Here is a 57,671-nt window from a genome sequence, read left to right on the forward strand (position 1 = left end):
CGGCCTCTGCGGGGTCCTGCGGGTGCGGGGGCGCGGCTGCCTCTGCGGGGTCCTGCGGGTGCGGGGGCGCGGCTGCCTCTGCGGGGTCCTGCGGGTGCGGGGGCGCGGCTGCCTCTGCGGGGTCCTGCGGGTGGTGCGGGGGCGCGGCTGCCTCTGCGGTGCCCTGCGGGTGCGGGGGCTCATCCGCCTCGGCTTCGCCATCGGCGGATCGGTTCCCACCCGCACCCGTGCGACTTTCGTCGTCGGGTGCGGGCGGCCCCTGTGGTGGGTCCTCGCCGTTGGCGGTGGTGGGTTGGTCGTCGGGTGCGGGTGGTCCCTGTGGTGGGTCCTCGCCGTTTGCGGTGGTGGGGTCGGCCGTGCGTGGCCCTTGTGGTGGGTTCTCGGCGCTGGCTGCCGCGGGTGGGGGTGGGTTTGGGGGGTCGGTCGGCTCTGTCGTTCCCTCGTTCCAGGGGGCGGGTGGGCTCATCCGGGCGTCTCCGTCTCGTCCGTCGCGGCCAGGGTGAAGGCGGTGAGGTCCGGGAGCGGGAAGGTCGTGCGCCCCGGCACGTCCGGTGTGGGTCTCCGTGCGGTCGCGCCCTCGTCCGGGATCAGTAGGTCCGCCACCTCCAGTACGTGTTGGCCCTCCATGGCCGGCAGGCAACTGCCCCGGGCCGGGCCGATGGCCGCTGCCCAGGCCGGGGGGATCGCCGAGACCCCCTGGGTCGCTCCGGCCAGTGCGCCCGCCACCGCTGCCGTCGTGTCCGCGTCCCGGCCCATGTTGACCGCCGTGAGGACCGCGTCGCGGAAGTCGCCGTCCGCTGCCGCGTAGGCGCCGAAGGCCAGGGCGACCGCCTCGGGGGCCAGGTCGGTCCAGGGGTAGCCGCCGATGACGACCGCCGAGCGGACCGCCCGTTCGCCGCGGTGGGCCACCGCCACCGCCCGGCGCAGCGAGCGGGCCGTCCAGGAGTCGTCCGGGACGACCGCCAGGGCGGAGGCCACGACGGCGAACGTCGGTGCGCCCGCCATCGCCGCGGCCACCCCCGCCGCGACCGCCTGGCCGCCGTAGATGCCCTCGCCGTCATGGCTCACCGAGCCGTCGATCGCCACCAGTCGGGCCGCCTCGGCGGGGCGGCCCGCGGCGAAGACGCCGAAGGGGGCCGCGCGCATGGCCAGGCCGTCGCTCCAGGCGTGCCGGTGCTGGGCCGAGATGGGGGCGGCGAGACCGCGACGGAGGTTCTCCAGCGTGCCGCGTTCGCTGAACCCCGCGCCCCGGAAGGGGCCTTCGTCGCGGTCCGCGATCCACTTGTGCCAGGCCACCTCCACGTGGGAGGGGGTGAGTGCCGAGCCGTGCCGGGCCAGCAGCAGTCCGGAGAAGATCGCGTACTCGGTGTCGTCCGTGCCGGCCGGCTTGTCCGTCACATAACCCGTGATGCGGCCCCAGCGGGCACGGATCTCCGACGGCTTCAGGTTCTCCGCCGGGGCCCCGAGGGCGTCGCCGACGGCCAGGCCCAGGAGCGCGCCGCGTGCCCGCTCGCGGAGGTCGGTGGCGTTCCCGGGCGACGGGACCGAGGGAGTGCAGGCGATCGATGCCATACGCGGCCTCTCCGGGAGCGGGGTTCGCACAGGGCGCGGACCCTTTGCCCATGTGTCCCACCGTCGGCGGTTGACCTGCGCCTGGGGCGGAGTCATGTCACCCGGTCGACATTTGTGCGGCACTGCTCACGAGTGAGCGCGGAGAGGTAAAGGTGCAGGTTAGCCGAGCCTTTCCTTGCTGGCGGGAAGGGAATTCGAGGCATAGGTTTGCTGTTGTCGAAGAGTAGAACTTGTCCAAAGTTAGCTTTGGCTTAGCTTCCCTGGGGGACCCCGCGATGGCGATCATCGAGACCGAGGCCGCACTGCACGTGGCGCACCGCGACAACCACACGCACCGGGATGTGAACGGCGGCTGGCTGCGGCCCGCGGTCTTCGGTGCGATGGACGGGCTGGTCTCCAACCTCGCGCTGATGACCGGCGTCGCGGGCGGGGCCGTGAGCCAGCAGACCATTGTCCTGACCGGGCTCGCGGGGCTCGCCGCCGGCGCCTTCTCCATGGCCGCCGGGGAGTACACCTCCGTCGCCTCGCAGCGTGAGCTCGTCGAGGCCGAGCTGGATGTGGAGCGGGCCGAGCTGAGGAAGCACCCGGCGGACGAGGAGGCCGAGCTCGCGGCGCTCTACGAGGCCCGGGGTGTCGAGCCGGAGCTGGCGCGGGAGGTGGCCCGGCAGTTGTCGAAGGACCCCGAGCAGGCCCTGGAGATACACGCCCGTGAGGAGCTCGGCATCGACCCCGGGGACCTGCCCTCGCCGCTCGTCGCCGCCGTGTCCTCCTTCGGTTCCTTCGCGCTGGGTGCCCTGCTGCCCGTACTGCCGTATCTGCTCGGTGCGACCGCACTGTGGCCGGCCCTGCTGCTCGCGTTCTTCGGGCTGTTCGCCTGCGGTGCGGTGGTGGCCAAGGTGACGGCGCGGACCTGGTGGTTCAGCGGGCTGCGGCAACTCGCCCTGGGTGCCGCGGCGGCCGGTGTGACGTACGCCCTGGGCATCGTGTTCGGAACGGCCGTAGGATAGGGCGGCTACAAGTTATGCGTTGGGCCGCATAAGTAGCCGTTACTCGCTGGTTTCGAATGCTTAACCACTGGGCATGAGCCGTAAGCGCTGTGGGCAATGAGGCCTGCCGCGCACCCGCGGGAAGGGCGACGCAGCCCTCCCCGACTTTCGGGCCGAGGGACATCGATCTGTCCCACTCGGTCCCATAGCTTCCACCGCAGGCGCGGTACCCGCACTGCAGCCGCGCGGTGTCCGCATGCTGGAACGGAATATCCCGGTTCCCGAGAACCGCTCCATCATGTAACCTGCACGAAATTTTGCACCCAGCAGAGGGCCAACGTCGTCCCTCGGCAATATGCGCCCCCAGAGCCTCAAGAGCCTGGGAGGTGCCCCCAGCCACTTGAGACGACGACGGGAGAGCCGATGCGTACGCCGCGCCAGCCGTCCCAGCATTCCGCGAATGGCCAGAACTGGTCCTTCATGGATGCTCGCCCTGCTGCGCAGGGTATGTACGACCCCCGCTTCGAGCGCGACGCGTGCGGCGTCGGCTTCGTTGCCACCCTCACCGGCGAGGCGTCCCACACTCTGGTCGAGCAGGCCCTGACGGTGCTGCGCAACCTCGAGCACCGCGGCGCCACCGGCTCCGAGCCCGACTCGGGCGACGGCGCCGGCATCCTCTCCCAGGTCCCCGACACCTTCTTCCGCGAGGTGGCCGGATTCGAGCTGCCCGCGGCCGGTGCCTACGCCGTCGGCATCGCCTTCCTGCCGGAGGACGGCACGGCCGAGGCCGTCTCGCAGATCGAGACGATCGCCGCCGACGAGGGCCTCACCGTCCTCGGCTGGCGCGAGGTGCCGGTCGCGCCCGAACTGCTCGGCGCCACCGCCCGTTCGACGATGCCCGCCTTCCGGCAGATCTTCGTCACCGACAACGCCTCGGAGGGCATCGCCCTCGACCGCAAGGCCTTCGTGCTGCGCAAGCGCGCCGAGCGGGAAGCCGATGTCTACTTCCCGTCGCTCTCCGCGCGCACCATCGTCTACAAGGGCATGCTGACCACCGGCCAGCTGGAGCCCTTCTTCCCGGACCTCTCCGACCGCCGCTTCGCGTCGGCCATCGCGCTGGTCCACTCGCGCTTCTCCACGAACACCTTCCCGTCGTGGCCGCTCGCGCACCCCTACCGCTTCGTCGCGCACAACGGTGAGATCAACACCGTCAAGGGCAACCGCAACTGGATGGTCGCCCGCGAGTCGCAGCTGGTCTCCGACCTCTTCGGCGACCGGGGTCTGGACCGCGTCTTCCCGATCTGCACGCCGGACGCCTCCGACTCCGCGTCCTTCGACGAGGTGCTCGAACTCCTGCACCTGGGCGGCCGTTCGCTGCCGCACTCCGTGCTGATGATGATCCCGGAGGCGTGGGAGAACCACGACTCCATGGACCCGGCCCGCCGCGCCTTCTACAACTTCCACTCCACGATGATGGAGCCCTGGGACGGCCCGGCCTGCGTCACCTTCACCGACGGCAAGCAGGTCGGCGCGGTCCTCGACCGCAACGGCCTTCGCCCCGGCCGCTACTGGGTCACCGACGACGGCCTGGTCGTCCTCGGCTCCGAGGTCGGCGTCCTCGACATCGACCCCTCCAAGGTCGTCCGCAAGGGCCGGCTGCAGCCCGGCAAGATGTTCCTCGTCGACACGGTCGAGCACCGCATCATCGAGGACGACGAGATCAAGGCGGCCCTCGCCGCCGAGCAGCCGTACGCCGAGTGGATCGAAGCCGGCGAGATCGAGCTGAGCGACCTGCCCGAGCGCGAGCACATCGTCCACACCCATGCCTCGGTCACCCGCCGCCAGCAGACCTTCGGTTACACCGAGGAGGAGCTGCGCGTCATCCTCGCGCCGATGGCCAAGGCCGGTGCCGAGCCGATCGGTTCGATGGGCACGGACAGCCCGATCGCCGCGCTCTCCGAGCGTCCGCGGCTCCTGTTCGACTACTTCACCCAGCTGTTCGCGCAGGTCACCAACCCGCCGCTGGACGCGATCCGCGAGGAGCTCGTGACCTCGCTGCGCAGCTCGCTGGGTCCGCAGGGCAACCTGCTCGACCCGACGGCCGCCTCGTGTCGCAGCGTCGTCCTGCCGTTCCCGGTGATCGACAACGACGAGCTGGCCAAGCTCATCCACATCAACGCCGACGGCGACATGCCCGGCTTCAAGGCCGCGACGCTCTCCGGCCTGTTCCGGGTCTCCGGCGGCGGCGACGCCCTCGCCGCGCGCATCGAGGAGATCTGCGCCGAGGCCGACGCGGCCATCGAGAACGGCGCCCGGCTGATCGTCCTGTCGGACCGCCACTCGGACGCCGAGCATGCGCCGATCCCCTCGCTGCTGCTCACCGCGGCCGTCCACCACCACCTCATCCGCACCAAGCAGCGTACCCAGGTGGGCCTGCTGGTCGAGGCCGGCGACGTCCGCGAGGTCCACCACGTCGCGCTGCTCATCGGCTTCGGCGCCGCGGCCGTCAACCCGTACCTGGCGATGGAGTCCGTCGAGGACCTGGTCCGCGCGGGCACCTTCCTCTCGGACATAGAGCCCGAGAAGGCCATCCGCAACCTGATCTACGCCCTCGGCAAGGGCGTGCTGAAGGTCATGTCCAAGATGGGCATCTCGACGGTTGCCTCCTACCGCGGCGCCCAGGTCTTCGAGGCCGTCGGTCTCGACGAGGCCTTCGTCGAGAAGTACTTCAACGGCACGGCCACCAAGATCGGCGGCGTCGGCATCGACGTCATCGCCAAGGAGGTCGCCGCCCGCCACGCGAAGGCGTACCCGGCGAGCGGCATCGCCCCCGCCCACCGTGCGCTGGAGATCGGCGGCGAGTACCAGTGGCGCCGCGAGGGTGAGCCGCACCTGTTCGACCCGGAGACGGTCTTCCGTCTCCAGCACTCCACGCGCACCGGCCGCTACGACGTCTTCAAGAAGTACACCCAGCGCGTCAACGAGCAGTCCGAGCGCCTGATGACGCTCCGCGGTCTGTTCGGCTTCAAGTCGGACCGCCCGTCGATCTCCATCGACGAGGTCGAGCCGGTCTCCGAGATCGTCAAGCGCTTCTCCACCGGCGCCATGTCCTACGGCTCCATCTCGCGTGAGGCGCACGAGACGCTCGCCATCGCCATGAACCAGCTGGGCGGCAAGTCCAACACCGGTGAGGGCGGCGAGGACCCGGACCGTCTCTACGACCCGGCCCGGCGCAGCGCCATCAAGCAGGTGGCCTCCGGCCGCTTCGGTGTGACCTCCGAGTACCTGGTCAACGCCGACGACATCCAGATCAAGATGGCCCAGGGCGCCAAGCCCGGCGAGGGCGGCCAGCTGCCCGGCCACAAGGTCTACCCGTGGGTCGCCAAGACGCGTCACTCGACGCCGGGCGTGGGCCTGATCTCCCCGCCGCCGCACCACGACATCTACTCCATCGAGGACCTCGCCCAGCTGATCCACGACCTGAAGAACGCGAACCCGCAGGCGCGGATTCACGTCAAGCTGGTCTCCGAGGTCGGCGTCGGCACGGTCGCCGCAGGTGTCTCCAAGGCGCACGCGGACGTCGTCCTCATCTCCGGCCACGACGGCGGTACGGGCGCCTCCCCGCTGACCTCGCTGAAGCACGCGGGCGGTCCCTGGGAGCTCGGCCTCGCCGAGACCCAGCAGACGCTGCTGCTCAACGGCCTGCGCGACCGTATCGTCGTGCAGACCGACGGCCAGCTGAAGACCGGCCGTGACGTCGTCATCGCCGCGCTGCTCGGCGCCGAGGAGTTCGGTTTCGCGACCGCGCCGCTCGTCGTCTCCGGCTGCGTCATGATGCGCGTCTGCCACCTGGACACCTGCCCGGTCGGCATCGCCACCCAGAACCCGACCCTCAGGGACCGGTTCTCCGGCAAGGCCGAGTACGTCGTCAACTTCTTCCAGTACATCGCCGAAGAGGTCCGCGAGATCCTCGCCGAGCTGGGCTTCCGCTCCATCGAGGAGGCCGTCGGCCACGCCGAGGCGCTCGACGTCACGCGTGCCGTCGACCACTGGAAGGCGCAGGGCCTGAACCTGGAGCCGCTGTTCCACGTTCCCTCGCTGCCCGAGGGCGCGGTGCGCCACCAGGTCATCGAGCAGGACCACGGCCTGGAGAAGGCGCTCGACAACGAGCTGATCAAGCTCGCCGCCGACGCCCTGGCCGCGGACTCCGCGACCGACGCCCAGCCGGTGCGCGCCCAGGTCGCGATCCGCAACATCAACCGCACGGTCGGCACCATGCTCGGCCACGAGGTGACGAAGAAGTTCGGTGGCGCGGGCCTGCCCGACGACACCATCGACATCACCTTCACCGGCTCCGCCGGCCAGTCCTTCGGCGCCTTCCTGCCGCGCGGTGTCACGCTGCGCCTGGAGGGCGACGCCAACGACTACGTCGGCAAGGGCCTCTCCGGCGGCCGTGTGATCGTCCGCCCGGACCGGGGCGCCGACCACCTCGCCGAGTACTCGACGATCGCGGGCAACACCATCGCCTACGGCGCGACCGGCGGCGAGCTGTTCCTGCGCGGCCGTACCGGCGAGCGGTTCTGCGTCCGCAACTCCGGTGCCACGGTCGTCTCCGAGGGCGTGGGCGACCACGGCTGCGAGTACATGACCGGCGGTCGCGCGGTGGTCCTCGGCGAGACGGGCCGCAACTTCGCGGCCGGTATGTCGGGCGGTATCGCCTACGTCATCGACCTGGACGTCGACAACGTCAACGTCGGCAACGTCAGCGCCGTCGAGGCCCTCGACGACACCGACAAGCAGTGGCTGCACGACGTGGTGCGCCGCCACCAGGAGGAGACCGGCTCCACGGTCGCCGAGAAGCTCCTGGCCGACTGGGACACCGCGGTCGAGCGCTTCAGCAAGATCATCCCCAGCACGTACAAGGCAGTGCTCGCCGCCAAGGACGCCGCCGAGCAGGCGGGACTCTCCGAGTCCGAGATCACCGAGAAGATGATGGAGGCGGCGATCAATGGCTGACCCGAAGGGCTTCCTGAACCACGGCCGTGAGGTCGCCAAGTCCCGCCCGGTCGACGAGCGTCTGAAGGACTGGAACGAGGTCTACGTTCCCGGTTCCCTGCTGCCGATCATCAGCAAGCAGGCCAGCCGGTGCATGGACTGCGGCATCCCCTTCTGCCACAACGGCTGTCCGCTCGGGAACCTCATCCCCGAGTGGAACGACTACGCCTACCGCGAGGACTGGTCGGCCGCGTCGGAGCGTCTGCACGCGACGAACAACTTCCCCGAGTTCACGGGCCGGCTGTGCCCCGCTCCGTGCGAGTCGGCGTGTGTGCTGGGCATCAACCAGCCGCCGGTGACCATCAAGAACGTCGAGGTCTCGATCATCGACAAGGCGTGGGAGACCGGGGATGTCGCCCCGCAGATCCCCGAGCGCCTCTCGGGCAAGACGGTCGCCGTCATCGGCTCGGGCCCCGCGGGCCTGGCCGCCGCCCAGCAGCTGACCCGGGCCGGCCACACGGTCGCCGTCTACGAGCGCGCGGACCGCATCGGAGGCCTCCTCCGGTACGGCATCCCCGAGTTCAAGATGGAGAAGCGGCACATCAACCGCCGTATCGAGCAGATGCGCGCGGAGGGCACCCGCTTCCGTACCGGGATCGAGATCGGCCGCGACCTCAAGGCGACCGACCTGAAGAAGCGCTACGACGCGATCGTCATCGCCGCCGGTGCGACGACCGCCCGTGACCTCCCGGTCCCCGGCCGCGAACTCAAGGGCATCTACCAGGCGATGGAGTACCTGCCCCTGTCGAACAAGGTCCAGGAGGGCGACTACGTCACCTCCCCGGTCTCGGCCGAGGGCAAGCACGTCGTGGTCATCGGCGGCGGCGACACCGGCGCGGACTGCGTGGGCACCGCCCACCGCCAGGGCGCGGCCTCCGTCACGCAGCTGGAGATCATGCCCCGCCCGAACGACGAGCGGAACAACGTCACCCAGCCGTGGCCGACCTTCCCGATGCTCTACAAGGTCACGTCCGCGCACGAGGAGGGCGGCGAGCGGGTCTACTCCGTCTCCACCACCCACTTCGAGGGCGACGAGGACGGCAACGTCCAGTGGCTGCATCTGACCGAGGTGGAGTTCATCGACGGCAAGCTGACCCCGAAGCCGGGCACGGAGCGCAAGATCCCCGCTCAGCTGGTCACCCTGGCGATGGGCTTCACGGGCACCGACCGGGAGAACGGCCTGGTCGAGCAGTTCGGCCTGGAGCTCGACGAGCGCGGCAACATCGCCCGCGACGCCGACTTCCAGACCAACGTCCCCGGCGTGTTCGTCGCCGGTGACGCGGGCCGCGGCCAGTCCCTCATCGTGTGGGCGATCGCGGAGGGCCGCTCGGCCGCCCGCGGCACCGACCGCTTCCTGACGGGCGCCAGCGACCTGCCGGCCCCGATCCGCCCGACGGACCGGGCCCTGATGGCCTGACGGCCCCTCACATACGTCCCGTACAAAGGCGTACGGAACACCGCAACGGCGCTTGCCCTGTCCCCGACCGGACGACGGCAGGCGCCGTCGCATGTCTGCGGTCGGCCGCCGTCGGGGTGGGCTACGGCACCTTGTACGTCTCCCCGTACACCTTCCACGTCAGCGGCGTCTTCAGGGCCAGGTTCCCGTCGTACAGGAACTGCCGCTGGGCCGTGTCGACGCGGGTGGTGTCGAGGTCCGGACGCTCGGTCCGCATGGCCTCGACGCGGATGTCGAGGAAGACGTCCAGATAGTTCTTCTCGGAGCCGCCCTGTGAGGGGAGGTCCGCCTCGTCCATGGCGCGTTCGCGCAGGCCGTAGAAGCTGTTCGGGCCGGTGCCGGGGCCGTGCTGGACCATGGCGTCGTAGTAGACGAACTGGCCGAGTGTGCCGAGGCCGTCGAGCTTGGCGAGGCGGACGGCCGGGTCGAAGTAGACGCGGTCGCGCTCCTCGTCCTGAGCCTTCCGGAAGGCGGGCAGCTCCGCCTCGGCCTTCCAGGCGGCGGTGAAGCCCGGGTCCAGGCCCTCGTGGGAGTCCGTGCCGTCGACCTCGCGCAGGGCGGGGAGGTAGTCGGCGAGGCCGTTGTCGGGACGGTCCTCGGTGTAGCGCTCGACGAGCGCGAGCAGGTCGTGGGTACCCGTGCAGAAGCCGACGGTGCCGGCGGTGTAGCCCTGGCCGTCGTCGATGTCCTCGATGTAGCCGTAGGCACTGCGCCAGTTCAGCGTCGAGTTCTCGGCGCTGGCCACGAGCACCTGGGCCAGTTCCTTCTTGGCGGGGGCGGCGAGGCCGGCCGGCAGGTCGGCGATCACCTCCTCGTCCTGCGCGCTCTCGTGCTCGGCCCGGCTCTTGGCGCTCTGGCGGGCCTTCTGCGCGGCGGTGGTCGGCGTCCTTCTCCCGCTCCCGCCGGAGGAGTCGGCGGGCGAGAGGACATACACCACGGTGACGACCGCGGGGAGGGCCGCGAACAGGAGGAAACCGGCACGTCGGGGGCCTGGGGGCCGTCCCCCAGAAAAACGCAGCATAGCGAGAGGGTACGGCCGGTGGTTGCCGGGTGATTCCCGGTCAGGCCGCCAGTTCAGTGACCTTCGCGACCGTAAGGATCACGAGCAGCGCCATCAGGGCGACGCAGGCGCCCGCCTGGACGAGGTTGCGGCGGCCGTCACGCGGCGCATACGCGTACGCCAGTGTCACCACGCCGCCGGCCAGCAGGCCGCCGAGATGGCCCTGCCAGGACGTGGCGAAGGCGGAGATCACCAGCCACAGCAGCAGGCCGCCCATGAACTGGTTCACGGACCTCATGTCGGCGCCCAGTCGCCGGGCCATGACGTAGTACGCGGCACCGAGCCCGAAGATCGCGCCCGAGGCGCCGACCGCGGCCTGGTCGGGGTCGATCAGCAGGACCAGGACGGAGCCGCCCAGCGCCGACAGGACATACAGGGCGAGGTAGCGGATCCGGCCGAGCTGGGACTCGACCACCCGGCCGATGTTCCACAGCGCCACCATGTTCATCACGATGTGCGCGATCCCGAACGTCCCCCCGGTGGGCGGCAGATGTAGGAAGGCCCCGGTGAGCAGGCGGTACCACTCACCGCCGACCACCCCTTCGAGGTGGTAGTCGGCGGGGTGGATGGCCACCCACCCGTAGTGGCCGCCGTCCGGCCCGACCAGCCCCCGGCCCAGCATCTCGAAGCGGTCCACGACCGACGGACGCACCAACTCGCCCAGGTATGCGAGCACATTCAGCCCGATCAGGACGTACGTCACCATCGGCGCCGAGGTGATCCGACCGCCGAACGCGGTACGCGCCTGCCGTATCGACCGCGCGCCCTCCTTCACGCACTCCACGCACTGGTGGCCGACGGCCGCCTCGCGCATGCAGTCCGGGCAGATGTACCGGTCGCAGCGGGTGCAGCGGACGTGGGACTCCACCTTGGGATGGCGGTAGCAGGTGGTGACGGTGGACTCGGATTCCACAGCCGGCTCCTCGGAGGGGGTGGGACGGGCGGCGAGCCGGTGGGGACGGCGGCGAACAAAATAGCGAACGACTGTGGCTGGTGGGAGGGGCGGGGTAGGCGTGACGTAACCTCGGCACGGACGAAGGGGGAGCATGGCCGCGATCAGTCTGCGCAAGATCGAGGAGACCGCGCCCGCGCTGGTCAGCCTGTACAAGAGCGCCGGGGTGTCGCTCCAGAAGCACGGGCTGGACGGGCTGCGGGCTGCGGTGTACCTCGTCGTCGACTACTCCGGCTCGATGAAGCCGTACTACAAGGACGGCAGTGTGCAGGCGCTCGCCGACCGGGTGCTGGGGCTGTCCGCACATCTCGACGACGACGGGCGCGTGCCGGTGGTCTTCTTCTCGACGGACGTGGACGCCGAGACCGACATCGCCCTCGCCGGCCACGAGGGCCGGATCGAGAAGATCGTGTCCGGGCTCGGGCACATGGGCAAGACCAGCTACCACCTGGCGATGGACGCGGTCATCGACCACTACCTCGACAGCGGCTCGACCGCCCCGGCCCTGGTCGTCTTCCAGACCGACGGCGGTCCGATCAACAAGCTCGCCGCGGAACGCTATCTCTGGAAGGCGGCCCGCCTCCCGCTGTTCTGGCAGTTCGTGGGCTTCGGGGACCCGGGCAGCAAGCAGTTCGACTTCCTGCGCAAGCTGGACGATCTCGCGGTGCCCCAGAAGCGGGTCGTCGACAACGCCGGCTTCTTCCACGCCGGGTCGGACCCGGCGCGGGTGACCGACGCAGAGCTGTACGACCGGCTGGTCGGCGAGTTCCCCACGTGGCTGGCCGCCGCACGGACCCAGGGGATCGTGCGGCCCGCCTGAGAGCCCGGGACCGGCGTGCATCACTCGTACGGTGCTCTCACCGTTGGCTTACCCGGGACGCCGTGCCACCCTGAGGATGATCCGACGGGGAGGCGACGAACGTATGGACGGCGCACGATCGGGGAACGAAACGGCCGGCTCCAGGCGCAGGGAGCCGACGGGCACGGGCGAGAAGCTGGCGGACTGGGCCGACGGGCGGCTGGGTCTGTACGGGCTGGCCAAGGCCAATATGCGCAAGGTCTTCCCGGACCACTGGTCCTTCATGCTGGGGGAGATCTGCCTCTACAGCTTTCTCATCCTGATCCTCACCGGCATCTATCTCACCCTGTTCTTCGAGCCGAGCGGCGTCGAGGTGATCTACCACGGCTCGTACGTCCCGCTCAACGGCGTCTCGATGACCCGGGCCTACGAGTCCACGCTCGACATCAGCTTCGATGTGCGCGGCGGGCTGCTGATCCGGCAGATCCACCACTGGGCGGCGCTGGTCTTCGTCACCGGCATGCTCGTGCACATGATGCGGGTGTTCTTCACCGGCGCGTTCCGCAAGCCGCGCGAGCTCAACTGGCTGTTCGGCTGGACCCTGCTCTTCCTCGGCATCATCACCGGCCTGACCGGCTACTCGCTCCCCGACGACCTGCTGTCCGGCACCGGCATCCGCTTCGCGGACGGCGCGATCCTATCCGTCCCGATCGTCGGGACGTACCTGTCCTTCTTCCTGTTCGGCGGCGAGTTCCCGGGGCACGACATCATCTCGCGGCTCTTCCCGGTCCATGTGCTGCTGCTGCCGGGGATCATGCTGGGGCTGGTGGTCGCCCATCTGATCCTGGTCTTCTACCACAAGCACACCCAGTACCCGGGGCCCGGCCGGGACCAGAAGACGGTCGTCGGCATGCCCTTCCTGCCGGTCTACATGGCCAAGGCGGGCGGTTTCTTCTTCCTCGTCTTCGGCGTGCTGGCGTTCATGGGCGGCATCGCCAGCATCAACCCCGTGTGGGCCTTCGGACCCTACCGCCCGGACCTGGTGACCACAGGTGCCCAGCCCGACTGGTATCTCGGCTTCTCCGAGGGCCTGATCCGGGTGATGCCGGGATGGGAGCTCAACTTCTGGGGCCACACCCTGGAGCTCGGCGTCTTCATCCCCTTCACGCTGTTCCCGCTGCTGCTGCTCGCCCTCGGTCTGTATCCCTTCCTGGAGGCTTGGATCACCGGTGACAAACGCGAGCACCACATCCTGGACCGGCCGCGCAACATGCCGGTCCGCACCGGCCTGGGCGCGGCCTGGCTGGCCCTGTACGTGGTGCTGCTGATCGGCGGCGGCAACGACATCGTCGCCACCCATCTGCATCTGTCCATCAACTCGATCACCTGGTTCGTACGGGTCTCCTTCTTCGTGGCGCCGGTCGTCGCGTTCCTCGTCACCAAACGGATCTGCATGGGCCTGCAGCGCAAGGACCGGGACAAGGTGCTGCACGGCAGGGAGAGCGGCACCATCAAACGGCTGCCGCACGGCGAGTTCGTCGAGGTCCACGAGCCCCTCGCGCAGGACCAGCTGTTCACCCTCACCCAGCACGAGCAGAACCCGCCCTACGAGATCGGCCCGCTCGTCGACGCGTACGGCGTACGGCGGCCGGTCAGGCCGGGGCAGCGGGTGCGCGCCCGGCTGGCCCGGGTGATGTTCGGCTCGGAGTCGCACATCCCGAAGCCGACGGTGGAGGAGTACCGGGAACTCACCAGCGGCGATCACCACCACTGAGGACCAGGGCCCGGCACTCCTCGGGCCGGCCCCATGCGGTGCGCAGGGCGCGGGCCTTCGTCAGCCACAGGGACAGGTCGTACTCCGCGGTGTAGCCGGTCGCGCCGTGCAGCTGCAGCGCCGTACGGGCGGTGGCGTACGCCGCCTCGGACGCCGTGACCTTGGCGGCGGCCACGTCGGCGGGGGTCATGGTGAGCGCGGCACCGAACACCAGGGGGCGGGCGAACTCCAAAGCGATCTTCGCGTCGGCCAGTCGATGTTTGACGGCCTGGAAGGAGCCTATGGGGACGCCGAACTGGGTGCGTTGGCGGACGTAGGCGACGGTTCGGTCCAGGAGGGACAGTCCGACGCCGAGGCACTGTGCGGCAGCGGCGAGGCGACCCCAGGTCAGGGCATGGGTGACGGCCTCGGAGACCTGAGGACCGGCGGCGAGCAGTTCCCCGCCGGGCGCCGGCGCGCACGGGCGGCGGGCGGGGTCGAGAGAGGGGCGCGGCCGGCCGGGCGGGGGAGCGAGACGCAGCTCGGCGCTTCCTGGCGCCACGGTCAGCCATACGTCCGCGATGTCCGCGTCCAGCGCATACGGTCCCGTAGCGAGCGTCGCCACCGACTCCCCGGAGGCCAGCGCGGGCAGCAGGCGTTTCGCCGGGCCCGTGTCGTCCAGCGCGGCGAGCAGGGCGGCCGCCGCGACCGTCTCCACCACCGGTCCCGGCACCGCATGCCGCCCCAACTCGACGAACGCGACGGCGAGTTCGACGGGGCGGGGCCCCAGGCCGCCGTACTCCTCGGGGACGGCGAGGGCGAAGACGCCCGCGTCCGCGAGACGGGACCACAGCGCAAGGCCGCTTGCGTGCTCGCCGCGGCTCCAGTCCCGTACGACGGAAGGCGTGTCGGCGGCCGCAAGCATGGCATTGAGGGAGGCGGCGAAGGCCCGCTGCTCGGCGTCGAGGAGGAAATGCATCAGTGCCGTCCCTTCAGAGCGCTGCGGTTCGGAAGCGCCCCCAAGTGGCGCGGGACTGTGTTGAACATGCGGCTACCGCCGCGCGGGCGCGACCAGCCACGACGGCGCCGCAGACGAAAACCGACCCATCCCGGCCCACCCGGCGGAGCCACTAGCGGCGCCCCTTCGGCAGGCCGAGCAGCCGCTCGGCGATGATGTCGCGCTGGATCTCGTTCGTGCCCGCGTAGATCGGGCCGGCGAGGGAGAAGACATAGCCCTCGGCCCACTCCGAGTCCGCCGCCTCGCCCTGTTCGCCGAGCAGATCGAGGGCCGTCTCGTGCAGCGCGATGTCGTACTCGGACCAGAAGACCTTGTTCAGGCTGGACTCCGGTCCGATGGAGGCGCCCTCCAGGAAGCGGGAGGCGGCGGCGAAGGTGAAGAGGCGGTAGGCACGGGCGCCGATCAGGGCGTCCGCCACCCGGGCCTGGGCGGCGGGCGGGCAGCCCTGTTGCTGCCAGAGGCGGTGCAGCCGTTCCGCCGCTGCCAGGAAACGGCCGGGGGAGCGGAGTATCAGGCCCCGTTCGTTGCCCGCCGTCGACATCGCGATCCGCCAGCCCTCGCCGGGCGCGCCGATCACGTCCTCGTCCGGCACGAACACCTCGTCCAGGAACAGCTCGGCGAACGCCGGCTTCCCGTCGAGGCGGCCGATCGGCCGGACGGTGACACCGGGCGCACGCAGGTCGAACATCAGGTAGGTCAGGCCCTGGTGAGGCTTCGGGACCTTCGGGTCGCTGCGGAACAGGCCGAAGGCACGGTCCGCGAAGGCGGCCCGCGACGACCACGTCTTGTGCCCGCTCAGCAGCCAGCCGCCGTCCGTGCGCATCGCCTTCGACCGCAGGGACGCCAGGTCCGAGCCCGCCTCCGGCTCGGACCAGGCTTGCGCCCACACCACCTCGCCCGTGGCCATGGGCGGCAGCACGCGCGCTCTCTGCTCCTCGGTGCCGTGGTCGAAGAGGGTCGGGGCGAGCAGACTGATCCCGTTCTGACCGACCCGGCCCGGGGCCCCCGCCGCCCAGTACTCCTCCTCGAAGATCAGCCAGCGGACCAGGCCTGAGTCCCTTCCGCCGTACTCCGTCGGCCAGTTGACGACCGACCAGCGGTCCGCGGCCAACTCGGCCTCCCACGCGCGGTGGGCCGCGAAGCCCTCCGCGGTCTCCAGGGACGGCAGGGGCGCACGCGGCACCCGGTCCGCGAGCCAGGCCCGGGCCTCGGCGCGGAAGGCCTCCTCTTCCTGTGTGAAGGCGAGATCCATCGACTGCCATCCTTCCCTAACAAGTGTTTGGTAGGTTAGCGTGGGGCTATGACAGTCGTCGAGAGCCCCGTGTACGAGCCGGGGCACGGGCTGCTGAAGGGACGCACCGCCGTCATCACCGCGGCGGCCGGAGCGGGCATCGGCGGCGCCACCGCGCGGCGCTTCCTGGAGGAGGGCGCGCGCGTGCTGATCGGCGACGCGCATGTGCGGCGCCTCAAGGAGTACGAGGCCGAGCTCGCCGGCGAGTTCGGGACCGCGTCGGTCGCCGCCCTGCCGTGCGACGTCACCGACGAAAGCCAGGTGCGGGCGCTGTTCGAGACCGCCGTGCGGGAGCACGGACGGCTGGACGTCGTGGTCAACAACGCCGGTCTGGGCGGCACGGCGGACCTCGTCGCCATGAGCGACGAGCAGTGGACCCGCGTCCTCGACGTGACGCTGAACGGCACGTTCCGGTGCACAAGGGCGGCCCTGCGGCTGATGCGGGCGGACGGACGCGGCGGCGTGATCGTGAACAACGCCTCCGTGGTCGGCTGGCGCGCCCAGGCCGGCCAGGCCCACTACGCCGCGGCGAAGGCGGGCGTGATGGCGCTGACCCGGTGCGCGGCGATGGAGGCCGCCGAGTACGGGGTGCGGGTCAACGCCGTCTCGCCGAGCCTGGCCATGCATCCTCACCTGGTGAAGGTGACGACGCCGGAACTGCTGGAGGAACTGACCGCACGCGAGGCCTTCGGGCGGTACGCGCAACCCTGGGAGGTGGCCAACGTGATCGTGTTCCTGGCGTCCGGCTACTCCTCGTACCTGACCGGAGAAGTCGTCTCCGTCAGCAGCCAGCACGCCTGAGGACCGGAGCGGACGACAATGGACCCGTGCCGACCAAGAAGAAGCCCCAGGTGACCGCCGCACCCGCCCGGCGGCGCGAACTCCTCGAGACCGCCGCCGAGGTCTTCGCCGAGCAGGGCTACAACGCCACCACCGTACGCAAGATCGCCGACCACGCGGGCATGCTCGCGGGCAGCCTCTACTACCACTTCGACTCCAAGGAATCGATGCTGGAGGAGATCCTGCGCACCTTCCTCGACGAACTCTGGGGCGGCTACGACACCGTCCTGGACGCCGAGCTGGGACCGCGGGAGACCCTGGAGGCCCTGGTCACCGAGTCGTTCCGGGAGATCGACCGGCACCGCGCCGCCGTCGCGATCTACCAGAAGGAGAGCAAGCAGCTGCTCGCGCAGGAGCGGTTCGCGTTCCTCGCCGAGTCGCAGCGCAAGTTCGAGAAGGCGTGGCTGGCCACGCTGGAGCGCGGCGTGGCCGACGAGGTCTTCCGGGCCGACCTGGACGTCCGGCTCACCTACCGGTTCGTGCGCGACACCGTGTGGGTGGCCGCGTCCTGGTACCGGCCCGGCGGACAGCACAGCCCGGAGGAGATCGCCCGGCAGTACCTGTCGATGGTGCTGGACGGGATCGCCGTACGCACCTAACCCATGGGGAAGGCTGGGGAGTTGCCATGGCCGAGGCCTATGTCGTCGAAGCGGTCCGTACGCCCGTGGGGCGGCGCGGGGGCGGGCTGAGCGGGGCCCATCCCGCCGACCTCGGCGCCCATGTGCTGAAGGAGCTGATGGCCCGCTCGGGGGTGGATCCGGCCGCCGTCGAGGACGTCGTGTTCGGCTGTCTGGACGCGGTGGGGCCGCAGGCCGGGGACATCGCACGGACCTGCTGGCTGGCGGCCGGACTGCCCGAGGAGGTACCGGGCGTGACCATCGACCGGCAGTGCGGCTCCTCGCAGCAGGCCGTGCACTTCGCGGCGCAGGCCGTGCTCTCGGGCACACAGGACCTGGTGGTCGCCGGCGGCGTGCAGAACATGTCGCAGATCCCCATCGCCTTCGCGACCCGCCAGGCCGCCGAGCCCCTGGGGTTCACCGCGGGCCCCTTCGCGGGCAGCGAGGGCTGGCGCGCACGGTACGGGGACCAGCCGGTGAACCAGTTCGTCGGCGCCGAGATGATCGCCGCCAAGTGGGGGATCAGCCGCCAGGACCAGGAGGAGTTCGCGCTCAGGTCCCATCAGCGGGCGCTGCGCGCCATCGACGAGGGCCGCTTCGACCGTGAGACCGTCGCCTACGGCCCGGTCGCCGTCGACGAGGGCCCGCGCCGGGACACCTCCCTGGAGAAGATGGCCGGGCTCAGGCCGGTCCTCGACGGCGGCACCATCACCGCCGCCTGCTCCTCCCAGGTCTCCGACGGGGCGGCGGCGATGCTGCTTGCCTCCGAACGGGCGGTACGCGAGCACGGACTGACGCCACGCGCACGCGTGCACCATCTCTCCGTGCGTGGCGAGGACCCGATCCGCATGCTCTCCGCCCCGATACCGGCCACCGCCCACGCCCTGAAGAAGACGGGCCTGACCATCGACGCCATCGACCTGGTCGAGATCAACGAGGCCTTCGCGCCGGTCGTCCTGGCCTGGCTGAAGGAGACCGGCGCCGACCCGGACAAGGTCAACGTCAACGGTGGCGCCATCGCCCTCGGCCACCCCCTCGGCGCGACCGGCGTCAAGCTCATGACCACCATGCTGCACGAACTGGAGCGCACCGGCGGCCGGTTCGGACTGCAGACGATGTGCGAGGGCGGCGGCCAGGCCAACGTGACGATCATCGAACGGATCTGAGAGACCCCAGCGACTCGAGGATCCTCTCCGCCTCCTTCATGATCGCCTCCACCAGCTCCGCAGACGAGGGCAGGTCCTCGATCACCCCGGCGACCTGCCCGGACGCCATCACCCCGAGGTCCGTACGGCCGTCCACCATGGCCGACTTGAGCAGCATCGGGGTGTTGGCGGCGAGCAGCACCTGACTCCAGGACAGCTCCTTGCCGTGCTTGAGGGCGAGCCCGTCGCGCAGCAGCTGGCGCCGGCTCAGCCCCGACAGCTTCCGGAACCCGGCCGCCCGGCGCAAGGCGTGCAGCAGGGTTCTCGCCCGGCCGGATCTCTCCAGCGCGGCCACCAGGTCCGTGCGCAGCATCCGGTGCGGCAGCCCGTCCACGGCCGTGGTCACCGTGACGTCCCTGACCGTCGCCGCCAGGTACCTGGCTTTCACCGCGTCCGGCACCGTCGAGTCGGAGGTGAGCAGGAACCGTGTGCCCATCGCGATCCCGGCCGCCCCGTACGCCAGCGCAGCGACCAGCCCCCGACCGTCGAAGAATCCGCCCGCCGCCACCACCGGTATCCGCACCGCGTCCACGACCTGCGGCAGCAGCACCGTCGTCGCGACCTCGCCGGTGTGCCCGCCGCCCTCGCCGCCCTGCACGATCACGGCGTCCGCACCCCACGCCGCGACCTTCTCGGCATGCCGGCGGGCCCCTATGGAGGGGATGACGACCACGCCCGCCTCCTTCAGCTCCGCGATCAGCTCGGCGGAGGGCGCGAGGGCGAAGGAGGCCACCCGCACGCCCTCCTCGATCAGGATCCGCACCCGGTCGCCCGCATCCGAGGCGTCGGCCCGCAGATTGACCCCGAACGGCGCGTCCGTACGGGACTTGACCTCCCGTATCGCCTCCCGCAGCCGGTCGGCGGTCATGGTCGCGGAGCCCAGGATGCCCAGCGCGCCCGCGTTCGCCGCAGCGGAGACCAGACGCGGGCCCGCCACCCACCCCATGCCCGTCTGCACGATCGGATGCCGGATGCCGACCAGCCGCGTGAGAGCTGTCTCCATCACGAACCGACCTCCCTGGCACGGCTGCCGCCCGGATCGATCACCTCACGGATCAGCCGCAGCTCCTCGGCGGTCGGCTCACGCGTCGGTGGCACCTCGTCCGGGACGGCCAGATCGAAGCCCGTCGCCTCCCTGACCTGCTCCACCGTGACACCGCGGTGCAGGGAAGCAAGCCGCATCGAGTGGTCGGGGGTGGCGAAGTCGAAGACACCCAGATCGGAGACGACACACGGGATGCGGTGGTAGCGGGCACCGGCCGCCCGGTCGTATCCGACCCCGCAGACCATGTCGACCTTCTCGACGAACACGCGCCGCGAATGTCTCGGCACCCAGTAACTCGTCGGATTGTTCAGGGTGTTGACCGGTGCGCCGCGCACCCCGAGCAGCTGCCGCGCGGGCCGTTTCCAGTCACCGATACAGGAGATGTTCTGGTTGCCGAACCGGTCGATCTGGCTCGCACCCATCATCACGTGCCGGCGGCCACCGGAGACCAGGGCGAGATGCTGCCGGTAGGGCAGCCAGCCCTCCGGCGTCCCGTCCGGGCGGACCAGCGTCGCCTCGCCGTCGGTCAGCAGCAGGTCCGGGGAGAAGGTGAGCCGGGCGAGACGGGCACCGATGGAGGGGATCAGGCCCATGGGGCTGGCGAGCACCTCACCGTTGCCCCGCCAGGCCTCGGCGCAGGCGATCACGCAGTACTCGGCGCGGCTGACCTCGCTCATGTCGCCTCCCTGACCGCCGACTGGTAGGCCTGTTCGTCCCCGGCGAGGAACCGGGCGGCGAACTCCGGCCACGGCGTGGACGCGTACTGCTTCTGGAAGGCCTCGTCCCGCCCGTAGTCGGGCGCGCAGGAGGTGAAGTGGGCGCCGTTCGGGGCCTCGACCACCCCGGTCACCGTATGGCGCCTGACGAGCAGGGTCTGCGGTACGGCCTCCCTCGTCAACTCGGCCGTGTCGACGATCCGTTCGCACGACAGGTACGCCGCGTCCGCCGCCTCGCAGAACAGGTCGTCGAAGTACGGGTCGGGGCCCAGATACTGCCCGTTGCCCAGGCGGTCGGCGCGGCCCAGGTGCACCAGGGCCGCATCCATCCGCAGGGCGGGCATCGCCACGAACGTCTCCCCGTCCTCGTAGGGCGAAGTCACCGTCCGCAGCCCGGGGTTGACCCGCATCACGTCCGATCCGATCCCGGCCCGCACCGGCAGGAACGGCAGCCGGTTCGCCGCCGCGTGCAGCCCCCACATGAACATCGCCTCGTCGATCTCCATCAGCTCGAAGGCACCGCCCTCGCGGGCCGCGCGGTAGTGCGGTTCAAGCGGGATGGAGTCGAGGGTGACGAAGGGCGCCACCAGTTTCCGGATCCGCCCGGCGGCCGCGAGCATGCCGACGTCCGGGCCGCCGTAGGAGATGACGGTCAGGTCACCGATGCCGGACCGCAGCAGCGCCCTGACCAGGGCCATCGGTTTGCGCCGTGCACCCCAGCCGCCGATGCCCAGTGTCATGCCGCTGTGCAGACGGGAGACGACCTGCTCGGCGGTCATCGTCTTGTCGCTCACGCCTGTGCCCCCTCCCTCTCATCCCTCTCGGCCTTGTCCTTCTTCTCCTTGCCGAAGGTGCCGCGGACCCGGTCGCCCACCCCGACCGCGTTCGCCTCGTAGGTGAAGCCCTGCTCGAAGCGGTAGCTGCGGCGCACGTCGACCGGATCGATGCCGTTGATGGCGGCCTTGGCCAGCCGCAGCAGCTCACCGTCCTTGGCGGCTATCTCGCCCGCCAACTCCAGTGCCGCGGCCCGCAGTTCCTCCCGCGGCACCACCCGCCACACCGAGCCGTGCGCGTGCAGTTCGGCGGCGGTCACGGTGCGGGAGGTGTAGTACAGCGCGCGCATCAGGTGCTGGGGGACCAGCCGGGACAGGTGCGTGGCCGCCCCCAGGGCGCCGCGGTCCAGCTCGGGCAGCCCGAAGGTGGCGTCCTCGCTCGCCACGATCACGTCCGCGTTCCCCACCAGCCCGATCCCGCCGCCCAGGCAGAAGCCCTGCACCGCCGCCACTACCGGCACCGCGCACTCGTACACCGCCGCGAACGCCTCGAAGCAGCCGCGGTTGGCGCCGGCCAGCGCGCTCGGCCCCCGTGTCTGTATCTCCTTGATGTCCACGCCCGCGTTGAACCCCCGCCCCTGCGCGGCCAGCACCACGCACCGGACCTGCGGGTCGCGGCCCGCCGCGCGCACCGCGTCGGCCAGGGCGAACCAGCCGTCCACCGGCAACGCGTTCACCGGCGGGAAGTCGACGGTCACGACGGCGATGCCACTTTTTTCGGGCTCCTTTTCCGGGGACGAGGTGGAGACACCCATGGCCACATCAGCTACCTTTCCAACCAACGCTTTTTCCACCAAACATTTGTTAGGTGCGAGGCTTCGAAGCTAGCAGCCCTCGGATCGGAGCGGGAGGCCTGTGGATACTGTGCTTTTCCGGGGGGCGACCCCCGGACCCCCAGCAGAAGAAGCAGGTCGCAAGCGGTGGCCGCCGCGGACATCGCGAGGCCGACATGACTGAACCGCGCCGGCCGCAGCTGAGCGGCCGGACCGTCGTCGTCACCGGCGGCACCCGCGGGGTCGGAGCCGGGATCGCGCAGGCCTTCGCCGAGGCGGGTGCGCGGGTCGTGGCCTGTGCGCGCAGGCCGCCCGAAGCCCCGGTCGAGGGCGTCGAGTTCGCGCACCTCGACCTGCGCGACCCGCCCGCCGTACGGTCCTTCTTCGCCGGACTTCCCCGGTTGGACGTCCTGGTCAACAACGCGGGCGGCGGGCCCTACCGGCTGCTGGCCGACGCGGAAGCCGAGCGGCACGCGCGCGTGCTGGAGCTGAACCTCCTCGCGCCGCTGACGGCCTCCCTCGCCGCATACGAACACCTCAGGCGGGTGCAGGGCGCCGTCGTGATGATCGGCAGCGTCAGCGGGAGCCGCCCCTCGCCCGGTTCTGCCGCGTACGGGGCGGCCAAGGCGGGCCTGGAGAGCCTCGCCCGCTCGATGGCCGTCGAGTGGGCGCCCGAGGTGCGCGTCAACACCCTCGTCGTCGGCATGGTCCGCACCGAGTTGGCCCACCTCCACTACGGCGGCGAGGACGGCGTCGAGGCGGTCTCCCGCACGGTGCCGCTCGGCCGTCTCGCCACGCCCGCCGACGTGGGCGCGGCCGCCGTTTTCCTGGCCTCGGACGCGGCGGCCTACATCAGCGGGGCGAGCCTGCTGGTGCACGGGGGAGGGGAGCGGCCGGCGTTCCTGGATGCGGCAACTGCCAACAAGGAGACGTGAGATGAGCGGAATCTGCGACGGGCGGGTCGTGATCGTCACCGGAGCCGGCCGGGGCCTCGGGCGAGCGCACGCGCGCGCGTACGCGGCGGAGGGCGCCCGGCTGGTCGTCAACGACCTGGGGGTGGGCCTGGATGGGACGCCGGGCCCCGACAGCCCGGCCGGCCGGGTGGTGGACGAGATCCGCGCGGCGGGCGGCGAGGCCATCGCCCATGGCGGCGACGTCGCCACCACCGAAGGGGCGGCCTCCCTCATCGCGACGGCCCTGGAGGCGTACGGCCGGCTCGACACCCTCGTCAACAACGCGGGCTTCCTGCGCGACCGGATGCTCGTCAACCTCGCCGAGGACGACTGGGACGCCGTCCTGCGCGTCCACCTCAAGGGCCACTTCCTGCCACTGAAGCACGCCGCCGCGCACTGGCGGGCCGAGGCCAAGGCGGGCCGTATGCCGGTGGCCCGGATCGTCAACACCAGCAGCGGCGCCGGGCTGCTGGGGTCGGTCGGGCAGGGCAACTACAGCGCCGCGAAGGCCGGCATCGTCGGCTTGACGCTGGTCGCCGCGGCCGAACTGCGCCGGTACGGCATCCAGGTCAACGCCGTCGCGCCCGCTGCCCGCACCCGGATGACGGAACGCACCTTCGCCGACACGATGACAGCGCCCGCCGACGGCTTCGACGCGATGGCCCCGGAAAACGTCTCCCCGCTCGTCGTCTGGCTCGGTTCCGCCGCAAGCGCCGGGGTGAGCGGGCGCGTCTTCGAGGCGGAGGGCGGCCGGATCACGGTCATGGAGGGCTGGCGGCCGGGTCCGAGCGCCGACAAGGGGGCGCGCTGGAGCCCCGGCGAGGCGGGCGAGACGGCGCTGAAGCTGCTGGCCGAGGCGGCGGAGCCGGGCGCGGTGTACGGGGCCTGAGCGCGCTCAGCCGGTGAGCCGGGCGGCGGCCTTGCGCTGCTCCTCCGTCATCACTTCCAGGAAGCGGATCACGGTGTCCAGCTCGTCCGTGCTGAACTGCTCGCACGCCGCGGCGATGTCGCGCGCCCACTCCTCGAAGAACGCGAAGAGATGGGCGATCTTCTCCCGGTTCAGCTCGACGAGCACCCGCCGCTTGTCCGTCGGATGCTTGACCCGGCGTACGAACTCCTTGGCCTCGAGGCGGTCGACCAGGCCGGTGACGGATGCGGGGGCCAGGCCGGTGTGCTCGGCGAGCTCCTTCGCGGTGAGCGGGCCGTGCCGCTCCAGGAGGTCGAGGGCCTTCTCCTCGCTCGGGATCAGACCCTGCCTGGCGGACACCGCGGAGTGGAACATCACGGTGGCCCCGCTGTTCTCGCGGCCCGCGGCGAACAGTCGCAGCAGTGTCTCGGCCCGCCGCTTGTCGTCCGTGGGGACGGCCGCCTCGAGGTTCGGCGCCGGCCGTTCGGATCCCGTCTCACTGCCGCTCATGGCGTCAGCGTAGCAAATATTTCGTTCGGCCGAACTAAGTACTTGCGATCGCGGATGTGTCGATGCAAGTCTTTCGTTCGTCCGAACGAAATAAATCTGGACTCGACGACGTCCGGACCCAACGGGAGACGCCATGACCACCACCCTTGCCATGTCCCCGCCCACCGAAGCGGATCCGTATCCGCGCCGCTGGGCCGCCGCCGTCGTGATGATGATCGCGGCACTGATGGACCTGCTGGACGTCACGATCGTCAATGTGGCGATCCCGTCCATCGGACGTGACCTGCACGCCACGCAGAGCGAGCTGCAGTGGCTGGTCTCCGCCTATCTGCTGGGCTTCGCCGCCACACTGATCGTCTCCGGGCACCTCGGGGACCGCTTCGGGCGCCGCGGACTGTTCCTCGCCGGCACCGCGGGCTTCGGCCTGGCGAGCCTGGGGTGCGGCCTCGCCCAGACGCCCGGCCAGCTGATCGCCGCACGGGCCGTGCAGGGCGTGCTGGCGGCGGTGCTGGTTCCGCAGGTGCTCGGCTCGTTCCGCACCCTGTTCACGGGCAAGGAGCGCGGTGCGGTGTTCGGGATGTACGGGGCCGTCGCCGGGTTCGCCTCGGCGGTGGGGCTGCTGCTGGGCGGGCTGCTGACCGATGCCGATCTGTTCGGCTGGGGCTGGCGCTCGGTGTTCCTGGTGAACGTGCCGGTGGCGGTGGCCACGCTGGTCGCGGGCCTGGTGTTGGTGCCGGCCACGAAGGAGCGGTCGGCGGGGCGGCCGGATCTGCTCGGGAGCGCCGTGCTGGCGGCCGGGCTGGTGGCGATCGTGCTGCCGCTGGTGCAGGGCCGGGGGAACGGATGGCCGGTGTGGGGCTGGTTCTGCCTCGCCGCGGGCGTCTGCGCCGTCGCCGGGCTCGGAGTGTTCGAGGCGCACCGGCGTGGTGCGGGGACGGTGCCGCTGCTGCCGGCACGGGCGTTCCGGCTCCCCGCGTTCTCGGTGGGTGTGCTGGTGCAGCTGCTGTTCTCGGTCGGCATGCAGGGCTTCTTCCTGGTCTTCGCGCTCTGGCTGCAGGGCGGCGAGCGGTACACGCCGATGCAGGCCGGAGTGGTGACCGTGGCCTTCTCGGCCGGCAGCTTCCTCACGGCGCCTGCCGCGGACGCACTCGCGGTGCGGTTCGGGCGCCTGGTGCTGGGGGCCGGCGCCCTGATGATGGCCGCCGGTCTTGGCTGGGTGTGGGCAGCGGTCACCGACGCGCCCGCCGCACACACCGGCGCCTGGCCGCTCGTGCCGGGCCTGGTGGTCGCGGGGGCCGGACTGGGCTTCCTGGTGGTGCCCTTGGTGAACGTGGTGCTGTCCGCGGTGCCGGCGGAGCTGGCGGGCGGGGCGTCCGGGATCTTCTCCACGGCACAGCAGTTCGGGGGCGCGCTCGGAGCGGCGGTCGTCGGAACCGTGTTCTTCGACCACGCCGGGAACGGCCTGACGGGCGCACTGACGGCGGCGATGCCGTGGGTGACGGGGGCGTTCTTGGTGTGCGCGGCGCTGTGCGCGGCACTGCCACGCCGGGCGGTGTCTTCCGGCCCGTCCGGAGCGTGAGGCACTTCAGCCCGTCCGGCGCGTGAGGCACTTCAGCCGTCCGGCGTTTGAGGACCAGGCCGTTCAGGCCGAACGGGGCCTGGGGGGCGGAGCCCCCAGGCCCCGCTGCAGCGCCGGGAGCACAGCAGTACCCCTAGGTGTCACATTCCAGCACCGTCCGGCACAGCGCACACCGCGCGCGCACGCGCCCGCGTACCGGCACCCGGATCTTCTGATGGCAGGTCGGGCAGGGGAACGAGACACGCAGCCGGCCGCCGCCGTCGGGGGTGAAGGTGTAGGGCACGCCGGGCTGCGGCCCCGGGGCGTGGCGGCGGTCGCGGGCGTAGCGGCGGCGGCCCGCCCAGCCGGCGCCCGTCAGCGGGGGCTGCTGCTCGTCGTGGCGGGCCTCGGCCATGCCCCGCGTGTAGGCCTCGTAGGCCTGGGGGCTGGTGAACCAGATCGACGGGTCCTCGTGGAAGACCAGTGCGCGTTTCGCCAGGACGTAGCCGAACTCCTCGGGGGTCAGATAGCCGAGCTTCTGGGAGGACGTCGAGTCCTCCCGGTAGGCGTCCAGCAGCAGCCAGCCCGCGCCCAGGTAGGTCGTCGCGGTGTCCGTGAGGATCTCGTTGTCGCGGGTGCCGGGGAAGGACAGGTCCAGGCGGTGCAGATACACGTGCATGATCTCGTGCGCCAGGGCGGCGCCGATGTCACGGCGATGGGTGCGGAAACGGTCGTTCAGCTCCACGAAGTACTCGGGTCCCGCGGCGAGTTCGACGTTCGCCGCGTGCTGCATCTCGCGGAAGCTGACGATCAGCCGGGCGTCCGGAAGCCGGTAGTGGTGCACCAGCTCGCGGGCCACGCGCTGTGCGCCCAGATAGAGGTCGTCGGTGTCGCAGAAGGCCACATCGGCGGGCAGGACGCTGCTGGAGAAGGTCTGGATGGTGTCGTACGACAACCGTTTGTAGAGCGCGGTGATGGCGGCCCGCACCGTCTCCAGGTGTGGGTAGCCGTGCTCGACCGGTCCGCCGTTCGCCACGCCCGAACCCCCAAGACGCCCTGAACCCGATTCCACTGTACGAGGAGGTGAGCGGATTTACCCCCGCTCGCCCGCCCCGTCGACCAGCCCGCCCTGAAGATCGTTGGAGGGACCGAGCCGGACAGGGAGCGCTGGCGCCCGCCGACCAGTAGCGGCCCAGGTTGAACCCGTTGACCGACACGAACCCTCGGGTCCGGCCCGGCAGTTGCCGCACGGGCTGCGCGAAGTCCTCGGCACGGGGCCCGCCGCGTCGGCATGCCGCCCGTCCGCTTCCGCGCCCGGCAGTACCGCGCCGTCCTCGGCGGCTGGAGCAACCGCGTCTCCGGCCCCGACGATCCACCGATGATCGAACCCACCGCCGCCACGTAGGCTGGGCGCTCATGACCACCAGCAACACCGGCACCCGCGACGTCGACCCCGCCGTCCGCGAGGAACTCGCCCGGCTGCGCGACAGCATCGACAACATCGACGCAGCCGTCATCCACATGCTCGCCGAACGCTTCAAGGCCACCCAGCAGGTCGGCCACCTCAAGGCCGCACACAGACTGCCGCCCGCCGACCCCGCCCGCGAGGCCCGCCAGATCGAGCGGCTGCGCGCCCTCGCCGAAAGCGCCAAACTCGATCCGGCGTTCGCTGAGAAGTTCCTGAACTTCATCATCGCCGAAGTGATCCGCCACCACGAACGCATCGCGGACGACGCCGTGAACGGCTCCGCAAAAACGGCGAATTGACCTCGCTCGATGCCCCGCAGGACGTGACAGGAGGGCCCGCACAGGGCATGCTGCGCTGTGCACTCCTTGTCAGCTGACGGCCACGGCACGTCAGCACCTCGGACATAAGCTGGTTGTCCACGCGGGAGGGACGACGGGCCATGCCGGAAGCCAAGATCCTCATCGTGGACGACCACGAGGACACCCTGTACGCCCTGGAGAGCGCCCTGGCCCCGCTGGGCTATCAGCTGGGCCGCGCCACCAACGGCGACGAGGCCCTCAAGCAGGTGCTCCGCGGACAGGTCGGCCTCCTGCTGCTCGACGTCCGCATGCCCGGTGTCAGCGGCCTGGACGTGGTGCGCTACATGCGCCGCGTGGAACAGACCCAGCACATCCCGGTCATCCTCCTCACCGGCTTCGGCCCCGACCAGTTACTGACCTCCACCGCCTTCGCCCTCGGCGTCGCCGACCTCGTCATGAAGCCCATAGACCCCTGGTCGCTGCGTACCAAGGTCCGCTACCTCTACGACGCCCACCGCCGCCACCTCGCCCTCGAGCAGGAGATCCGCGAACTGCGCGCCCTCGTCAAGGACCACACCGACGCCGATGTCCCCGCCCACCGCCCGGCCGCCCTGCGCCACCCCGACGCCCGCCTCCCCGTCCAGCGCCTGAGCCAGGCGCACGACGGGGAGCTCGAAGAGGAACGGACATAGGGCGCGTACCGGTCCGCCCCTGTGCCTTGTCAGTGCCATCGGGCAGCATTACCTGCATGTCCGTTCTGACGCGCGACGAAGCGCAGACCCGTGCCAAGCTCCTCGACGTCCACCGCTACACGATCGACCTCGATCTGACCACCGGCGACGAGACCTTCGACTCCCGCACCGTCATCCGCTTCACCGCGCGCACGGACGCCGACACCTTCATCGAGCTCAAGCCCGCCCAGCTGCGCACCGCCGCCCTCGACGGACAGCCCCTCGACCCGGAAACCCTCGACGGCAACCGGCTGCCCCTGAAGAACCTCACCGCCGGCGAGCACGAACTGCACCTCGACGCGAGCATGCGCTACTCCCGCACCGGCGAGGGCATGCACCGCTTCACCGACCCCACCGACGGCGAGACCTACGTCTACACCCAGCTGTTCATGGACGACGTCCAACGCGTCTTCGCCGCCTTCGACCAGCCCGATCTCAAGGCCGTCTTCGACCTCACCGTCACCGCCCCCGAAGGCTGGAGCGTCCTCGCCAACGGCATCACCGAACACCTCGGCGAAGGCCGCTGGCAGGCAGCCTCCACCCCCCTGATCCCCACCTACCTCGTCGCCGTCGCCGCCGGCCCCTGGCACTCCGTGCGCACCGAACACCGCGACCTGCCCTTCGGCCTGCACTGCCGCCGCTCGCTCGCCCCCCACCTGGACGCGGACGCCGAGGAACTCCTCGAGATCACCAAGCAGTGCTACGACCGCTACCACGAAAAATTCGAGGAGCCCTACCCCTTCGACTCCTACGACCAGGCCTTCGTCCCCGAGTTCAACTCCGGCGCCATGGAGAACCCCGGCCTGGTCACCTTCCGCGACGACTTCGTCTACCGCTCCGCCGTCACCGACACCGAACGCCAGACCCGCGCCATGGTCATCGCCCACGAGATGGCCCACATGTGGTTCGGCGACCTCGTCACCCTCCGCTGGTGGGACGACATCTGGCTGAACGAGTCCTTCGCCGAGTACATGGGCTACCAGACCCTCACCGAAGCCACCCGCTTCACCGACACCTGGACCGACTTCGGAGTCGCCCGCAAGGCCTGGGGCTACGACGCCGACCAGCGCCCGTCCACCCACCCCGTAGCCCCCGAGAACGTCAACGACACGGCCTCCGCCCTGCTCAACTTCGACGGCATCTCCTACGCCAAGGGCGCCTCCGCACTACGCCAACTCGTGGCCTGGCTCGGCGAGAAGGACTTCCTCGCCGGCATCAACACCCACTTCGCCCGCCACAAGTTCGCCAACGCCGCCCTCGCCGACTTCATCGACTCCCTCGCCTCCGCCACCGAACGCGACGTCCACGCCTGGGCCGACGCCTGGCTGCGCACCACCGGCGTCGACACCCTCACCCCCGTGGTCACCCCCGCCGACGACGGCACCTGCACCCTCACCGTCGAACACACCGGCAGCCGCCCGCACCACATCGCCGTCGGTCTCTACGACCCGGACGTCGCCGACGAGGGCCGCCACCTCATCCTGCGCGAACGCCTCGACCTCGACATCCCGCACACCACACCCGAGCCCCTCGGCAAACGCCCCGCCCTGCTCCTCCTCAACGACGGCGACCTCAGCTACGCCAAGATCCGCTTCGACCCCGTGTCCTTCGAAGCCGTCCGCACCAGCCTCTCCGGCCTGCCCGACCCCCTCACCCGCGCCGTCGTCTGGAACGCCCTGCGCGACGCCGTGCGCGACGGCCAGCTCCCGCCCACCGCCTACCTGGACACCGCCCGCACCCACCTCCCGTACGAAACCGACCTCGCCCTCGTCCAGGGCGTCCTCGCCTTCGCCGCCACCAGGGTCGCCGACCGCTACCTCACCTCCGAACAGCGCCCGGCAGCCCTGACCACCCTCACCTCCCTGTGCCGCGACCTCATCCGCCGCACCGAGGACGGCGACCACCCCGGCCTGCGCCTGATCGCCGTACGCCACCTCATCGGCGTCGCCGCCCACCCCGACACCATCGCCGCCTGGCTCGCCGACGGCACCGTCCCCGGCGGCCCCGAACTCGACCCCGAACTGCGCTGGCGCGTCCTCGCCCGCCTCGCCGTCCTCGGCGCCACCGACGAGCAGGCCATCGCCGCCGAACTCGACCGCGACCCCTCCGCCACCGGCCAGGAAGGTGCCGCCCGCTGCCGCGCCGCCCTGCCCGACGCCGAGGCCAAGGCCAGGGCCTGGCAGGCCATGTTCGGCACGGACGAGCGCACCGACCTGTCGAACTACCTCTTCACCGCCACCGCCCGCGGCTTCTGGCAGCCCGAACAGGCCGACCTGGTGCGCGAGTACGTGCCCCGCTACTACGAGGACGCCGTCGCCGTCGCCGCCCGCCGCGGCCCCGCCATCGCCACCGCCGTCGGCCGCTGGGCCTTCCCCGCCCACGCCGTCGACACCGAGAACCTGCAGCTCGGCGAAGAGTGCCTCGACACCGCCGACCCGATCCCCGCCCTGCGCCGCACCCTGGCCGACGAACTCGACGACCTGGCACGGGCGTTGCGGGTGAGGCAGGCGTAGGACCGGGGACCTACGACGTCGCGGGTGCGGCTGGTCCCCGACGACGATGCGGGGAGCTGATCGTCCTTCCTAGGCTCGACCGGGCGAAGGACGATCAGCCCGAACTCTCCTCAGGAGGCACCCCGTGATCGTAGTGACCGGCGCCACCGGAAACGTCGGCCGTGCCCTCGTCGAACGCCTCGTCGCCGACGGGCGGCCGGTGCGGGCCCTGACCCGTGATCCGCAGCGGGCCGAACTGCCCGCCGGGGCCGAGGTGGTACGGCTCCAGCACGACCGGCCCGAGGCCCTGTTCGAGGGAGCGACCAAGCTCTTCCTCTACGTCCAGGCCGGCACCGACCTGCCGGCGGCGGCCCGCGCGGCCGGTGTCCGGCACGTCGTCCTGCTCTCCTCCGGGATCATCCAGGACGGCGCCGACGAGACCCACCCCATCCACGTCATGCACGCCACCGTCGAACGGGCGATCCGCGACAGCGGCCTGGAGTGGACCTTCCTGCGCCCCAACGCGTTCGCCACCAACGCCCTGCACTGGGCACCGCAGATCCGCAGCGGCAACACCGTGCGCGGCGTCTTCGCGGGCGGGCTGAGCGCCCCCATCCACGAGGACGACATCGCCGCCGTCGCCGAACGCGCGCTCCTCGACCCCGGCCACGAAGGCGCCGTCCACCGCCTCACCGGACCCGAGGCGATCAGCAACGCCGATCAGATCGCCACCATCGGCCGGGTGATCGGACGTGACCTGGACTTCGTCGAGGTGGCCCCGGACCAGGCCGGACCCGAACTCTTCCCGCACCTGCCGCCGCAACTGCGCGAGAGCCTGCTGGCTTCCTTCGCCGCCACCGTCGGCGTCCCCCCGGAGATCACCACCACCGTCGAAAAGATCACCGGAACCCCGGCCCGCACCTTCGCCACCTGGGCCGAAGACCACGCGGACGACTTCCGGGCCTGACACCGGGCGGCCCCCTACCCAAAGCCCCCAATACCCCAACACCCCACAAAGCCCCTGAACCGCAACACGTTTTCCCCGTAGGAAACCCGTAAGGACACCCTTTCGGGTTCCGATCGTTGAACCTCCCGGGCACGCGCACGCAACCACCGACAAGCTGGAACCCCCTCTGCCCGCGCGCCCGGGAGGAACCCATGAGCACACCGAGCCTGGCCTCCGGCCCCGAAGGCCCCCACGCCCTGCGGCCGCTGCTCGACACCGTGCTCCAAGCACTCGACGAGGGCGCGCACGCACGCGGCGGCCCCCTGCCCGCCGGCGGACCAGCCGCCGTCGCCGCACGCCTACGGGCCGCCCTCGGCGACGTACTGCCACAACACGGCGACCCCGACGCCCTGCACACCCTCGTGCACGCCCTCGCCGAAGGCGCCGCCGACCCCGCCGACCCACTGTGCGCCGCCCATCTGCACTGCCCGCCCCTCGCCGTCGCCACCGCCGCCGACCTCGCTGCGAGCGTCCTCAACCCCTCCCTCGACTCCTGGGACCAGGCCCCCGCGGCCTCCGAGCTGGAGACGCTCGTCACCCGCGCCCTCGCCGCCGAGATCTACGCAGGAGCAGCCACCCCGCCCTCAGCCGACGCCCTGATCACCACCGGCGGCACCGAAGCCAACCAACTCGCCCTCCTCCTCGCCCGCGAGACACACGGCACCGGCCTCCGCCTGATCTGCGGCGAGAGCGCCCACCACTCACTGCCCCGCGCCGCCTGGCTCCTCGGCCTGCCCGACCCCGTCACCCTCCCCGCCCCCCACGGCACCCTCGACCCCGCCGCCCTCCACGAGGCCCTCACCACCCTCCCCGGCCCCCACCTCGTCGCCGCCACCGCCGGCACCACCGACGCCGGACTCATCGACCCCCTCCCCGAGATCGCCGCCCTGTGCACCGCCCACCACGCCCGCCTGCACATCGACGCCGCCTACGGCGGAGCCCTCCTGCTCAGCGACCGCCACCGCACCCGACTCACCGGCCTGCACCACGCCCACACCATCACCATCGACCTGCACAAACTCGGCTGGCAGCCGGTCGCAGCCGGCCTCCTCGCCGTACGCGACCCCCACGACCTCACCGCCCTCCACCAGCACGCCGACTACCTCAACGCCGACGACGACACCGAAGCCGGCCTCCCCGACCTCCTCGGCCGCTCCCTGCGCACCACCCGCCGCCCCGACATCCTCAAGATCGCCGTCACCCTCAAAACCCTCGGCCGCACCGGCCTCGGCGCACTTGTCGACCAAGTCTGCGACCGGGCACAGGAGTTCGCCGCCCTCATCCAGGACCATCCGGGCTTCGAGCTCTACGACCGCCCCACCATCAGCACGGTCCTGTTCCGGCCCGCACACACCACCGACGACGCCGTCGCCGCCGTACGCCGAAGACTCCTCCACCAGGGCCGCGCCGTCCTCGGCCGCGCCCACCTGGACGGCCGCCTCTGGCTCAAAGCCACCCTGCTCAACCCCGACACCCGCCCCGACGACCTCGCCACCCTCCTCGCCCTCGTCGAAAAGGCCGCCGACGAAACCGCCTGAGCTGACCCGGCCGAGCGAAGCCGCCCGAGACGGAAGCCGCCCGCGAAGTCGAAGCACCACCCAAGACTGCGCAGACCCCGCCGAAGACCCGTGGAAGGAACCACCCCGATGAGCACGCCCCCGCACCCACACCACGAGCCCGACGCACCCCGCGACCTCGTCGGCATCGGCATCGGCCCCTTCAACCTCTCCCTCGCCGCCCTCGCCCACCCCCTCACCGGACTCGACACCGCCTTCTACGACCAGCGCCCCTCCTTCGCCTGGCACCCCGGCCTCCTCATCGACGGCTCCCGCATCCAAGTCCCCTTCCTCGCCGACCTGGTCACGCTCGCCGACCCCACCAGCCCCTGGACCTTCCTCAACCACCTCAAATCCCGGGAGCGCCTCTTCCCCTTCTACTTCGCCGAGCGCTTCCACATCCAGCGCGCCGAGTACGACACCTACTGCCGCTGGGTCGCAGCGGGCCTGCCCGGACTCCACTTCGGCCACCAGATCGACGCCGTCCGCTGGAACCCCGAACGCGACGTCTTCGAAGTCGACTACACCCAACTCGGCCCCGACGGAGAAGCCGAAGCCCTCGGCCGCACCCACACCCGCAACATCGCCCTCGGCATCGGCACGGAACCCCACATCCCCGACCCCCTCAAAACCCTCGTCGAAGCCCCCGGCGTACCCGTCGTCCACTCCGCCGACTACCTCGCCCACCGCGACACGTTCCGCACCGCCGACCACGTCACCGTCATCGGATCAGGACAGTCGGGCGCCGAAATCTTCCTCGACCTGCTCCGCGCCCGCCCCGCCGGACGCGAAAAAATCCACTGGCTCGGCCGCACCGAGGCCTTCGCCCCTATGGAGTACTCCAAACTCGGCCTCGAACACTTCACCCCCGACTACACCCGCTACTTCCACTCCCTCCCCGAAGCCGTCCGCGACCGCCTCGTCACCAGCCAGTGGCAACTCCACAAAGGCATCGACGCCGACACCATCGCCGCCATCCACGACGAGCTCTACCACCGCACCCTGAACGGCGGCTGGCCCGACGTCGTCCTCACCCCCGGCGTCCGCGTCCGCACCGCAGGCCGCCTCGCCACCACCAAAGTCGAACTCCACCTGGAACACACCCAGCAGAACTCCCGCACCCGCCTCACCACCGACGCCGTCATCCTCGCCACCGGCTACCGCGAACGCCCCCTCGACCGCCTCCTCGCCGGCCTCGACCCCTACCTGCGCCGCGACAGCCGCCACCGCCCCCGCATCGACGAACGCTTCCGCCTCGCCCTCGACCCCTCCATCAGCGCCGCCAACTGCCACATCTACGTCCAGAACGCCGAACGCCACACGCACGGAGTCGGCACCCCCGACCTCGGCCTCGCCGCCTGGCGCTCCGCCACCATCCTCAACTCCCTCACCGGCAAGGAGACCTACCCCCTCCCCGCCCGGACCGCCTTCACCACCTTCGGACTCGACCAGCAGCAACACCCCCACATCCCACGCGCCCGCCAGGCACCCGTCCTCACCCCCCTCGTCGACGACAGGCAATGAATGCGACGGCCTCCACGTCAACGGCGCCGGCGCACAAACCATCGCCGACGCCGTAGACCTGTCACCGCTCAACCGCTAGGCCCAAGCTCCAGGCCCAACCCTTAGAAAACCGGCACACCACCCCGCGTCAGCCGCCAGTCCACCGACGCGAAGTCCTTCGGATCCAGCACACCCTTCGCCGTCACCCACTCCGCGATCCGCGTCCGGATCTCCGTCGACTCCGACCACACCTCCTGCGCCGACGCCACATGCGGGAACGCACCACCGCCATTGGCCCGATAGTTGTTCACGGCGAACACGAACTTCTGCGCATCGTCCAACGCGGCTCCGTTATAGGTCACATTCCTGACCCGCGACCCCGCCGCCCGGGCGATATCGATCTCGTACGACAGCCCCGACACATAGTCGTAGTTGTAGTCCGGGCGGCCGTTCGCGTTCGTCAGCTTCTCCACGTCCACCACCGCGTCCGGCGCCGTCTGCACGAAATACTCCGCCGAATACTCCAGGTAGGCCTTGAGCTGCGCACCCGTCAGCACCTTCGCCACCAGCGTGTTGTCATACACGTACAGGCTCGACAGATCCCGGATCGTCACCTTGCCGGCCGGGATCTCCGAGGTACGGGAGAAGGGCGAAGCCTGCGCGATCACGGGCAGCGAGGCATACGAAGTGCCCGCCAGCGCCGCCTTGACGACGTCCTCCTGCACCTTCGTGATCAGATCGATGATCGGCACGTCCTTGTACCGTGCCTCGACCGTCGTCAGCGTCTGAGTCGCCGTACCGACGACCTGGTTGACGTACTCGACGACCTTCGCATGCTCGTCCGACAGCAGCTTGGTGATCTTCGGGTCGTCGGCGACGGTGTTGGAGTTGAGCACCCTCGACGAAACGGACTCCACGCTCCAGCAGCCCTTCGCGAAGACCAGCTCGATGTCGAACAGCGACAGCCGCTCCGCATACGCCAACGGCTCGGACAACACCACCGTCTTCCCGGTCCTGGCATTGGTGACCTTCAGCTCCGGGATCTCCACATGCGCATGACCCACCAGAATCGCATCGATGTCCGGCACCTGCTGAGCCACCAACGCGGCCGAGTTCTCGACATACGGCAGCTGGTCACCGTACGACGACGTCCCCGAGGAACCGGAGTGCGCCGAAACGACCACCACATCAGCGCCCATCGACTTCAGCTTCGGCACCCACTTCGCGGCCTGCTCCTCCAGACCCGGAAACTCCAGCTTGCCCTGCACATACGCCTTGTCCCAGATCGCAATACCGGGATTCGTCAGACCCAGCACCGCCACCTTCACCGGCGGCAACCCCGGCACCCGGAACTTCTTGATGACATACGGCGGGAAAGCCGGCCGCTGCGTCTTCGCATCCACCGCATTCGCACCCAGCAGCGGAAAATGCAACTGCTCCTCGAACTTCCGCAGCGTCTCGATGCCGTAGTTGAACTCGTGATTGCCCAGCGCCGCAGCGTCATACCCGATCGCATTCATCGCCTGCGCCATCGGATGCACCGGACCACCCTCCGCGGTGATCGGATCCACCTTCGCGTAGTAGTACGTCAGTGGGGTGCCCTGGATCGTGTCACCCGCGTCCAGCAGCAACGTGTTGCAGCGGCCCTTCTCCGCGCGCACCTGGTTCACCAGCGTCGAGATACGCGCCAGACCCTGCGCGTTGCCCGCCTTGTCGGAGTACTCCGCGTCCTTGAAGTAGTCCCAGTTGAAGACGTGGCCGTGCAGATCGGTCGTGCCCATCACGGTGAGCGAGTACCGCTTGGCGGGCTTCTTCGCCGCCGTGGCCTCGGCCGCCTGTGCCGCCGGAGCCGTGACAGCGCTCGCCACCGCCACCCCCGCTCCGGTCGCCGCGGACTTCTGCAGGAACTTCCGGCGGTTCAAGGGCATGTCCAGATCTCCTATGGGAAGAGTCAACAACGCGCGTAGATTCTGACCTGCGCATGACCGACCGCAACAGGTCCGGCAGGTTGCGATTGGATGACCGAAGCGGTCAACCACACGGCTCCAGCCGACCAAGAGGTGACAGAGTGGGGCGTATGACCACCCCCTCACCGGAAACCCCCCACCCCGCCGTCCGCTACGGCACCCCCGACGCCCCCCGCATCGCCGTACGCGGCGAAGCCCGCCTCGAAGTCGACCCCGAAATCGCCCGCATCGGCATCACCGTCGCCTCCCGCGGCAAAGACCGCCGCGCCGCCCTCGACGACCTCACCCGCCGCAACGCGACCGCCCTCGACCTCATCAAGACCTACGGCGACGCAGTCGAACGCCTCGAAACAGGCGCCTTCTCCATCACCCCCGAACTCAAAGAACACGGCCGCGGCGAACGCATCCACGCCCACCACGGCCGCGTCCACATCACCGCCGAGCTGACGGACTTCACCGCCCTTGGCGAACTCACCACGCGCCTCGCCGACCTGGACCTCACCCGGGTCGACGGCCCCTGGTGGGCCCTGCGCCCCGAATCGCCGGCCTACCGGAAAGCCCGACAGCAAGCGGTCAAGGAAGCCGTCCAACGAGCAAGGGAATACGCCGACGCCCTCGGCACCACACTGGCCGCCCTCGTGGAACTCGCCGACATCGGAGCAGAAGACGCACAGCCCTACCCGCCGGCCCCCGGCGCCCGCATGCGCTCCATGGCCTACGGCGCCGCAGCCCCCGAAGACACCGCCGCAGCACTCGATCTCGAACCCCAACGACAACGCGTATACGCCGCCGTCAACGCCCGATTCACCATGGCCCCACCACAGCTCTAGAACCCACGTTTGGGGCCGTTCGAATGCTCATCGGAGCATGCGTCTGCACAATTCAATACTTGTCAACGACCCTTCACCCAAAGGTTGTTGAGTAGTCATGCACGCCAAATTCTCTACCCGCCGGTAAGGCCTAGGCTCAAAACCATGCGCCGAGCAAAAATCGTCTGCACTCTGGGCCCCGCCACCGACTCGTACGACCAGATCAAAGCCCTGGTCGACGCCGGAATGGACGTCGCCCGCTTCAACCTCAGCCACGGCACCCACGCCGAACACGAGGAGCGCTACCAGCACGTACGAAAGGCCGCCGACGAAACCGGCCGCAGCGTCGGAGTCCTCGCCGACCTTCAAGGCCCGAAGATCCGACTCGGCCACTTCACCGAAGGCCCCGTACTCCTTGAACGCGGCGACACCTTCACCATCACGGTCGAGGAAGGCGTCCAAGGCGACGGCCACACCTGCGGCACCACATACCCCGGCCTCGCCACCGACGTCACCCCCGGCGAACGCATCCTCGTCGACGACGGCAAAGTCTGCCTCGAAGTCACCTCCGTCGACGGACCCCGCGTCCACACCACGGTCGTCGAAGGAGGCATGGTCTCGGACCACAAGGGCCTGAACCTCCCGGGAGTCGCGGTCTCCGTCCCTGCCCTCTCCGACAAGGACGAAGCGGACCTGCGCTGGGCCCTGCGCACCGGCTTTGACGTCATCGCCCTGTCCTTCGTCCGCAGCGGCCACGACATCGAAGACGTGCACCGCATCATGGACGAGGAGGCACGCCGACTGCCCGTCATCGCCAAGGTGGAGAAACCACAGGCGGTCGACGCGATCGACGACATCGTGGCGGCCTTCGACGGCATCATGGTCGCGCGGGGCGATCTCGGCGTGGAAATGCCCCTGGAGCAGGTCCCGATCGTCCAGAAGCGAGCGATCAAACTGGCGAAGCGCAACGCCAAGCCGGTGATTGTGGCGACCCAGATGCTTGACTCGATGATCGAAAACTCGCGCCCGACGAGGGCGGAGGCGTCGGACGTCGCCAACGCCGTCATCGACGGCACGGACGCGGTGATGCTGTCCGGCGAGACGAGCGTCGGCAAATACCCCATCGAGACGGTCCGCACGATGGCCAAGATCGTCGAAGCGGCGGAGGAGGACATCCTGGCGAAGGGCCTCCCGCCCCTGACGGAACGGAACAAGCCCCGCACCCAGGGCGGCGCGGTCGCCCGAGCGGCAGCGGAAATGGGCGACTTCCTGGGCGCGAGGTTCCTGGTCGCCTTCACCCAGTCGGGCGACACGGCCCGCCGACTTTCGCGTTATCGCTCGCCGATCCCGCTGCTGGCGTTCACACCGGAGCCGGCGACGCGGTCGCAGCTGAGCCTTACGTGGGGAGCGGAGACGTTCCTTGGGCCACATGTGGACTCGACGGATGCGATGGTCGAACAGGTGGACGAGCTGTTGCTCAAGTACGGCCGCTGCAAGAAGGGGGACGTCGTGGTGATCACGGCGGGGTCGCCTCCGGGGGTGTCGGGGTCGACGAACATGGTGCGGGTGCATCACATTGGGGAGGACGACAGTCCCAAGTAGGGGGCTGGGGTTAGTATTTGGGGCCTACTTGGGCGTCGAGCAGGGCGACGGAGGCCTTTTTGGCTACGGAAATGTTGTACGGGTTTCCGTTGCGGTGCAGTGGGTCCACTCGATGCCAAGCTTGTCGAGGGTGTTGGTATAGAGGCGGCGGATGTCGTCGGAGACGTTGGTGAAGAAGTACCGCGGATATTCGTAGCGCTTGCGCTCCCCGGAGACGATGCGGGTCGTCCAGTTGGTGAGCCGACAGCCGTCGGAGTGGATGAGGCCGCGGATGAATTCCCAAGGGTGGGCGTCGATGATTTCCTGTTGCCAGGGTTCGAGAGCGATGCGGCGCTCGTGCTTCTTGCCGGGGCCGTGCTGAGGGAACATGCACGTCCAGTGCTTCGTGTATGACTTCACCTCGACGCACCCCGGCTTATGGCGTTGGCTGACGTGAGTGAGTGGCATCACCCTGCGCATGGCGCTCTCGGCGGCGGCGATTAGGCCTGTCTGCGCAGCGTTGCAGAAGATCGACAGGTGGTGCTGCTTCGGTTTCGAGATGATGTGGCCGTCGCCGAGGTAGAGGCCCAGCAGGTATGCGTACGCGATCTCATCAAACTCGCGCCCTGTGCATTTGGGGCAGTCCGTTGGCTGCTCATACGCCTCGCCGCGCGCTCTGCGGTCCTCGCTGCGCCACCAGCCGACGGTTCCGCGCGGAATGTTGAGGCGCTCCGCAACGATGCGATTGGGGACGCCTTGGCGCATGAGTGCGACGGCCTGGGCGCGAATCGAAGGGCTGTGCTGGTCCATGTCACGACTGTGTGTTACTGAGCGTGGCTGCGTGTAGCAAAAAGCGGATGTTCACGAAAACGTGAACATCCGCTTATGGGTGCCGGGTATGGGATTCGAACCCACACGTCCTTTCGGACAGAGGTGTTTGAGACCTCCGCGTCAACCAGTTGCGCCAACCCGGCTGGACAACCCGAGAGGAGTGTACCGGGTCACCGAACGGAGGTGCAGCTAGGTAGGCTCTTGTCAGCAGTACCCGGCCGTGAACAAGGAGCCCCCGTGACCGCCCCCGAGTCGCCCCAGCCCGTAGACGCGCCCGACGACGACAAGTCGCACGTGCCTCCGCTGACGACCCGTGTCGTCATCGCCGAGGACGAGGCCCTGATCCGGCTCGACCTCAAAGAGATGCTGGAGGAGGAGGGCTACAGCGTCGTCGGTGAGGCCGGTGACGGCGAGCAGGCCATCGAGCTCGCCCGTGAGCACCAGCCGGACCTTGTGATTCTCGACGTGAAGATGCCCAAGCTGGACGGCATCTCGGCGGCCGAGAAGATCGCCGAGGAGCGTATCGCCCCCGTGCTGATGCTGACCGCCTTCTCGCAGCGCGACCTCGTGGAGCGGGCTCGCGATGCCGGTGCGATGGCGTACCTCGTGAAGCCGTTCAGCAAGAGTGACGTCGTTCCGGCCATCGAGATGGCTGTCTCGCGGTTCACGGAGCTGAAGGAGCTGGAGAAGGAGGTCGCCGACCTCACTCTCCGTCTGGAGACTCGAAAGCTGGTCGATCGTGCGAAGTCCATCCTTCAGACCGAGTACGGGCTGACGGAGCCGGCCGCGTTCCGGTGGATTCAGAAGACCTCGATGGACCGTCGGATGTCGATGCAGCAGGTTGCGGAGGCGGTCATTCAGGACGCGGATGAGAAGAAGGCCGCGAAGGGCTGACCCCGGCACCCCACACAGACCGAGGCCCGCGTCCCTGGGGAACCAGGGGCGCGGGCCTTGTCGTACAGCCAAGCGAGTCAGTCTTAGTCCTCGCCGAGGTATGCCTTGCGTACGGATTCGTCGTGCAGCAGGTCTTCGCCGGTGCCGGACAGGACGATGTTGCCGACCTCCATGACGTGTCCCTGGTCGGCGAGCGACAGGGCCGCCTGGGCGTTCTGTTCGACGAGGAGGATCGTCGTGCCCTGGGCCTTGAGTTCCACGATCGTCGACATGATCTTCTGCATCATGATCGGGGAGAGGCCCATGGAGGGCTCGTCGAGCATGAGGAGCTTCGGCTGGGACATGAGGGCGCGGCCCATTGCCAGCATCTGCTGTTCACCGCCGGAGAGGGTGCCTGCGGCTTGCTTGCGGCGTTCTCCGAGGATCGGGAAGAGGTCGTAGGCCCTCTGTATGTCCTTTTGGATGCCTTCCTTGTCCTTTCTCAGGAAGGCGCCGAGTTGCAGGTTTTCCTCGATGGTGAGGCGGGGGAAGATGTGCCGGCCTTCGGGGGAGTGGGCGAGGCCCAGGGCGACGATCTTGTGGGCGGGGATGCCGGAAAGCGGCTTCCCGTCGAAGGTGATCTTTCCGTGGCTGGGCTTGAGGAGGCCGGAGAGGGTGCGCAGGGTGGTGGTTTTGCCGGCACCGTTGGTGCCGATGAGGGTGACGACCTGGCCTGCTTCGACCTTGAAGGAGATGCCTTTGACGGCTTCGATTTTGCCGTAGGCGACCCGGAGGTCTTCGACCTCGAGGAGTGCGGTCACTGGGCTTCTCCCTTGGTGGTGCTGGTGGTGCTGTCGGCGGCTCCGGCTTCGGCGGCGGCTACTTCGGCGGCTTCTGCTTCTCCGGGGGCGCCTTCGAAGGGTTCGCCGAGGTATGCGGCGATGACGCGTTCGTCGGCCTGGACGACTTCGGAGGTGCCTTCGACGAGTTTTTCGCCTTGGACGAGGACGGCGACGCGGTCGCAGAGGTTGAAGATGAACCGCATGTCGTGCTCGATGACGAGGACGGCGATGCCCTTGTCGCGGATGGCGAAGACCAGTTCCTCGGTTGCCCGTGTCTCTTGCGGGTTCATGCCGGCGGTGGGCTCGTCGAGGAGGAGCAGGCCGGGTTCCGACGCCAGCGCGCGGGCGATTTCGAGCTTGCGCTGTTCGCCGTAGGGGAGGTTGCGGGCGAGGTGGTCGCGCTTGTGCTCCAGGCCGATGAACTCGAGGAGTTCGAGGGCGCGTTCTTCGCTGGCCTTTTCGGCTTTCTTGAAGCCGGGGCCGCGCAGGAGGGCGGACCAGAGGCCTTCTTTGGTGCGGGTGTGGCGGCCTACGAGGACGTTTTCCAGGACGGTCATGTTGGCGAAGAGCCGGATGTTCTGGAAGGTGCGGGCCATGCCGGCTTTGGTGACGAGGTGCGGCTTGGGGGGTAGGACGTTGCCCTTGTAGCGGACGGTGCCTTCGGTGGGGATGTACAGGCCGGTGAGGCAGTTGAAGAAGGTGGTTTTGCCGGCGCCGTTGGGGCCGATGAGTCCGACGATTTCACCGGCGTTGACGGTGAAGTCGACGTTGCGTACGGCGGTGAGTCCGCCGAAGCGCATGGTGACTCCGGCGGCTTCGAGTACGGGGGTGCCGGGGGTCGACTCGGTGGTGGTGTTGGTGGTCATCGCGGGTCTCACGCCCCTGCCTTGGAGACGCCGACCGTGCCTTCGGGGAGGGTTGCGCCTTCGGGTACGGCGAGTTGGTCGGTCTCGTGGTATTCGAGCTGCTGTCGTTTGTTGGCGACGATTCCTTCGGGGCGGAAGCGCATCAGGAGGACGAGTGCGATGCCGAAGAAGAGCAGCTGGTAGTCGTTGAGGAACTGGAGTTTGGTGGGGATGACGTAGAGGAGTGTCGCGCCGAGGAGGGGGCCGGTGATGGTGCCCATGCCGCCGAGGATGACGGCGGCGAGGAGGAATGCGGAGCTGGGGGGGACGGGGCCGGCGAAGACGTACATCTCGGGGACGACGGTGTGCTGTACGTGGGCCTGGATGGTGCCGGCGAGGCCGGCGAGGGTGGCGCCGAGGGCGAAGGCGATGAGTTTGACGCGGAAGCCGTTGATGCCCATGGCGGTGGCGGCGGTTTCGTCTTCGCGGATGGCGACCCAGGCGCGGCCGATGCGGGAGTTGCCGGCGCGGGCGAAGATCGTGACGACCAGCGCGGTGCAGAGGAGCATCAGCCAGAAGTAGTTGGCGTAGGAGCCGAGGGTGAAGCCGAGGATGGTGTGGGTGGCGCCGAAGTCGAAGCCGAAGATTTTGAGGTCGGGGATGTTGGGGATGCCGTTGGGCCCGTTGGTGATGTTGGGGCCTGATGTGCCGTCGAGGTTGCCCATGGCGATGCGGAAGATTTCTCCGAAGCCGAGGGTGACGATGGCGAGGTAGTCGCCGCGCAGTCGCAGGGTAGGGGCGCCGATGAGGACGCCGAAGATGAGGGAGGCGGCGGCGCCGGTGAGGACGGCGGCCCAGAACGGGAAGGTGACGTGGAAGGTGCTCGCGGTGGTGCCGGAGACGAGGGCCGCGGTGTAGGCGCCGACGCCGAGGAAGGCGACGTAGCCGAGGTCGAGGAGTCCGGCGAGGCCGACGACGACGTTGAGGCCGAGGGCGACGGTGGCGAAGATGAGGATGCTGACGGCGAGCAGGGTGAATTCGTCGGTGTTCTGGGTGAAGGGGAACGCTGCTGCGGCGGCGAAGGCGGCGCCGATGGTGACTTGGCGGTGTTTGGTGGTGAGGGCCTGGAGGCGGGTGGTGAGTCCGGCTCGGGCGATGGCGCCGAAGGCGAATCCGGTGATGATGAGGTAGCCGACGAAGAGTTCGCCGTAGGGGGTTTGGATGCCGTAGGCGGCGACCCAGAGGCCGAGGGCGAAGGCGGCGATGATGATGCCGATTTCGGCCCAGGGGTTCAGTGGGGTGGGCTGCTTGAGGCGGCCGTGGGCGGTGCCGAAGAGGGGGGTGGTGGCCCGCTTGAAGGGGGCCGTGGTGGGGTCGGTGTCGCGCGGGAGGGGGAGCGCGAGGGCGGCGAGCAGGGTGATGAGTGAGGCTGCTGCCGCGATGAAGCCGCCGGGGTCGAGGTTGACGAGTCCGCCGAGTTCGATGGCGATGGCGATGACGGTGAACCAGGTGGTGGCGAAGGTGCCGAGGGCCATCAGCAGGAGGGGGGTGTTGTTGCCGGCGGGGTTGAGCCAGCGGAAGCCTCGTATGCCGTGGCCGGCGAGGGCGTAGATGAGGGTGAGGATGGCGCCTGCGAGGGTGAGGACTTGGAGGCCGCCGGGGTAGCCGGTGACGGTGAGGTCGCCGGGGAAGTCGGTGGTGTACGTCCAGGAGAGGAAGGTGCTCGCGAGTGTGGCGATGGCGCCGATGGCGAGTGTGAGGCGTGCGCCTGCTTCCGGGAGGTGGATGACGGGCGTGTTCTCGTGGTTTTCGGTGGTCATCGATATCACGCTCGATCCGCGACGCGCTCGCCGAGCAGGCCTTGGGGCCTGACCAGGAGGACGAGAATGAGGAGGACGAAGGCCCAGACGTTGGCCCAGGCGCCGCCGCCGAGCTTGTCCATTCCGGGGATGTCCTGGATGTACTGGATGGAGAGGGCTTCGGCGAGGCCGAGGACGACGCCGCCGAGCATGGCGCCGTAGATGTTGCCGATGCCGCCGAGGACGGCTGCGGTGAAGGCCTTGAGGCCGGCGATGAAGCCCATCTCGTAGTTGATCTGGCCGTATTTGAGGCCGGAGGAGACGGCGGCGATGGCGGCGAAGGCGGCGCCGATGGCGAAGGCCATGACGATGATGCGGTCGGTGTTGACGCCCATGAGTTTGGCGGTGTCGGGGTCCTGGGCGGTGGCCTGCATGGCGCGACCGGCGCGGCTCTTGGAGACGAACAGTCCGAGCATGAGCATGCAGAGGGGGGCGGCTATGAGGAGGAAGAGGTCGGCGCGCTGGATCTGCAGGTTGTCGGTGATCTTGAAGGCGTCTCCGTGGAATTCGGGGAAGCTCTTGGCCTGCTTGGCGCCGGGGTAGAAGCCCCAGACGATTTGCTGGAGGGCGATGGAGAGGCCGATTGCGGTGATCAGGGGGGCCAGGCGTGGGGCGGTGCGCAGTGGCCGGTAGGCGAATCGTTCGGCGGCGGTGGCGACGGCCACTGAGGCGATGACGCCACCGATGATCATGAACGGGATGGCGACGAGCAGTGGGGTGCCGCTGGGCAGCCAGATGTAGATGGTGAGGGCGCCGAAGCCCCCGATCATGTAGATCTCGCCGTGGGCGAAGTTGATGAGCTGGACGATCCCGTAAACCATGGTGTAGCCGATGGCGATGAGGCCATACAGGGCACCGAGGGTCAGGCCGTTGGCCAGCGTTTGCGGCAGTTCGTGCACCGCAGGGCCTCCGATGAGCGTGTCGGATATGACTCCGCGCGAGGGCGCTGTTTGCGCCCTCGCGCGGTGGGTTTCAGGTGGTGCGGGGCTGTGTTGTGCGGGTCAGTCCTTGAAGGTGGCGCTCTTGACGGCCTTCCAGGCGCCGTTCTCGACCTTGTAGACGGTCAGCTGCTTGTTGGTGGTGTCGCCGTACTGGTCGAAGGAGACCTTGCCGGTGACGCCGTCGAAGGAGACCTTCTGCATGGCTTCGGTGATCTTGGCGCGGGCGTCGCTGGGGAGCTTGCCGTTGTTGGCTTCGACGACGGCCTTGACGGCCTGGATGATGGACCAGGCGGCGTCGTAGGAGTAGCCGCCGTAGGCCGCGTAGGGGTCCTTGTAGCCAGCTGCCTTGTAGTCGGCGATGAAGGTCTTGGCGGTGTCGAGCTGTTCGACGGGGTAGCCGACGGAGGTGGCGAGGTCACCGTCGTTGGAGACGCCGGAGGCGGAGATGAAGGCGGGGTCGTAGATGCCGTCGCCACCCATGGTGGGGATCTTGGCGCCGGCCTTCTTGACCTGGTCGGAGATGAGGCCGCCTTCGGGGTACTGGCCGCCGAAGTAGACGGAGTCGGCGCCGGAGGACTTGACCTTGTCGGCGGTGGAGGAGAAGTCGGTCTCCTTCACGGTGATGTGGTCGGTGCCGACGACCTTGCCGCCGAGGCGCTTGAACTCCTGGGAGAAGATCGCGGCGAGGCCGGCTCCGTAGGTCTGCTTGTCGTCGATCACGAAGACCTTCCGCTTCTTCGCGTCGTTGTAGTAGTACTGCGCGGCGAAGCGGCCCTGGATGACGTCCGTGGTGGCCGTGCGGAAGTAGGTCTTGAAGGGGCGCTTGAGGTTGCCCGAGGCCCAGTTGTCGCCCTGGGTGAGGGCGGGGTTGGTGTTGGCGGGCGAGACCTCGGTGAGGTTGGCCTTGGCGAAGTCGCTCTGCATGGACTGGGCGACGCCGGAGTTCAGGGGGCCGACGACGCCGAGGACGTCCTTGTTGCCGACGAGGTTGACGGCGTTCTGGTGGCCGGAGGCGGGCACGGCCTGGTCGTCGAGGGCGACGACCTTGAAGGTGATGCCCTTGACCTCGTTGTTCTTGTTGGCCGTCTTGGCGGCGAGGTCCACGGAGTTCTTGATGCCCTGGCCGAGCGCGGAGAGCGAGCCGGTGAGGGGGGCGTCGACACCGATGACGACGGTGGTGCCGCTGCTGTTCTTGGAATCGTTCTTGTCGCGCGAGCCGCATGCGGTCAGCGTGAGGGCACCAGTGGTGATCACGGTGGTGAGGATGAGCAAAGAACGGTTTCGCACGGTCAGTCCTTTCCCAGGCGCGGCTCCCTCTGGTGAGGTGCCGTTGTGCTGGTGGGCCGGAGTCGATGGTTCGAATCCGTTTTTGCGCCCCCGTGGCACAGTGACTGGCGGTGACTTTAGGTGCAGCCGGCGGGGTGGGGGACCGGTGAAGGTAAGGATGTGACTTTCTTGTTATGCATGAAAACCGAAGCTTGTGACTTCAGATGGGCAGATCGGGCTTTCCGGCCGCGCCGGGGTGACCGCATGGTGAGAATCCGCAGTTCCGTTCGGGCGTGGCGAGATCTTGTGACCGGTATCACATGCAGAGGGTGCGGAGTGACGCGGAGAGGTCTTGCGCGTAGGCGGCGCCGAGGATGTAGCTCGGGTTCTGCGTTCCGCGCGTGTTACGCAACGTTACGTTCAGGAAAGGAAGTTCGACGCTTTGTGGAAGTCCGGTGCAGTGGCGGACGGCCACCTGGAGGGTGAGGGTGCGGGGTTTTCCGGCCTTCAGGGTGAGGGGGGTGGCGGGGCTGGTGCTCATGGTCAGCCCGTCGTAGGGCTGTGCGAGGCGGGTCAGCGTGGTGGGCGGGCCGGCGTCGAGAAGGGCCCGCAGCCGGAAGGTGAAGGTCCGGGTGCGGGGGTCGGGGGGTTCGCGCAGGCCGGTGTAGGTGAGTTCGGTGACGCTGAGCGGCCAGGGGGTGAAGGCGGCCTGCCGGGCGTCGTCGAGGGGCGCGGTGAAGAGCGTGGCGGTGAGGGCTGCGGCGAGGCCGGTGACGGTCAGGGCGGCGCGCGGTCGTGGCCGGGTCCAAGGGTGTTGGCGGCCGCAGACGAGGACCTCTGCCGTCTCCCGGGCTTCGGGTGGGGACTGCTCGACCGGGCCGATGCCGCTGGTCATTTCGGCGGGCGCCAGTTCTGCGAGCTCCAGGTGGCACCGTTCTCCTCGGTGCAGCGCTGCTGGGACTGACGGTCGATCAACTTCTTTGCGGCGCCCAGTCCGTGGCGTTTTTGCTCGGTGCGGGCGTTCTTGACGATCGTGTCCATTATTTCGTACTGCTGGTTGGACAGGCCCTTCTGCTCCCAGTCGAGGCCGGCCCACTTCCCGCCGGTGATGGTCTCCTTGGCCCAGTACGAGATCAGTTTGGTGCAGGCGGAGACGGGTGAGGTGTCCTCCGGAGCGGGCGTGGTCCCGTGTGCCGAGGGCGAGCCGGAGGTGCAGCCCGCGCCGATTGTCACGGCGAGGGCTGCGGCGGCGAGGGAGAGGGTGCGGGAGACGGCGGGGGTGTCGGCGGTGGCGCGGATGCCGGTGAGGGTGCGCCGGCCGCGACGGGGAGGGGTTCGCCTCATGCTCCGACGCTAGGGCGAGGGTTGTCGGTGGACAACCCTGGCGGCTGCGCGGTCAGCCGGCGGCGACGTGCGTCCCGTCGCCGGGCCGCACGTCGCGCAGCAGGCAGGTCAGGCGGGCGCTGCACACGCGCCGTCCGTCCTCGTCGCTGATCACGATCTCGTACGTGGCGGTGGAGCGGCCTCGGTGCAGGGGCGTGGCGACGCCGGTGACCAGGCCGGAGCGCACGCCGCGGTGGTGGGTGCAGTTCAGGTCGACGCCGACCGCGATCTTGGAGCTGCCGCCGTGCAGCATGGAGCCGACGGAGCCGAGGGTCTCGGCGAGGACGGCGGAGGCGCCGCCGTGCAGCAGGCCGTACGGCTGGGTGTTGCCCTCGACGGGCATGGTGCCGACGACGCGGTCCGCGGAGGCCTCGAGGATCTCCACGCCCATGCGGGTGCCGAGGTGTCCGGCGGAGAAGAGGGCCGGGAGGTCGACGCCGAGTGCGGCGTACTCGTCGATGACCTCCTGCGGGAACTTCACGTGCTGCTGCTCGCCCATGGGACCGGCTCCGTTCGTCCTGATCGCTCGTCCAGCCTGTCTGAGCAAACGCTCAGTCGGTTGCCGATTGTTCCAGACGTACGACGACGGACTTGCTGGCCGGGGTGTTACTGGTGTCCGCCGTGGAGTCCAGCGGCACCAGGACGTTGGTCTCGGGGTAGTAGGCGGCGGCGCAGCCGCGTGCGGTCGGGTAGTGCACGACGCGGAAGCCGGGCGCTCTGCGCTCGACGCCGTCCTTCCACTCGCCGACCAGGTCGACGTACGAGCCGTCGGCGACGCCGAGCGCCCGTGCGTCCTGCGGGTTGACCAGGACGACGCGGCGGCCGTTCCTGATGCCGCGGTAGCGGTCGTCGAGGCCGTAGATGGTGGTGTTGTACTGGTCGTGCGAGCGCAGCGTCTGCAGCAGCAGACGGCCTTCGGGCAGCTTCGGGTACTCGACGGGGGCTGCCGTGAAGTTCGCCTTGCCGGTCGCCGTGGGGAAGCGGCGTTCGTCGCGCGGGGCGTGGGGGAGGGTGAAGCCGCCGGGGCGGGCCACGCGCGCGTTGAAGTCCTCGAAGCCGGGGACCACGCGCGCGATGCGGTCGCGGATGGCGGCGTAGTCCTTCTCGAACTCCTCCCAGGGCACCGCGTCCTCCTCGCCGAGCACACGGCGGGCCAGGCGGCAGACGATCGCCGGCTCCGACAGCAGGTGTGTGCTCGCGGGCTCCAGGCGGCCGCGAGAGGCGTGCACCATGCCCATGGAGTCCTCCACGGTCACGAACTGCTCGCCACTGCCCTGCACGTCGCGCTCGGTGCGGCCGAGGGTGGGCAGGATCAGGGCACGCGCGCCCGTGACGACGTGCGAGCGGTTGAGCTTGGTCGACACGTGCACGGTGAGGCGGGCGCGCCGCATGGCCGCCTCGGTGACCTCGGTGTCCGGGGAGGCGGACACGAAGTTGCCGCCCATCGCGAAGAACACCTTCGCCCGGCCGTCGCGCAGGGCACGGATGGCCTGGACGACGTCGTAGCCGTGCTCGCGCGGCGGTGCGAAGCCGAACTCCTTCTCCAGGGCGTCCAGGAAGGCGGGAGCGGGTCGCTCGAAGATGCCCATCGTCCGGTCGCCCTGCACGTTCGAGTGGCCGCGCACCGGGCACACACCCGCACCCGGGCGGCCGATGTTGCCGCGCAGCAGAAGGAAGTTGACGACCTCGCGGATGGTCGGCACGGAGTGCTTGTGCTGGGTCAGGCCCATCGCCCAGCACACGATGGTGCGCTTGGAGGCCAGGACCATCTTCAGGGCCGCGTCGATCTCCGCGCGCGTGAGGCCGGTCGCGGCCAGGGTCTCGTCCCAGTCGGCGGCCTTGGCGGCCGCGGCGAACTCCTCGTAGCCGTAGGTGTGTTCGCGTACGAACTCCTCGTCGACCGCGCCCTCGCTCTCCAGGATGAGCTTGTTGAGGAGGCGGAAGAGGGCCTGGTCGCCGCCGATGCGGATCTGCAGGAACAGGTCGTTGAGGGCGGCGCCCTTGAACATGCCCTGCGGGGTCTGCGGGTTCTTGAAACGCTCCAGACCGGCCTCGGGCAGCGGGTTCACACTGATGATCTTCGCGCCGCTGGCCTTGGCCTTCTCCAGGGCGGAGAGCATGCGCGGGTGGTTGGTGCCCGGGTTCTGGCCGGCGACGATGATCAGGTCGGCCTTGTAGAGGTCCTCCAGCAGGACGCTGCCCTTGCCGATGCCGATGGTCTCGCTCAGCGCCGAACCGGACGACTCGTGGCACATGTTGGAACAGTCGGGCAGGTTGTTCGTGCCCAGCCGGCGGGCGAACAGCTGATAGAGGAAGGCCGCCTCGTTGCTGGTGCGCCCTGAGGTGTAGAAGAGCGCCTCGTCGGGGGAGGCGAGGGCGGCGAGCTCCTCGGCGACGATGTCGAAGGCGCGCTCCCAGCTCACCGGCTCGTAGTGGGTGCCCCCTTCGGGCAGGTGCATGGGGTGGGTGAGCCGGCCCTGCTGCCCCAGCCAGTAGCCGCTGCGGGAGGCGAGGTCGGCGACGGAGTGGGCGGCGAAGAACTCCGGGGTGACCCGGCGCAGGGTGGCCTCCTCGGCGACCGCCTTCGCGCCGTTCTCACAGAACTCCGCCGCGTGCCGGTGGTCCGGCTCGGGCCAGGCGCAGCCCGGGCAGTCGAAGCCGTCCTTCTGGTTGACGCGCAGCAGCGTCAGCGCGGTCCGCTTCACACCCATCTGCTGCTGGGCGATGCGCAGGGTGTGCCCGATGGCCGGCAGTCCCGCCGCCGCGTGCTTGGGCTCGGTGACCTGCGGCGCGTCCTGGACCGGATCACCCTTGGGCGGCTTCGTCGCCATCGCGCACTCTCCTTCACAGACACCTGCGAGCTACCACTTCGATCCTCGCACGCCCCGCTGACAGCGCGGGTGCCAGGGCGTGCGGGGCGGGGGCGTCAGGCGTGCGGGGGTCTGAGTGTCAGTGGGGCGTGGCAGGATCGGGGACGTGGCAGAGACAGCATCGAAGAAGACCGAGACGACCTCCGGCGGCAAGCGGCCCCGCCTCATGCTCATGGACGGGCACTCGCTGGCCTACCGTGCGTTCTTCGCGCTGCCCGCGGAGAACTTCACGACGGCGACGGGCCAGCCGACGAACGCGATCTACGGCTTCGCGTCGATGCTGGCCAACACCCTGCGTGACGAGGAGCCCACGCACTTCGCGGTGGCCTTCGACGTCTCCCGCAAGACCTGGCGCTCCGAGGAGTTCACTGAGTACAAGGCCAACCGCTCCAAGACCCCGGACGAGTTCAAGGGGCAGGTCGAGCTGATCGGCGAGCTCCTGGACGCGATGAACGCGTCGCGGTTCGCGGTCGACGGCTTCGAGGCGGACGACGTCATCGCCACCCTCGCCACCCAGGCGGAGGCCGAGGGCTTCGAGGTGCTGATCGTCACCGGCGACCGCGACTCCTTCCAGCTGGTCAGCGAGCACACGACGGTGCTGTATCCGACGAAGGGCGTCTCCGAGCTGACCCGGTTCACCCCGGAGAAGGTCTTCGAGAAGTACGGGCTGACGCCCGCGCAGTACCCCGACTTCGCTGCGCTGCGCGGCGACCCGTCCGACAACCTGCCGGGCATCCCCGGCGTCGGTGAGAAGACCGCCGCGAAGTGGATCAACCAGTTCGGTTCGTTCGCGGAGCTCGTCGAGCGCGTCGAGGAGGTCAAGGGCAAGGCCGGGCAGAACCTGCGCGAGCACCTGGAGGCGGTCAAGCTCAACCGCCGCCTGACCGAGATGGTGCGCACCGTCGAGCTGCCCAAGGCGGTCGCCGACCTGGAGCGCGCCCCGTACGACCGCACGGCCGTCGCGATGGTCCTGGACACTCTGGAGATCAGGAACCCCTCGCTGCGCGAGCGGCTGCTCGCCGTCGACCCGGGCGGCGAGCAGGCCGAGGCGACGCCGCCGGCGCCCGGTGTGGAGCTGGACGGGACGGTGCTGGGCACGGGCGAGCTGGCCGGCTGGCTCACCGAGCACGGCACCGAGACGCTCGGCATCGCCACGGTCGACACCTGGGCGCTGGGCTCCGGCTCGGTCGCCGAGGTCGCCCTCGCCACCGCGGGAGGGCCGGCCGCTTGGTTCGACCCGTCCCAGCTGGACGAGGCCGACGAGAACGCGTGGGCTGCCTGGCTGGCCGCCGAGGACCGCCCCAAGGTCCTGCACAACGCCAAGGGCGCCATGCGTGTCCTCGCCGAGCACGGCTGGTCCCTCGCCGGCGTCTCGATGGACACCGCCCTTGCCGCCTACCTGGTCAAGCCGGGCCGTCGCTCCTTCGACCTGGACGCGCTGTCCCTGGAGTACCTGGGTCGTGAGCTGGCCCCCGCCGCCGCGGCCGACGGGCAGCTCGCCTTCGGCGCCGACGACGGTGCGGAGGCCGAGGCACTCATGGTGCAGGCCCGCGCGATCCTCGACCTCGGCGAGGCCTTCCGGGACCGCCTTGAGGAGGTCGGCGCCGCGGACCTGCTGCGCGACATGGAACTGCCCACCTCGATCCTGCTCGCCCGCATGGAGCGGCACGGCATCGCCGCCGACCGGGCCCACCTGGAGGCCATGGAGCAGATGTTCGCGGGCGCCGTGCAGCAGGCGGTGAAGGAGGCGCACGCGGCGGCGGGCCACGAGTTCAACCTGGGCTCGCCCAAGCAGCTCCAGGAGGTCCTCTTCGGCGAGCTGGGCCTGCCCAAGACGAAGAAGACCAAGACCGGCTACACCACGGACGCCGACGCCCTGGCCTGGCTCGCCACCCAGACGGACAACGAGCTGCCGGTGGTGATGCTCCGCCACCGGGAGCAGGCGAAGCTGCGCGTCACCGTCGAGGGCCTGATCAAGACGATCGCCGCCGACGGCCGCATCCACACCACCTTCAACCAGACGGTCGCCGCGACCGGCCGCCTGTCGTCCACGGACCCCAACCTGCAGAACATCCCGGTCCGTACCGACGAGGGCCGCGCCATCCGCCGCGGCTTCGTGGTCGGCGAGGGCTTCGAGTCGCTGATGACCGCCGACTACAGCCAGATCGAACTGCGCGTGATGGCCCACCTCTCCGAGGATGAGGGCCTGATCGAGGCGTTCACCTCCGGCGAGGACCTGCACAACACGGTCGCCGCGCAGGTCTTCTCGGTCGACCGGGAGCACGTCGACGCGGAGATGCGCCGCAAGATCAAGGCCATGTCGTACGGCCTGGCGTACGGGCTGTCGGCGTTCGGCCTGTCCCAGCAGCTGAACATCGACGCGGGCGAGGCCCGGGTCCTGATGGACACCTACTTCGAGCGGTTCGGCGGGGTGCGGGACTATCTGCGCCGGGCCGTCGACGAGGCGCGGGCCACGGGCTACACGGCGACCCTCTTCGGCCGCCGCCGCTATCTGCCCGACCTCAACAGCGACAACCGGCAGCGCCGCGAGGCGGCCGAGCGCATGGCTCTGAACGCGCCGATCCAGGGCACCGCCGCGGACATCGTCAAGATCGCCATGCTGAAGGTGGACGACGCGTTGCGGGGGGCGGGCCTCACGTCCCGCATGCTGCTGCAGGTCCACGACGAAGTCGTCCTGGAGATCGCCCCCGGCGAGCGCGCCGCCGCGGAGGAGATCGTCCGTCGTGAGATGGCCGACGCCGTTCATCTGAGGGTGCCGCTCGGTGTCTCGGTGGGGGTGGGGTCCGACTGGGAGTCCGCTGCGCATTAGCCTCCGGCGGTGGTGCGGGGTTCGGTGCTGCCTGGCCGGGCGGCGCGTCGGCCCTCCGGCCAGGGCGTGAGGTTTTCGCGCAGGGGGTTATCGAGTCTCTGCGGGCCCGTTGTGGTTGGTCGCGCCCGCGTGGCGGAGCCGCATGTCGACACAGGCCCGCGCCCCTTTGGGGCGCGGTGGGCTTGTGCGTGGTGGGCTGTGGGCTCGTTGTGGTTGGTCGCGCCCGCGTGGCGGAGCCGCATGTCGACACGGCCCCGCGCCCCTTTGGGGCGCGATGGGCTTGTGCGTGGTGGGCTGTGGGTCCGTTGTGGTTGGTCGCGCCCGCGTGGCGGAGCCGCATGTCGACACGGCCCCGCGCCCTTTTGCCGGGCGTGGCCGAAGCCGGCGTGCGCCGGTGGGGTCCCTCCGCGTCCGTCAAGCCCCGTCGGGAGCCGTCACTCAGGTGGCCCCCGCGAAAAGGCCCCCACCGCCCTCGCACCGTAAGGATGCGGGCATGGGTATACGCATGCTCAACCGCCGGCCGGCGAGCGCGCAGGCGGGTGCCGAGGCGGCGCCCGTCGTGCCAGCCGCGCCGGTGCCGGCCTTCGCCGCTCGTGCAAGCACCGCCCGCATCCCCACGGACCTCGCCGTCGTCCTGCGCCGCACCGCGGCGGGCCTTCTGCGTCGGCTGCCCCGGCTCGGTTCGGGATCCGCGGAGCCGCCCGTCTGGCGGCTGTGGGCGGGCCTGGGCCGCAGTTACCTCGCCGGGCTGCTCGTCCGTGTCCGCCGCAGCCGGCACGCCCGCACCGTCAGGGTGTTCATCGTGACCGCGGGCACCCTCACCGACCGGCCGGACGGCCCTGCTCCACGCTGACCCGCTGCGGCTCCCCGGCAGACGGCACCGGCCGCCACACCCGCACCCCCACCACGTACAGCAGCAGCCCGAGCAGCAGCCCCGCGCCCGCGCCGAAGCACACGGCCGGAATCAGCTCCCAGGGCCTGGCCACCGCGCCCCGGTACGCCCACCACCGCGCCGCCCGCTCCGCGGCCCAGACCCCCGCACACCCGCAGATCACCACGAAGGCCCACCAACGGTCCCGCAGCGACAGCACGGGGACCGCACCCGGGACCGTGTGCGCCGACGCCCTCCGCAGCGCCCGAGCCGCCCACACCGCGATCACCACCGCGCCCACCAGCGAACTCCCGTACTGCAGGTAGGAGTACAGGGGAGACCCCCACAGCACCCGGCCCAGCACCGGAAACAGCCGCACTCCCCACCGGTCGTGATGCGTGAAGGCGTCCCACACCACATGGGTCAGCGCGCCGAGCGCCGCGGACGCGTACCACCACCCGGCCAGGGACGGCCGTACGCCCGCGCGTGGCGCCCCGCAGCGCAGCAGGGCGGCCGGTCGCGGCTGCCAGGGCCGCGGCAGAAGGGCCACGAGCGGCTCCCGCACCAGCAACCACAGTCCGACCAGCGCCCAGGCCACCAGCACGTCGACCGTGAAGATGCCGGGAAAGGAGTGGGTGACCGTGCCGAACTCCATCGCACCGGGCACCGCACTTGCCGCGTAATAGGTCATGTCGGGCGCGAAGGAACCGGCGACGAGAACGGCCGGAACCAGCCGCCCTCGGCCGGATCCGTCGCTGCGCACGGCGGGCAGGACGGCGGCCGCATGGCTCAGGGTGAACGGCAACTGGGCTCCTCACGCCGGACATTGCCCGAGCGGACGGCCCGGGTGATCGCTCCGGTCCAGTATGCGTGCCGCGATTCCACGCCGTCCGCACATGGCCAATCGGTGAATATCGGGCACGAACGGGTCCCCGTGGAAAGGAAGTTGTCGTAGGGTCGCCTGGGTCACCGTGCCCGGCGGCACGGTCGAACAGATGAGCACAGCAACTCGACAGGAATGCGACAGAAACAAGAGAGCGACACGAGGGCAACCCGCACGCCGGGTCGATCGTCAGAACAGGGCGGGCGCACTGTGCGCCGGGCAGATGGAGACGGACGCTGACGCGTCCACGGGAGGGGTTCACTCTATGGCGGCGCAATTCGGCATGAGGCTGCGCAAAGGAGCGGCAACCACAGCCGTGGCAGCGGCCGCGGTCGCTGCCCTGTCCGCGTCCCAGGCTCCGGGGGTCACTGTCGACGACCACGGCAGACAGACCGCCTCGAAGGCCCAGCCCGCGCCCGATGTGACCGCAGGCGACGGCGCCGCGACCGGCAACTCGCCGTACTACACCGCTCTGCCGCCGCTCAACAGCCCGAACCCCTCGCCGACCCCCGGTGCCACCGGCAGCCCCGCGTCGACGGGCGCGGCCGAGGCGGGCATCCCCGCGACCGTCCTCGACGCCTACAGGAAGGCCGAGGCCGAGCTGCGCGAGTCCAAGCCCGGCTGCAACCTGCCCTGGCAACTGCTCGCCGCGATCGGCCAGGTGGAGTCGGGCCAGGCCCGCGGCGGCCGCGTCAACGCGGACGGCACCACGATCACCCCGATCCTCGGCCCGCAGCTCGACGGCAACGGCTTCGCGCTGATCAAGGACACCGACGGCGGCAGGTACGACGGCAACAGCAGCTACGACCAGGCCGTCGGCCCCATGCAGTTCATCCCGTCCACCTGGGCGTGGGCGGGCCGCGACGGCAACGGCGACGGCGTCAAGGACCCCAACAACGTCTACGACGCCGCCCTGGCCGCCGGCCACTACCTGTGCCGCAACGGCTGGGACCTGTCGGTGCCGGCCGACCTCGACCAGGCGATCCTCAGCTACAACAACTCGCAGGACTACCTGCACACCGTCCTGTCGTGGCTGGAGTACTACCGCAAGGGCACCCACGAGATCCCGGACGGCAGCGGCAGCATTCCCTCGGGCCGCAGCGACGACGGCCAGAAGGCCAACCCCAAGCCGTCGCCCACGCCGCCCGCCAAGCCGAAGCCGCCGAGCAGCGGCTCCCCGACCCCCAGCGCACCGCCGTCAAGCACGCCCGGCACGCCGAGCAGTCCGTCGCCCACCCCCACCCCCACCCCCACCGACACCGTGGACCACCTGGCGGACGCGGGCACCGCGAAGCTCACCGCGATGGCCGGCGAAGCGTTCACCAAGAAGATCAGCACCAAGGCCGTGACCAAGACCGGCAAGGCGGTCGGCAAGGTCAGGGTCCGCTTCACCGTCGTCGGCGACACCGACACCACCTTCACCGGCGGCGAAACCGTCGCCACGGTCGTCACCAACAGCTCCGGCGTGGCCGTCGCCCCCACCCTGCAGGCGGGCGAGAAGACCGGCGAGTTCACCGTCCGCGTCACCGTCGTGGGGCGCGCGGTCACCGGCCTCGACTACACCGCAAGCGTCACCGAGCGCGTCGCCGACAGCGTCGTACGCACCAGCGACACCGCGCTGACCTGTACGCCGGGCGGCGAGTTCGCCGACCAGGCCGAGGTGAAGGCCACCTACAAGGGCGCCGTCGCCGACAAGGTCGCGGTCACCGCAACGCTGATCAAGTCCGTGTCCGACCCGACCGAGAACGACAAGGGTCCCTACTTCAAGGACGCCGACGGCAAGACCGTACGCACGCTGACCGGCCTCACGACGGACGCCAAGGGCCTGCTGACGCTGCCGAAGCTGTACGCCGACGACAACACCGGCACCTTCGTCCTGCGCGTCACCACCGCGGGCGGCGCGACCCTCGACATCCAGCTGACGGTCGCAGCGGCCGGCTCCTCGGCGAGCCCCAGCCCGTCACCCAGCCCTTCCGCGTAATTCTCCGTACGTCCCTGCGACGGCGGCGGCGCTCCTCGGCCAGAGGGCGCCGCCGCCGTCGTTGTGTGTGCAACGTGTTCTCATC

At 69.9% G+C, this 57,671-nt stretch carries 45 protein-coding genes, 1 tRNA gene and 2 pseudogenes; 24 read left to right on the forward strand and 24 right to left on the reverse strand.

Annotated elements, in window-relative coordinates:
• Positions 1–462: 462 nt before the first annotated feature.
• On the reverse strand, positions 463–1,572 hold the full coding sequence (locus ACIBW9_RS05630) for an ADP-ribosylglycohydrolase family protein (RefSeq protein WP_398951475.1): 1,110 nt from the start codon (positions 1,570–1,572) through the stop codon (positions 463–465).
• 275 nt (positions 1,573–1,847) lie between these two features.
• Here ACIBW9_RS05630 and ACIBW9_RS05635 point away from each other — a divergent pair, with 275 nt between their 5' ends.
• The 3 genes from ACIBW9_RS05635 to ACIBW9_RS05645 all read left to right on the forward strand — a co-directional run bounded on the left by ACIBW9_RS05635 (position 1,848) and on the right by ACIBW9_RS05645 (position 9,030).
• Entirely contained in the window at positions 1,848–2,579 is a 732-nt protein-coding gene (locus ACIBW9_RS05635; RefSeq protein ID WP_398951477.1) for a VIT1/CCC1 transporter family protein, read from the forward strand.
• Between the two features lie 402 nt (positions 2,580–2,981).
• Entirely contained in the window at positions 2,982–7,574 is a 4,593-nt protein-coding gene (gene gltB, locus ACIBW9_RS05640) for a glutamate synthase large subunit (protein ID WP_398951479.1), read from the forward strand.
• Positions 7,567–9,030 (forward strand): glutamate synthase subunit beta, encoded by a 1,464-nt coding sequence (locus tag ACIBW9_RS05645; protein WP_398951481.1) that lies wholly within the window; start codon positions 7,567–7,569, stop codon positions 9,028–9,030. Before gltB ends, ACIBW9_RS05645 begins: the two co-directional genes overlap by 8 nt.
• Before the next feature lie 121 nt (positions 9,031–9,151).
• On the opposite strand, the gene ACIBW9_RS05650 is transcribed toward ACIBW9_RS05645, so the two are convergent.
• Positions 9,152–10,090: a chitosanase gene (locus ACIBW9_RS05650; RefSeq protein ID WP_398951483.1), complete on the reverse strand. Its 939-nt coding sequence runs from the start codon at positions 10,088–10,090 to the stop codon at positions 9,152–9,154.
• Between the two features lie 40 nt (positions 10,091–10,130).
• Positions 10,131–11,042, reverse strand: a complete 912-nt coding sequence (locus tag ACIBW9_RS05655; RefSeq protein ID WP_398951485.1) for a rhomboid family intramembrane serine protease — start codon at positions 11,040–11,042, stop codon at positions 10,131–10,133.
• A gap of 133 nt (positions 11,043–11,175) precedes the next feature.
• On the opposite strand from ACIBW9_RS05655, the gene ACIBW9_RS05660 reads away from it, so the two are divergent.
• Both ACIBW9_RS05660 and ACIBW9_RS05665 read left to right on the forward strand, forming a co-directional pair.
• Positions 11,176–11,901 carry a vWA domain-containing protein gene (locus ACIBW9_RS05660; RefSeq protein WP_398951487.1) on the forward strand — a complete coding sequence of 242 codons (726 nt, stop codon included), beginning with the start codon at positions 11,176–11,178 and terminating at the stop codon, positions 11,899–11,901.
• Between the two features lie 103 nt (positions 11,902–12,004).
• Positions 12,005–13,654, forward strand: coding sequence for a cytochrome bc complex cytochrome b subunit (locus ACIBW9_RS05665; RefSeq protein ID WP_398951490.1), 1,650 nt, complete (start codon positions 12,005–12,007; stop codon positions 13,652–13,654).
• Here ACIBW9_RS05665 and ACIBW9_RS05670 read toward each other — a convergent pair.
• Positions 13,629–14,612, reverse strand: coding sequence for an acyl-CoA dehydrogenase family protein (locus ACIBW9_RS05670; RefSeq protein WP_398951492.1), 984 nt, complete (start codon positions 14,610–14,612; stop codon positions 13,629–13,631). The genes ACIBW9_RS05665 and ACIBW9_RS05670 overlap by 26 nt on opposite strands.
• 151 nt (positions 14,613–14,763) lie before the next feature.
• Complete coding sequence (locus tag ACIBW9_RS05675) at positions 14,764–15,903, reverse strand: acyl-CoA dehydrogenase family protein (RefSeq protein WP_398951494.1); 1,140 nt, start codon at positions 15,901–15,903, stop codon at positions 14,764–14,766.
• Between the two features lie 48 nt (positions 15,904–15,951).
• Between ACIBW9_RS05675 and ACIBW9_RS05680 the strand changes: the two genes are divergently transcribed.
• The 3 genes from ACIBW9_RS05680 to ACIBW9_RS05690 are packed head-to-tail and all read left to right on the forward strand — an operon-like array spanning position 15,952 to position 18,565.
• Positions 15,952–16,743, forward strand: a complete 792-nt coding sequence (locus ACIBW9_RS05680) for an SDR family oxidoreductase (RefSeq protein WP_398951496.1) — start codon at positions 15,952–15,954, stop codon at positions 16,741–16,743.
• A gap of 26 nt (positions 16,744–16,769) precedes the next feature.
• On the forward strand, positions 16,770–17,381 hold the full coding sequence (locus ACIBW9_RS05685; protein ID WP_398951498.1) for a TetR/AcrR family transcriptional regulator: 612 nt from the start codon (positions 16,770–16,772) through the stop codon (positions 17,379–17,381).
• A 26-nt stretch (positions 17,382–17,407) separates the two neighbouring features.
• On the forward strand, positions 17,408–18,565 hold the full coding sequence (locus ACIBW9_RS05690; protein ID WP_398951500.1) for an acetyl-CoA C-acetyltransferase: 1,158 nt from the start codon (positions 17,408–17,410) through the stop codon (positions 18,563–18,565).
• Here ACIBW9_RS05690 and ACIBW9_RS05695 read toward each other — a convergent pair.
• The 4 genes from ACIBW9_RS05695 to ACIBW9_RS05710 are packed head-to-tail and all read right to left on the reverse strand — an operon-like array spanning position 18,549 to position 21,953.
• On the reverse strand, positions 18,549–19,607 hold the full coding sequence (locus ACIBW9_RS05695) for an NAD(P)H-dependent flavin oxidoreductase (RefSeq protein ID WP_398951502.1): 1,059 nt from the start codon (positions 19,605–19,607) through the stop codon (positions 18,549–18,551). The two genes, ACIBW9_RS05690 and ACIBW9_RS05695, sit on opposite strands and share 17 nt — an antisense overlap.
• Complete coding sequence (locus ACIBW9_RS05700; RefSeq protein ID WP_398951504.1) at positions 19,607–20,326, reverse strand: CoA-transferase subunit beta; 720 nt, start codon at positions 20,324–20,326, stop codon at positions 19,607–19,609. Before ACIBW9_RS05700 ends, ACIBW9_RS05695 begins: the two co-directional genes overlap by 1 nt.
• Positions 20,323–21,159: a CoA transferase subunit A gene (locus ACIBW9_RS05705; RefSeq protein WP_398951506.1), complete on the reverse strand. Its 837-nt coding sequence runs from the start codon at positions 21,157–21,159 to the stop codon at positions 20,323–20,325. The genes ACIBW9_RS05700 and ACIBW9_RS05705 overlap by 4 nt, the downstream gene beginning before the upstream one ends.
• Positions 21,156–21,953, reverse strand: a complete 798-nt coding sequence (locus ACIBW9_RS05710; RefSeq protein ID WP_398951508.1) for an enoyl-CoA hydratase family protein — start codon at positions 21,951–21,953, stop codon at positions 21,156–21,158. The genes ACIBW9_RS05705 and ACIBW9_RS05710 overlap by 4 nt, the downstream gene beginning before the upstream one ends.
• A 194-nt stretch (positions 21,954–22,147) precedes the next feature.
• Here ACIBW9_RS05710 and ACIBW9_RS05715 point away from each other — a divergent pair, with 194 nt between their 5' ends.
• Together ACIBW9_RS05715 and ACIBW9_RS05720 are read left to right on the forward strand one after the other, a co-directional pair.
• On the forward strand, positions 22,148–22,906 hold the full coding sequence (locus tag ACIBW9_RS05715) for an SDR family oxidoreductase (protein WP_398951510.1): 759 nt from the start codon (positions 22,148–22,150) through the stop codon (positions 22,904–22,906).
• 1 nt (position 22,907) lies between these two features.
• Complete coding sequence (locus tag ACIBW9_RS05720; RefSeq protein WP_398951512.1) at positions 22,908–23,813, forward strand: SDR family oxidoreductase; 906 nt, start codon at positions 22,908–22,910, stop codon at positions 23,811–23,813.
• 6 nt (positions 23,814–23,819) lie between these two features.
• Here the strand turns inward: ACIBW9_RS05720 and ACIBW9_RS05725 are convergent, their stop codons facing one another.
• Positions 23,820–24,341 (reverse strand): MarR family winged helix-turn-helix transcriptional regulator, encoded by a 522-nt coding sequence (locus tag ACIBW9_RS05725; protein WP_398951514.1) that lies wholly within the window; start codon positions 24,339–24,341, stop codon positions 23,820–23,822.
• 133 nt (positions 24,342–24,474) lie between these two features.
• On the opposite strand from ACIBW9_RS05725, the gene ACIBW9_RS05730 reads away from it, so the two are divergent.
• Positions 24,475–25,920, forward strand: a complete 1,446-nt coding sequence (locus ACIBW9_RS05730) for an MFS transporter (protein ID WP_398951516.1) — start codon at positions 24,475–24,477, stop codon at positions 25,918–25,920.
• A 133-nt stretch (positions 25,921–26,053) separates the two neighbouring features.
• On the opposite strand, the gene ACIBW9_RS05735 is transcribed toward ACIBW9_RS05730, so the two are convergent.
• Positions 26,054–26,935: a hypothetical protein gene (locus ACIBW9_RS05735; protein ID WP_398951518.1), complete on the reverse strand. Its 882-nt coding sequence runs from the start codon at positions 26,933–26,935 to the stop codon at positions 26,054–26,056.
• Positions 26,936–27,178: 243 nt separating this feature from the next.
• On the opposite strand from ACIBW9_RS05735, the pseudogene ACIBW9_RS05740 reads away from it, so the two are divergent.
• The 7 genes and pseudogenes from ACIBW9_RS05740 to ACIBW9_RS05770 all read left to right on the forward strand — a co-directional run.
• A pseudogene (locus ACIBW9_RS05740) lies at positions 27,179–27,304 on the forward strand (AraC family transcriptional regulator); the annotation flags it as partial.
• Between the two features lie 11 nt (positions 27,305–27,315).
• Positions 27,316–27,666, forward strand: a complete 351-nt coding sequence (locus tag ACIBW9_RS05745) for a chorismate mutase (RefSeq protein ID WP_099928096.1) — start codon at positions 27,316–27,318, stop codon at positions 27,664–27,666.
• A 140-nt stretch (positions 27,667–27,806) separates the two neighbouring features.
• The gene (locus ACIBW9_RS05750) at positions 27,807–28,358 is read left to right on the forward strand and encodes a two-component system response regulator (protein ID WP_398951521.1); all 552 of its coding nucleotides are present in this window, start codon (positions 27,807–27,809) and stop codon (positions 28,356–28,358) included.
• 56 nt (positions 28,359–28,414) lie between these two features.
• The gene (gene pepN / locus ACIBW9_RS05755) at positions 28,415–30,910 is read left to right on the forward strand and encodes an aminopeptidase N (protein ID WP_398951523.1); all 2,496 of its coding nucleotides are present in this window, start codon (positions 28,415–28,417) and stop codon (positions 30,908–30,910) included.
• A gap of 124 nt (positions 30,911–31,034) precedes the next feature.
• Positions 31,035–31,856, forward strand: a complete 822-nt coding sequence (locus ACIBW9_RS05760) for an NmrA family NAD(P)-binding protein (protein WP_398951525.1) — start codon at positions 31,035–31,037, stop codon at positions 31,854–31,856.
• A gap of 191 nt (positions 31,857–32,047) precedes the next feature.
• Positions 32,048–33,433, forward strand: coding sequence for a pyridoxal phosphate-dependent decarboxylase family protein (locus ACIBW9_RS05765; RefSeq protein WP_398951527.1), 1,386 nt, complete (start codon positions 32,048–32,050; stop codon positions 33,431–33,433).
• Between the two features lie 108 nt (positions 33,434–33,541).
• The gene (locus ACIBW9_RS05770) at positions 33,542–34,975 is read left to right on the forward strand and encodes a lysine N(6)-hydroxylase/L-ornithine N(5)-oxygenase family protein (RefSeq protein ID WP_398951529.1); all 1,434 of its coding nucleotides are present in this window, start codon (positions 33,542–33,544) and stop codon (positions 34,973–34,975) included.
• A gap of 101 nt (positions 34,976–35,076) precedes the next feature.
• Here the strand turns inward: ACIBW9_RS05770 and ACIBW9_RS05775 are convergent, their stop codons facing one another.
• Positions 35,077–36,882, reverse strand: a complete 1,806-nt coding sequence (locus tag ACIBW9_RS05775; protein WP_398952123.1) for a bifunctional metallophosphatase/5'-nucleotidase — start codon at positions 36,880–36,882, stop codon at positions 35,077–35,079.
• 149 nt (positions 36,883–37,031) lie between these two features.
• On the opposite strand from ACIBW9_RS05775, the gene ACIBW9_RS05780 reads away from it, so the two are divergent.
• Together ACIBW9_RS05780 and pyk are read left to right on the forward strand one after the other, a co-directional pair.
• Positions 37,032–37,751, forward strand: coding sequence for an SIMPL domain-containing protein (locus ACIBW9_RS05780; RefSeq protein ID WP_398951530.1), 720 nt, complete (start codon positions 37,032–37,034; stop codon positions 37,749–37,751).
• A 144-nt stretch (positions 37,752–37,895) separates the two neighbouring features.
• Positions 37,896–39,332 (forward strand): pyruvate kinase, encoded by a 1,437-nt coding sequence (gene pyk, locus ACIBW9_RS05785; RefSeq protein ID WP_398951532.1) that lies wholly within the window; start codon positions 37,896–37,898, stop codon positions 39,330–39,332.
• Between the two features lie 10 nt (positions 39,333–39,342).
• Here the strand turns inward: pyk and ACIBW9_RS05790 are convergent.
• A pseudogene (locus ACIBW9_RS05790) lies at positions 39,343–40,121 on the reverse strand (helix-turn-helix domain-containing protein).
• 80 nt (positions 40,122–40,201) lie between these two features.
• Positions 40,202–40,285: transfer RNA gene (locus ACIBW9_RS05795), tRNA-Leu, on the reverse strand.
• A gap of 94 nt (positions 40,286–40,379) precedes the next feature.
• On the opposite strand from ACIBW9_RS05795, the gene ACIBW9_RS05800 reads away from it, so the two are divergent.
• On the forward strand, positions 40,380–41,036 hold the full coding sequence (locus ACIBW9_RS05800) for a response regulator (protein WP_344403975.1): 657 nt from the start codon (positions 40,380–40,382) through the stop codon (positions 41,034–41,036).
• A gap of 83 nt (positions 41,037–41,119) precedes the next feature.
• Here ACIBW9_RS05800 and ACIBW9_RS05805 read toward each other — a convergent pair whose 3' ends face one another.
• From ACIBW9_RS05805 to ACIBW9_RS05845, 9 genes are all read right to left on the reverse strand, one after another.
• Complete coding sequence (locus ACIBW9_RS05805) at positions 41,120–41,836, reverse strand: ABC transporter ATP-binding protein (protein WP_344403973.1); 717 nt, start codon at positions 41,834–41,836, stop codon at positions 41,120–41,122.
• Entirely contained in the window at positions 41,833–42,723 is an 891-nt protein-coding gene (locus ACIBW9_RS05810) for an ABC transporter ATP-binding protein (RefSeq protein WP_398951534.1), read from the reverse strand. The genes ACIBW9_RS05805 and ACIBW9_RS05810 overlap by 4 nt, the downstream gene beginning before the upstream one ends.
• An 8-nt stretch (positions 42,724–42,731) precedes the next feature.
• On the reverse strand, positions 42,732–44,522 hold the full coding sequence (locus tag ACIBW9_RS05815) for a branched-chain amino acid ABC transporter permease (protein WP_398951535.1): 1,791 nt from the start codon (positions 44,520–44,522) through the stop codon (positions 42,732–42,734).
• A 5-nt stretch (positions 44,523–44,527) separates the two neighbouring features.
• Positions 44,528–45,460 carry a branched-chain amino acid ABC transporter permease gene (locus tag ACIBW9_RS05820; RefSeq protein WP_344403970.1) on the reverse strand — a complete coding sequence of 311 codons (933 nt, stop codon included), beginning with the start codon at positions 45,458–45,460 and terminating at the stop codon, positions 44,528–44,530.
• A gap of 102 nt (positions 45,461–45,562) precedes the next feature.
• Positions 45,563–46,789 carry a branched-chain amino acid ABC transporter substrate-binding protein gene (locus ACIBW9_RS05825; RefSeq protein ID WP_398951539.1) on the reverse strand — a complete coding sequence of 409 codons (1,227 nt, stop codon included), beginning with the start codon at positions 46,787–46,789 and terminating at the stop codon, positions 45,563–45,565.
• A gap of 295 nt (positions 46,790–47,084) precedes the next feature.
• Positions 47,085–47,663, reverse strand: a complete 579-nt coding sequence (locus ACIBW9_RS05830; protein WP_398951540.1) for a hypothetical protein — start codon at positions 47,661–47,663, stop codon at positions 47,085–47,087.
• A complete protein-coding gene (locus ACIBW9_RS05835) occupies positions 47,660–48,112 on the reverse strand; it encodes a hypothetical protein (protein WP_398951543.1) in 453 nt (150 codons plus the stop codon). Before ACIBW9_RS05835 ends, ACIBW9_RS05830 begins: the two co-directional genes overlap by 4 nt.
• Positions 48,113–48,164: 52 nt before the next feature.
• A complete protein-coding gene (locus ACIBW9_RS05840; RefSeq protein ID WP_398951545.1) occupies positions 48,165–48,650 on the reverse strand; it encodes a hotdog fold thioesterase in 486 nt (161 codons plus the stop codon).
• 52 nt (positions 48,651–48,702) lie between these two features.
• Positions 48,703–50,982 carry an FdhF/YdeP family oxidoreductase gene (locus ACIBW9_RS05845; RefSeq protein ID WP_398951547.1) on the reverse strand — a complete coding sequence of 760 codons (2,280 nt, stop codon included), beginning with the start codon at positions 50,980–50,982 and terminating at the stop codon, positions 48,703–48,705.
• A 145-nt stretch (positions 50,983–51,127) separates the two neighbouring features.
• Here ACIBW9_RS05845 and polA point away from each other — a divergent pair, with 145 nt between their 5' ends.
• The gene (gene polA, locus ACIBW9_RS05850; RefSeq protein ID WP_398951550.1) at positions 51,128–53,851 is read left to right on the forward strand and encodes a DNA polymerase I; all 2,724 of its coding nucleotides are present in this window, start codon (positions 51,128–51,130) and stop codon (positions 53,849–53,851) included.
• 493 nt (positions 53,852–54,344) lie between these two features.
• The gene (locus ACIBW9_RS05855; protein WP_398951553.1) at positions 54,345–54,704 is read left to right on the forward strand and encodes a hypothetical protein; all 360 of its coding nucleotides are present in this window, start codon (positions 54,345–54,347) and stop codon (positions 54,702–54,704) included.
• On the opposite strand, the gene ACIBW9_RS05860 is transcribed toward ACIBW9_RS05855, so the two are convergent.
• A complete protein-coding gene (locus ACIBW9_RS05860; protein WP_398951555.1) occupies positions 54,670–55,527 on the reverse strand; it encodes a DUF4184 family protein in 858 nt (285 codons plus the stop codon). The genes ACIBW9_RS05855 and ACIBW9_RS05860 overlap by 35 nt on opposite strands.
• Positions 55,528–55,870: 343 nt before the next feature.
• Between ACIBW9_RS05860 and ACIBW9_RS05865 the strand changes: the two genes are divergently transcribed.
• Positions 55,871–57,586 carry a lytic murein transglycosylase gene (locus ACIBW9_RS05865; RefSeq protein ID WP_398951557.1) on the forward strand — a complete coding sequence of 572 codons (1,716 nt, stop codon included), beginning with the start codon at positions 55,871–55,873 and terminating at the stop codon, positions 57,584–57,586.
• The last annotated feature ends 85 nt before the right edge of the window (positions 57,587–57,671 follow it).

Source organism: Streptomyces sp. NPDC049541 (assembly GCF_044465725.1).
Taxonomy (GTDB): domain Bacteria; phylum Actinomycetota; class Actinomycetes; order Streptomycetales; family Streptomycetaceae; genus Streptomyces.

Bases quoted from the DNA above. Each gene is read 5' to 3' on its own strand.
- ACIBW9_RS05630 (WP_398951475.1), bottom strand. From the start codon at position 1,572: ATGGCATCGATCGCCTGCACTCCCTCGGTCCCGTCGCCCGGGAACGCC.
- ACIBW9_RS05635 (WP_398951477.1), top strand. From the start codon at position 1,848: ATGGCGATCATCGAGACCGAGGCCGCACTGCACGTGGCGCACCGCGAC.
- gltB (WP_398951479.1), top strand. From the start codon at position 2,982: ATGCGTACGCCGCGCCAGCCGTCCCAGCATTCCGCGAATGGCCAGAAC.
- ACIBW9_RS05645 (WP_398951481.1), top strand. From the start codon at position 7,567: ATGGCTGACCCGAAGGGCTTCCTGAACCACGGCCGTGAGGTCGCCAAG.
- ACIBW9_RS05650 (WP_398951483.1), bottom strand. From the start codon at position 10,090: ATGCTGCGTTTTTCTGGGGGACGGCCCCCAGGCCCCCGACGTGCCGGT.
- ACIBW9_RS05660 (WP_398951487.1), top strand. From the start codon at position 11,176: ATGGCCGCGATCAGTCTGCGCAAGATCGAGGAGACCGCGCCCGCGCTG.
- ACIBW9_RS05665 (WP_398951490.1), top strand. From the start codon at position 12,005: ATGGACGGCGCACGATCGGGGAACGAAACGGCCGGCTCCAGGCGCAGG.
- ACIBW9_RS05670 (WP_398951492.1), bottom strand. From the start codon at position 14,612: ATGCATTTCCTCCTCGACGCCGAGCAGCGGGCCTTCGCCGCCTCCCTC.
- ACIBW9_RS05675 (WP_398951494.1), bottom strand. From the start codon at position 15,903: ATGGATCTCGCCTTCACACAGGAAGAGGAGGCCTTCCGCGCCGAGGCC.
- ACIBW9_RS05680 (WP_398951496.1), top strand. From the start codon at position 15,952: ATGACAGTCGTCGAGAGCCCCGTGTACGAGCCGGGGCACGGGCTGCTG.
- ACIBW9_RS05690 (WP_398951500.1), top strand. From the start codon at position 17,408: ATGGCCGAGGCCTATGTCGTCGAAGCGGTCCGTACGCCCGTGGGGCGG.
- ACIBW9_RS05695 (WP_398951502.1), bottom strand. From the start codon at position 19,607: ATGGAGACAGCTCTCACGCGGCTGGTCGGCATCCGGCATCCGATCGTG.
- ACIBW9_RS05700 (WP_398951504.1), bottom strand. From the start codon at position 20,326: ATGAGCGAGGTCAGCCGCGCCGAGTACTGCGTGATCGCCTGCGCCGAG.
- ACIBW9_RS05710 (WP_398951508.1), bottom strand. From the start codon at position 21,953: ATGGGTGTCTCCACCTCGTCCCCGGAAAAGGAGCCCGAAAAAAGTGGC.
- ACIBW9_RS05715 (WP_398951510.1), top strand. From the start codon at position 22,148: ATGACTGAACCGCGCCGGCCGCAGCTGAGCGGCCGGACCGTCGTCGTC.
- ACIBW9_RS05720 (WP_398951512.1), top strand. From the start codon at position 22,908: ATGAGCGGAATCTGCGACGGGCGGGTCGTGATCGTCACCGGAGCCGGC.
- ACIBW9_RS05725 (WP_398951514.1), bottom strand. From the start codon at position 24,341: ATGAGCGGCAGTGAGACGGGATCCGAACGGCCGGCGCCGAACCTCGAG.
- ACIBW9_RS05730 (WP_398951516.1), top strand. From the start codon at position 24,475: ATGACCACCACCCTTGCCATGTCCCCGCCCACCGAAGCGGATCCGTAT.
- ACIBW9_RS05745 (WP_099928096.1), top strand. From the start codon at position 27,316: ATGACCACCAGCAACACCGGCACCCGCGACGTCGACCCCGCCGTCCGC.
- ACIBW9_RS05750 (WP_398951521.1), top strand. From the start codon at position 27,807: ATGCCGGAAGCCAAGATCCTCATCGTGGACGACCACGAGGACACCCTG.
- pepN (WP_398951523.1), top strand. From the start codon at position 28,415: ATGTCCGTTCTGACGCGCGACGAAGCGCAGACCCGTGCCAAGCTCCTC.
- ACIBW9_RS05765 (WP_398951527.1), top strand. From the start codon at position 32,048: ATGAGCACACCGAGCCTGGCCTCCGGCCCCGAAGGCCCCCACGCCCTG.
- ACIBW9_RS05770 (WP_398951529.1), top strand. From the start codon at position 33,542: ATGAGCACGCCCCCGCACCCACACCACGAGCCCGACGCACCCCGCGAC.
- ACIBW9_RS05775 (WP_398952123.1), bottom strand. From the start codon at position 36,882: ATGCCCTTGAACCGCCGGAAGTTCCTGCAGAAGTCCGCGGCGACCGGA.
- ACIBW9_RS05780 (WP_398951530.1), top strand. From the start codon at position 37,032: ATGACCACCCCCTCACCGGAAACCCCCCACCCCGCCGTCCGCTACGGC.
- pyk (WP_398951532.1), top strand. From the start codon at position 37,896: ATGCGCCGAGCAAAAATCGTCTGCACTCTGGGCCCCGCCACCGACTCG.
- ACIBW9_RS05810 (WP_398951534.1), bottom strand. From the start codon at position 42,723: ATGACCACCAACACCACCACCGAGTCGACCCCCGGCACCCCCGTACTC.
- ACIBW9_RS05815 (WP_398951535.1), bottom strand. From the start codon at position 44,522: ATGACCACCGAAAACCACGAGAACACGCCCGTCATCCACCTCCCGGAA.
- ACIBW9_RS05830 (WP_398951540.1), bottom strand. From the start codon at position 47,663: ATGACCAGCGGCATCGGCCCGGTCGAGCAGTCCCCACCCGAAGCCCGG.
- ACIBW9_RS05835 (WP_398951543.1), bottom strand. From the start codon at position 48,112: ATGAGGCGAACCCCTCCCCGTCGCGGCCGGCGCACCCTCACCGGCATC.
- ACIBW9_RS05840 (WP_398951545.1), bottom strand. From the start codon at position 48,650: ATGGGCGAGCAGCAGCACGTGAAGTTCCCGCAGGAGGTCATCGACGAG.
- ACIBW9_RS05845 (WP_398951547.1), bottom strand. From the start codon at position 50,982: ATGGCGACGAAGCCGCCCAAGGGTGATCCGGTCCAGGACGCGCCGCAG.
- ACIBW9_RS05855 (WP_398951553.1), top strand. From the start codon at position 54,345: ATGGGTATACGCATGCTCAACCGCCGGCCGGCGAGCGCGCAGGCGGGT.
- ACIBW9_RS05865 (WP_398951557.1), top strand. From the start codon at position 55,871: ATGGCGGCGCAATTCGGCATGAGGCTGCGCAAAGGAGCGGCAACCACA.